This window comes from Pseudomonas sp. EL_65y_Pfl2_R96 (assembly GCF_963970905.1).
Taxonomy (GTDB): Bacteria; Pseudomonadota; Gammaproteobacteria; order Pseudomonadales; family Pseudomonadaceae; genus Aquipseudomonas.
This window is the reverse complement of the sequence record NZ_CAXAQH010000021.1, coordinates 57,238-114,584: the sequence shown is the minus strand read 5'-3', so window position 1 is coordinate 114,584 and position 57,347 is coordinate 57,238. Positions and strand designations below refer to the sequence as shown.

Genomic DNA, 57,347 nt, shown 5'->3' with positions numbered 1-57,347 from the left:
TTGGAAGAGATCAGCCCGGAGCCCACCACCTTGGCATCGCAGGTGCTGCGGTCGCCGCTGCGCAAGGCGGGTTGGCCGTTGATGGTGACCTTGTCCGAGCCCTCGGCCATGAACTGCGGCGGCATCGGCGGATGCTTCATGCAGACGAGCAGGTCCAGCGGCTTGGGCACCGCGCCGGGCGCCGGGGTGGCAACGGTGGGGCGCCACATCTGGGAGAAGAAGCTTTCGGCCATGTCGAGGTAACTGGCTTCAGCTTCCGGCTCGGGTGCCTCCAGCTCGGTACCGGCCGGCGCGACATGGGACGGGATCGCCCCGGCGGCGCGGGCGGCGGGAATGTTGTTGGTGAGGGTGTTGGTGGAGCCGGTGAGAATGTTCGTCTGCACCGTGGGCGGAAACAGCGCGTTGCTGAAGCTCTCGCACAGGTTACTCAAGCCCTTGTCGGCCCCGCTCTTGCTCATGGCGAGGCCCACGATCGTGCCCACCACCAAGCCGAGCACGAAGCAACCCAACCCCCCCGGTGACGACCGTGATGCGGGTGGCCGCGACCACGGCAGCCGTCGCCACCGCGGTGATCGCGATGTTGGCCGCCACCTCCAGCACGCCGCCAAGAATGTCGGCCATCATCGAGGTGTGGTTGAGCGCATCGCCCAGCCGGGCGGCCCAAAGTGCGTCAGACATGCGGGATGGTCATCCGACGTAAGCGTCTGACGGCTGCGTAATCGTTGCGCTTGTGGCGCAATTCGATGCCTTCCATTGCACTTCTATCCTTGTCGTTACGGCATGCGCATTAGCGCAGTCCTCAAGCGTTTGATCAGCTTGGGATTTTTGAGGCAATCGGCTGGCCGTATGTTATCCAGGGCGGGCACTTGCTGTTCGATCCACCACAACCCTTCCTCAAGACCTCTTTTACCGTTAAGGACGACCGCCATATCGAGGTTGCCATCCAAGGCTTTCGCCAGCGTGCGGGCGTCGTCGTCGAAATAGACTTGGTTATACAGATCCACGACCTGCCAATCGGCATCGCCGGGGTATTCGTCTTCCAGTTGTTCCATCTTCAAAAAATCCAGCTATTTGGGCTCGGCAAGGTTCTTATCGCTCGCATTCATTCGCTGCTAATGAGCTTCACTGCACGGTTTAGGGGGCCGTTTATGAGGGCTTCTATAGGCTGTACAAGATATTGTAGAACGAGGCTGGATTGTCTTTTATCGAGGATAAATCCTGGCCTATGGATATTTTTTCGAATAATGATTTATTGATTGCCATTCGACGAGTGATTATTGCTTCCAGCAGTTTGCTGAACAGTGTCTCATTATTGACGTATTTTTTCAGTTTTAGAATTTCGCGAGGCTTGTTTTTCAAAATATGAAAGGAGTAATTCATTAAAATAATATTGGAAACAAACAGATTTTCCGTTGATTGAAGGGGGTTGACCGTATCGATCAAAGCATTAAATATCTGCTTCTTGTTTTCAGCGTATGCGTGCAAAAATACATCGGGATACATGAGTTCGCTGTGACGGTCATTAAGCCTGAAACGGTAATTTGTGTCGTCGGGTTCGGTCAATAATGTGACGATGCTTGTTTGATAGTTTTTCAACGCGCTTAACAATTCATGTTCTTTTCTACTATCAAACTTGATCGCTTTGTAAACTAAGTCGATAACATCCAAAAAAGCTACAGGCCCCAGAGAGTCGGTAGCCATTATCAGCTGATTATCCTTGATGCTGAACCGTCGATACGCTTCGTCGTCGATACTCAATTCGAAAAGCAGGAACCTGAGCATGTAGTTCCTGAGCTGTGCATCCGCGTCGAGAGGACTGTTCTTCAAGCTGATCAACTGAATCAGATAGAAGAAAATAAAATAGTCTTTGTTGGTTCGTTGACGGTTGTCGATTTCAAGCAGATAGCCAAAGCGGGACAGGACCAAGAGAAGGGCATAGCAGTCCGACTCCGCGAAACCGTTTCTCAACATGGACTTTTCTAAAGCGCTTACGGAAAACAAATCGTGCCAGCGGCTCACATAGAAGGTCGAACCGTTGCGTTTTCTGGCGACGACAGACAGCAGTGAGGGCTCGTCTTCTTCGTAAAAAACAGCGCCCAGCTTCGTTGGACACGGCCGGATGTTCAGGAAATTTTCAAGCTTGTATGAAAGTAGATTGAATATGTCCATTTTTTAAGGTTTTCCACATGCTGTCATGATTTACCCGGACCGCTTTCTCACCTTTTGTATTCGGAACCAGACCCCCTTTACCGCCTTGAAGATTGCCCAGTGCGCGGCTTCGGTATCGCCCATCTTCTGGGCTCCGTCAGGCTGAAAACCCTTGTGCAATGTGGCTTTTGCAGGAAAGTCCATGCTCCGGTAATACCTGAAAACTTTTATTCTGGCACTTAGCATTATCCTGCCGCATACAAATAAATTGCATCTTCTGAAATGTATATTGTTTTGCTGTTTGGATGTGCCTGGATTGGAGAGATTAATAACTCGCGCAGATCACCTGATGTCACGGCGTCATCAAGAAAACTCAAGAGATCGTTTCTTTCTGCCTTATACAGCTCTCCCTTGAAAATCATTTTTTTACCTTTGTAAGCGATCAGTTTGTGTGCCACATAATAGTAATCTGAAGTCATGTGAGGCCCCAGATCTCTAAGTGAGTCGAGTGCTTGAATGAAATCACCTGAAAGTGTTGGCCGTAACATCATTGAATAGATAGCCTCTCTGCTTTCATTTGGACCTAATTCAAACTTTTTCAGTTTTTCCAGCCGATAATTATTTTTCATTCTAGTTTGGAACGTCATAGAAAATATGACCATCCCCTCCATTGTTGTACCACTTGATATGAGGTGTGTCCCCAAAGCCGTCCTCTGGAGCCATGTGTTGCTCGTAACCTTTAGGGTATTTTGCTACACCATCGGCACGAGCGCTTTGAGTATGAGCCTTATAGCGGTTCATATTGCCTTGTGATTCTTTCAAGAAGGCCTTGGCATCTGAGCTTGATTTTACCTTTACTTGGAATTTTTCCCCGTTTGCCATGGCCATCTTGTTATCTATGACTGCTTGCTTCCACTCTTTTGAGCCTTTAGTCAATACGCGCATCTGTGATGCTTTTTGATTCAGTTTTCCCTTGTAGGCGCTGCACGCCAAGCCTTTGGGGTCGACCCACTCGAAAGGATTCGGAGCGTATTGATAAAGATTTAATCCACCCGCTAACCCTATCGGGTCAGGTGTAGTGAACCTTCCTACATCCGGGTCATAGAACCGAAACGTGTTGTAGTGCAGCCCGGTCTCCCGATCCAGGTACTGCCCCTGAAACCTCAGGTTCTGCTGCTCAATGTAGTACGGCTCGCACACCTCTTCCAACGTGTTGCCCCACACCCGATAAGTCGCCTGCCAGACGTTGTGGCCGTCCGCTTCGGTGAGCTGCTCCGGCAGGCCGTTGAGGTCGTTGTGGTAGTAGCGGATCTTTTGCAGCGGGCCGGTGCCGTCGACGCGGGCCAAGGGTTCGTAGCCGTCGTCTTCATAGAGGTACAGGCTGGTTTGCTGGTGGCGGTGTTCCTGCAACAGGCGCAGGCCGTCCCAGGTGAAGTGAGTTTCTCCCAGTGGATAACCCTTGCCGTCGTGCTCGGTTTTTTCGATGCGCCGACCCAGTGGGTCGTAGGTCATCCTGACCACACTGCCGTTTGCGTTGTGCACTTCAATCAACCGGCTTTCGGTGTCGTAGGCAAAGCGCTGCAAGCCCCGTTTGGCGCTGCGTTTTTCGATCATCCGGCCAAACGCGTCGTAGCGATAACGCTTGTCCTGATAGGTCAGCAGTTTGTTGTGCACCACCAGCCCGGCGCCGGGTTGCGGACCGTCCAGCAGGTTGGCGGCGGCATCGTAGGCGAAGGTTTCGCGCTGGCCGTGCAGGCTGTCCTGGCTGGCGATGATGCGGCCGGTGGCGTCGTAGTGCAGCAGTTGGCGGTGTTGCGTGGCGGGTTGCTGGTCGAGTTTGCCGATCAGGTTGTCGGCGGGGTCGTACTCGAAATGTTTCTGCACGGCGGCCGGCAGCAGCGATGGCTGGCTGGTGTGTCGGCGTTGGCGTGAGCGCAGGCGCCCGCTGCGGTCGTAGTCGCTACGGGTGCTGATCTGGCCTTGGGTGCGCAGCACTTCGCGGTGCAGGCGGTCGCGTTCGAAGTCGCTGATGACCTGGCCGTCGAGGTTGATCTGGTGCAGGTGGCCGCTGCCGTAGTACAGACGATTGAGCCAGCGGCCGTCGGGCAGTTGGGTCTGGATCAGGTTGCCGAGTTCGTCGTAGTGGTGTTGCAGGCTGCCGGCCGCGCTTTGTTCTTCGAGCAACTGGCCGAGGGCGTCGTAGGCGAAGCTCAGGGCTTGTGCGTTGCCCTGGTGGTCGGTGAAGGTGACGGCGGTGAGCTGGTCCAGTGAGTCGTAGGAGTAGTCGGTGCGGCCATCGTCGGTGACTTTGGCGATCAGCCGGCCGACGGCGTCGCGTTCCAGTCGGTGAACGATGGGAGCGGGGGGCGACTCGGGGACGACGGCCAGGCCGCTGCCGTAAGGCGCCGGAACAGCCGTGACCGCCGCGACGTTATCCAACAGGTCATAGGTGTAGCGCTTGGCGCTGCCGTCGAGGTCTTGTTGTTCAATCAGTCGGTCAGCGGCATCCCAGGCAAACCGATAACTCTCGCCGTTCTCGTTGGTCAGCGCTTGCAGCCGCCCATAGCGGTCATACCCGAACTGCACCTGCCGGCCATGGGCGTCGGTACGCTGACGCACCTGGCCGCGACGGTTGTGTTGATAGAGCGTGGTGTGCCCGGCCGGGTCGGTATAACCGGTCAGCTGGCCGCTGACGTCGCGCTGATATTGCTCGGTGCGCCCGTCCGGCAATTGGCTGCTGAGCAATCGCCCCTGGGCGTCGTAGCTGAACTGGGTACGCTCACCGAGGGCATCGGTGATGGTTTGCAGATAGCCGCGGTTGTCGTAGCTGAACCGCGTCGGATAACCCGAGCAATCGATGTGTTCGATTAATTGGCCGAACGGGTTCCAGCGCAGCTTTTTGCTTTTGCCGGTGGCGTCGATGATCTCGACGACCTGGCCGTGGGCGTCGTAGCGGTAGCGGGTAACGTGGCCCAGCGGATCGGTCTCGGCGATGCAGTTGCCGCGCTGATCGTAGCGGTATTGCCAACTGTTGCCCGCGGCATCGGTTTCCACCAGCGGCAGGGCCCAGTGTTCCAGCCATAGGGTCGAGTCGCTGCGGCCCAGGGGGTCGGTTTCGCCGATCAGGTTGCCGGCGTCGTCGTAGCTGTATTCGTAGTGCCCGCCCTGCGGGTCGGTGGCGTTGAGCAATTGGCGTTCGTCGTTCCACTCGAACTGCCAGGTGTGGCCGAGGTTGTCGGTGTACTGGGTGATCTGGTGCTGGGTGTTCCAGCGCCGTGTGCTGACGCGCTGCAAGCCATCGGTGATGCGCGTGACACCGGCGATGAGGTCATAGTCGAACTGGTAAGCATCGCCTTCGTCGGTCCAGTGTCGGACCACGCGCCATTCACGGTCTTCGATCAACGCCCATTCATAGAAGCAACGCAGCCCCGTGGGCAACTGATGCTCGACCATCCGCCGCCCGGCATCGTAGGTGAAGCGCCGTTGCACCTGGCCGGTGGCGTCGCGCACTTCGGTTAGATTGCCCACCGTGTCATAGCCATAGCTGACGAGCACTTCGCGATGCTGGTCCGGGTAGACCCGTTCCACCTGACTGACCCGTGTCTGAAGGTAGGTCAATTCCACCTGAACCAAGTCAAAGGTGTCGCGCAGTTTTACAAGGCGTCCGGCGTCGTCATAGTCGAGGTGGATGCGGTTGTCGTTGCGATCACCCAATTGATCAAGACGCAGCAACGCTGCATTGCCCGGCGTTGGATTGAACAAACGGTAGATGCCGTCATCGCTTTCAATCAGTAACTGCCCATTAACGTGCCGTCGAACGCTCAGCCCTTCACCCGCGCTGAACACCGCGCCGCCCAGGGGGATCGAACCCATGTCGATGCGCCGGCCCTGTTCATCGGTGTAGACCAACGTTTCGCCGCCCTCCGGGTGAGGCAGGATTTCAACCTGCACCTCGTAGGACACACTCCAACCCGCCCCGAACAACCCATCACGACGCTCGTCGCGGCTGTTGTAGACGCGTTGCCAATCGATCGGCAAGACCCCGGGCAACACGAAATCCAGCTCTTCATCGCCCCCCAGCACCTTGGCCCCGGTGGCGGCATGCACCGGGTTCGACGAACCCATGGCGGCGTTGGCCATGGCGCCCATCGCGCTGCTGACGGCCATCGACGTCGCGCCACCGACCAGCATGCACGGCAATTTGCTGAAGAACTTCCCCTTGCCACCCTTGAGCATCAGCAACGCGGTGACCGCCAGCCCAACGCCCGGGGTCTTGCCGCTGCGGATCTCGCGCACCACCACCGAACCGCCGCCAATGGTCACGTTGGAGGAAATCAGCCCGGACGATACGACCTTGGCATCGCAGGTGCTGCGATCGCCGCTGCGCACGGCGGGCTGGCCATTGATGGTGACTTTGTCCGAGCCCTCGGCCATGAACTGCGGTGGCATCGGCGGATGCTTCATGCAGACGAGCAGGTCCAGCGGCTTGGGCACCGCGCCGGGTGCCGGGGTGGCGACGGTGGGGCGCCACATCTGGGAGAAGAAGCTCTCGGCCATGTCCAGATAGCTGGGCTCGGCTTCGGGCTCGGGTGCCTCCAGCTCAGTGCCGGCCGGCGCGACATGGGACGGAATCGCCCCGGCGGCGCGGGCGGCGGGAATGCTGTTGATCAGGGTGTTGGTGGAACCGGTGAGAATGTTCGCCTGCACCGTGGGTGGAAACAGCGCGTTGCTGAAACTCTCGCACAGGTTGCTTAAACCCTTGTCGGCGCCGGTCTTGCTCATGGCAAGGCCGACGATCGTGCCCACCACCGCGCCAAGCAGGAAACACCCGAGCCCGCCGGTGGCGACGGTGATGCCCGTGGCCGCCACCACGGCAGCCGTCGCCAGCGCAGTAATCGCGATGTTCGCTGCCACCTCCAGCACGCCGCCAAGAATGTCGGCCATCATCGAGGTGTGGTCGAGTGCATCGCCCAGTCGGGCAGCCCAGAGCGCGTCAGACATGCAGGGTGCTCATCAGGCCGGAACGTCGAACAACAGTGAATTCTTGATGGTCGCCCAATGCGCGGCTTCGGCATCGCCGAGTTTTTCCGCCTTCACGTAGCTCAGGGCGAGCATTTTGCGGGTGCCGGGCAATACCAGCGCCAACTGATACTGGAAGACTTTGTCGTTGCCCTTGTTGAACTGGCTGCGCAATTCGATGCCTTCGACTTCCTGGTTGGCCCCTAGGCGCACGGCGACGCCCGGTTGAAAACGCAAGTCTTGCACTTGTTTTTCCAGGCGCTTGAGCTGGTCGTCGAAGTTGCTTTGCAGAGTTTCGCCCTCGGCCAGCAAGCTGCGGCTGACAATCAGCGAAGTGCCCAGTTCAGGGAACTTGAGGATGTTGATCGACGCGTCTTGCAGTTCGCCTGCCGGCAGCTGGAACTGGAACTCATTGATGCGGTAAGTCATGGCGCTTGAATCTCGTGGTTAGCCCTTGGGCTTGGGAAACGCGGCATTGATGTTGGCGTCGATGCTGGCCTTGACGCCCTGGCCGTCAGGCGTGGCGCCAGGGCCGCCGCCGTTGTTCAGGTGCAGCACGCCGCCGGTGTTGATCTCGGCATCGCCGCTGGCATAGAAGCTGATTTGCACGCCGGTCAGGTTGATCTGGCCGCTGGCATTGAGCTCCAGGATGCTTTCACCACAGACCAGCCGCAGGTTCTCACCCACTTCAATGACGTAGCTCTGGCTGATGCTGTCGGTCTTGCGCTGGCCCACCGACAGAATGTCTTCCTGTTTGACGATACGCAGGCGGTTGTTGCCGATGGTCACCGTCTCGTTATGCCCAATGCTCTTGTTGCGGTCGTGACCCACCGAGTGGCTTTCATCCGCCTCGACCACGATGTCCTGATTGCGCTCGGCATGGATGTACAACTGCTCGGCGCCTTTCTTGTCTTCCATGCGGATTTCGTTGAAATTCGCCGGTGAGCCGCCCTTGCTCGAACGGCTTTTCATGCCGCTCTGGGTGGCGTTTTCCGGCAAGTCGTAGGGCACGGTCTGTTCGGCATTGTAGACGCGACCGGTGATGATCGGTCGGTCTGGGTCGCCTTCGAGGAAGCTGACGATCACTTCTTGGCCGATCCGTGGGATCTGCATCGAGCCCCAGTTTTTACCGGCCCAGGATTGCGACACGCGAATCCAGCACGAACTGTTTTCGTTGGACTGGTCGTGGCGGTCCCAATAGAAATGCACCTTCACCCGACCGAACTGGTCGGTCCAGATTTCCTCGCCCTTGGGGCCGACCACCAATGCCGTCTGCGGGCCTTTGACGATGGGGCGGTGGGTATTGGGAAGGGGCCGGTAGCTTTGTTGTGCGTCGATGCAGGTCAGGCTGCTTTCGAACTGCGCCGAGGCGGCGCCAATGCCGGTTTCCCCGCTTTCCTGGGAAATGGAGTAGCGGGTGCCGACGATCAGGTATTCGCGGTTCTGGTCCTGGCGGCTGAAGCCGGTGAGGCTGAACAAATGACCCGAGCCCAAGCCCCGGGCGTTGCCTGAGAGCTCGACCTGTTCGTGCAGGGTCTGCAAGGCTTCGATGCGGGTACGGGCGTAATGTTCACCGTCTGCGCTTTGCACATAGGTGCCGGGGTAGTCGTACAGCGGATAATCGCCGGCGGTGTGCGGACGGGGCATGGCCGAGCGCACGTCAATTCGCGCGCTGGGGCGCTGGAAGTCATAGTCGTTGAGTTCCAGCGAGCCCGGCTGGACTTCCTGGGCCAGGTGCCAATCGTGGATGTGATCGCGTTCGCGCTGCTGTTCATTCTTGGGGTAATACGGCACCGAAGCGTAGCCGGGCGCGCTGGTGTGGGCGCTGTAGGCATCGGCCAGCACCAGCACATGACGACCCTGTTCATGGCGGAAGAAGTAGTAGATCCCTTCCTGCTCCATCAGGCGGCTGACGAAATCGAAACTGGTTTCGCGATACTGCACGCAGTATTCCCACTCGCGATAGGGCCGGCTCAGGGCATCTTCGAAATCGGAAAAGCCCAGGTCGCGGAACACCTGCTTGATGATCTGCGGGATGGTCAGGTTCTGGAAAATCCGGCAATCGGAGGTGCGGGTCAGCAGCCAAAGCCAGGGCCGCAGCGTGGCCTGGTAGCTGGCGAACTGGCCCTGATCGACGTTCTGGCTGCAACGGGCAACGATGCCATGGAAATGGCGCTCGCCACCGTCGTCCAGTTGCAGGCTCAGGCACATGGGTTTGCCGAGCAACTGGTTGAGGTCGATGGCATTGTCCAGCGAGTGCAGCTGCAGCTCATAGTTGAACAGCCGCCCCAACTCTTCGCCGCCGCCCATGTCCTTGAGCAACAGCACTTCAGGTCCCAGAGGGCTGGTGATCTTTGCCAGGCGTGAGGCTTGGTTGAATAACATGGTTGTCCTTATCGCTGCCGCAATCCTTTTGACGCTGCGCAAGATTGCAGCCTTTTGACTTTAAATATCAAGAGATCGCAGCCTTCGGCAGCTCGTACAGAGGAGCGTGATCGCCTGGGGCGGTTACGCTGAAGGCATAATGTAGTTCGTTACTTGGGGGAGAGGAACCAGGTTCTTGATTGTTGCCAGGCATTACCTGAATATCTGCTCCTCCGCGCGTCACCTCACGTCCATGGAAGGCGATTACTGTGACCTCTTACCGCATTCAAGAAGCCGATCTTGACATCCCCGATACCTGGCAGGACCAGAGCATCAATATTTTTGAGCCTGGTGAAGCGCTAAGGGCGTACGTGGAAAAAGCAGACGCTGACTCAATTCGCGTTCGAATTATTGATCGCACGCTGGACTCCGCTTTGCGTGCAATCGGGTTTTCGAAGACGGCAGAGAATGATGTTTATTTTTTGGATGTCCCGGACGGCACGCAGAAGGCCAAGGTATTGGATGCTCTACGTTTACTGGGAGTGGCCTTTTCGGCGGGTAAGGAATGGTGTCCGTCTGAAGTCTTTGAATACTTTCGGGACATGGGTTTGCTGAGCGGTAAGTATTTGAGAGTCTCGTGGACGCAGCCCGGCCAATACCTTCTTGCGGACGCTTGAGCCATGGCAACAAGGGGAGAGTTTTCAATGAGTACCAATCTAGACAATGTATTGCTGCTTGCCCTGGCCTATGACGAATTGGATAAATTCCTCGTAGGCGAGCCGTTCTACTTTCAAGAAGCCAAAAACGACTACGATGAACCGCAGAATATCGTCGTGGCCTTCGATTTGCTGGTGTTGCGTTACTGGCTGCAGACCCGCGACGCCAACTTCCCCGCACGCTTCGTGGCGGCTTTTCTCAAGCTTCTCGCGACCTACCCCGATCGTAATCGGGCGATCTATGCCGCAGCGGGCTGGCTTAGGTATTACCGATATTGCCTGAACCAAAAGCGCGAGGAGCCCGAGGGGCTCTATGCCGAGCTGTTCGAAATCGACATGGGGTCCGTGGCCTTAGCCCTTCGAAGGCAGCTTGAGATCAATAAGGCAGCGCTTATCCTGGATACACGTTGGGCTGGTGGCAGTTGGAACAGCGAGAACGGTTTATGGGAGCCGTTGATGCGTACCGCCCTGAACGTCAGGGACAAACTTGGAGGGCCGGACTACGTGCCTGCCAATATCTGATGAGTTATAGATCGCTGGATGTAATCGATGCCGGAAGCATTTCACTAAACGACCTCAGTTGAACGGTATTAGCGTTTTAGAGATGACCGTGAAATTTCAAGATATTTTGGTAAGTCGTGAACACATGTTCTCCGTGGGCTTCGAACAAGACTCGGGCCGATTTTACGTATCTATACCGGTCAGCAACGGCATGGTCGACTACGAGGAATACTATGAAGTTGATCGCGCGACCTTTGATCTTTTTAAGCGCGACCCGGATGCTGCACTGCGGTTTGTTATGCGTTGCAGGAAGCGTGAACTGGACGAACTGTTGATTGTCCAGCCGGGTACCAACCGTGGCACCGCCATCTGATGATGGGCACGCGCCATTTTTCACCTGCCGGAACCGGATCAAGTGTGGGAGCAGGCTTGCTCGCGAATGCAATCTGTCAGCGACATTGATGTTGGCTGACACAACGCCTTCGCGAGCAAGCCCGCTCCCACACTAACCGTGTTCTGGTCAGGTCAGGCTGCGTCGCTGAAGTCGTAGTGCAATTCGTTATCCCGGGCGCTGATCCGCACGCCTGCCAGCGCTTTGCCTTCGAGCATGCGGGTGAGGAACTCGCGGCTCATGTCCGGTAGCAGGCTGTTGGTCAGGATGGTGTCGATCATCCGCCCACCGCTTTCGGTTTCGGTGCAGCGGGAGACGATCAGGTCGATCACCGCGTCGTCGTAATCGAACGCCACTTTATGGGTGTTCTGCACGCGCTTCTTGATGCGGTTGAGTTGCAGACGGGTAATGGCCTTGAGCATCTCGTCGCTGAGCGGGTAGTACGGAATGGTCACCAGGCGGCCCAGCAATGCCGGCGGGAAAATCTCCAGCAGCGGCTGGCGCAGGGCCTTGGCGATCTCTTCGGGCTCAGGCACGTTTTGCGGGTCTTTGCAGACACGGGCAATCAACTCGGTGCCAGCGTTGGTGGTCAGCAGGATCAAGGTGTTCTTGAAGTCGATCACCCGTCCTTCGCCGTCCTCCATCACGCCTTTGTCGAAGACCTGGAAGAAGATCTCATGCACGTCCGGGTGGGCTTTTTCCACTTCGTCCAGCAGCACCACGCTGTAGGGTTTGCGCCGCACGGCTTCGGTCAGCACGCCGCCTTCGCCATAGCCGATGTAGCCCGGTGGCGCGCCCTTGAGGGTGGACACGGTGTGAGCTTCCTGGAATTCGCTCATGTTGATGGTGATGACGTTCTGCTCACCGCCGTACATGGCTTCGGCCAGGGCCAGGGCCGTTTCGGTCTTGCCCACGCCGGAGGTGCCCGCGAGCATGAACACGCCAATCGGCTTGCTCGGGTTGTCGAGGCCCGCGCGGGAGGTCTGGATGCGTTTGGCGATCATCTGCAAGGCGTGGTCCTGGCCGATGATGCGTTTCTTCAGGTGCTGGTCGAGGTTGAGCACGGTTTCCAGTTCGTTACGGGCCATGCGGCCTACCGGAATGCCGGTCCAGTCGGCGACCACCGAGGCCACGGCCTGGTAATCGACCGTCGGCAGAATCAGCGGGGTTTCCCCTTGTAGCGCACTGAGACGCTGTTGCAGGTCCACCAGTTTCTCGCGCAGGGCGTGGCTGTCTTCACTGCCAACGTCGCTGTCTACCACACCGACGCTTTCGCGCAGGGTGGCGCGGGTGGCGAGCAGTTCGTCCACCAGGGTTTTCTCTTCAGCCCAGCGGCTTTCGAGTTCGGCCAGGCGTTCGCGCTCGGCGGCCAGCAGGTTTTCACTGTTGCTCTGGCGGGCGCCGATGACGATGCCGATGGCATGCTCGCGGGCGATGATTTGCAGTTCGGTTTCCAGCGCCTCGATGCGACGACGGCTGTCGTCCACTTCCGCCGGCACGGCGTGCAGGCTGATGGCGACGCGGGCGCAGGCGGTATCCAGCAGGCTCACGGATTTGTCCGGCAACTGGCGCGCCGGGATGTAGCGATGGGACAGCTTGACCGAGGCTTCCAGGGCTTCGTCGAGGATCTGCACCTGATGGTGTTTCTCCATGGTCGAGGCCACGCCGCGCATCATCAGCAGCGCCTTGTCTTCGGACGGCTCGGCGACTTGCACCACCTGGAAGCGGCGGGTCAGGGCCGGGTCTTTCTCGATATGCTTCTTGTACTCGGCCCAGGTCGTGGCGGCCACGGTGCGCAGGGTGCCCCGGGCCAGGGCCGGTTTGAGCAGGTTGGCCGCGTCCCCGGTGCCGGCGGCGCCACCGGCACCTACCAGCGTGTGGGCTTCGTCGATAAACAGGATGATCGGTTTTGGCGAGGCCTGGACGTCTTCGATGACCTGGCGCAGGCGCTGTTCGAATTCACCTTTCATGCTCGCGCCGGCCTGCAACAGGCCGACGTCGAGGCTGCGCAGTTCCACGTCCTTGAGCGCCGGCGGCACGTCACCGGCGACGATGCGCAGGGCAAAACCTTCGACCACGGCGGTTTTACCGACGCCGGCTTCACCGGTCAGAATCGGGTTGTTCTGCCGACGGCGCATGAGGATGTCCACCAGTTGGCGGATTTCTTCGTCACGCCCGACAATCGGATCTAGCTTGCCGCTGCGGGCCTGCTCGGTGAGGTCGACGGTAAAACGCTTGAGCGCTTCCTGCTTGCCCATGGCGCTTGGGGCCATGGCACCGCTGGCTTCACCGGGCACGCTGCCTGCGTTGAAACCATCGCTGGCGCTGAGCGCATTTTCCGGCGAGTCACCGACGTATTCGTCAAAACGCTCGCTCAGGGCCTCGACCTTGATCTTGTCAAACTCTGCCGATAGCCCCAGTAGCCCATGGCGTAGGCTCGGTGTCTTGAGGATGCCCAACACCAGGTAACCGGTACGCACCTGGCTTTCGCCGAACATCAGGCTGCCATAGACCCAGCCGCGTTCCACGGCTTCTTCCACATGGGAAGACAAGTCAGTGATTGAAGTCGAGCCCCGTGGCAAACGGTCCAGGGCTTCGGTCAGGTCCCGGGCCAGGCGCGCCGGCTCGATATTGAACTGACGGATGATGCGGTGCAGGTCCGAGTCCTGCAATTGCAGCAACTGATGAAACCAGTGGACCAGTTCCACGTAAGGGTTACCGCGCAACTTGCAGAACACGGTGGCGGCTTCGATGGCTTTGTAGGCGACGCTGTTGAGTTTGCCGAACAACGCGGCGCGACTGATTTCACCCATGCTCATGGCTCCTTGAGATCTGTGAGGTGTTGGCCTGCTCGGCGTAGTGCCGGGCCAGTATTAAATCCTTGGCATCTTTTTCGGGCCGGCCCAGCCAGGTATTGAACCCCAGACGGAAGCGGCGATTGAGTTGCAGTGCCGGTACTTCGGGCTGTTTCAGAACCAGGTTCAGATCCCAGTCCAGTTCATGGCCCAGGTATTCGGCCACCCAGGCCACCAGTTCATTGAAGGGTTGGCTACCGGGCAGCATGCCCATGTAGTCATCCAGCTTGAGTGGCCCCAGGCGAATGCGGAATTTGTGCTGGCGATCCCAGACGTAACGGCCCAGGCAAAAATCCACGCCCAATTGATGGGCGCTGGCGCCCACGCGGCTGCGCTCCGGCAGCTCCAGCCATTGGCCGACGTACTCTTCGATCTCCACCGGCAGGCCGAAGTACTCGCTGAGAATGGCCTTCAAGCCGTCCGGGTAGCGGGTTTGTGCCGACAGATGACCGCTGTAATGCAGCTTCGCCGTGTCGGGGATCAGCCCTTGTTTGAGCAGGCTCGGCATGCCCCGACCGCTCAGTGCAGCCAGGCGTGCCGACCAGTAGTCATCGTCCGGGCGATCATGGCTGACCGTCGGCCGCGCTTCGGCCCAGGCCCGGTAAAACAGGCTCAGCAGGCGGTGATGGAACACATCCAGGAAGCGTTTACTGGTGCTGTCGGCGTTGTTGCGCTGGCGTTCGCGCACATATTCGGTGATGTGCAGCGGCAATGGACCGTTGGGGCCGCCGAGGCCGAAAAAGAACTGCTCCAGGCGCGCCGGCGAACCGTCGACGCCCGGCTGTACCGAAGCCAGGGTCGACGGGGCGAAGGTGCAATCGGCCTGTTGCCCAAGGCGCAACGGATCATCGGCCAGGCGCAACGAATGGCCCAGGCGTGGCAGTTCAGGCGATTCGCACTCGATGCGGCGCAACGCCTGGAAGAAGTCATATTCCCAGGGCTCCTGGTGCATCGCGTCCAGGGTACTCACAGGGTCGGACGGCGTCCGGGCTTGGCTTTCCATCGCATGATCTCGCCGCGTTCGGTGGTACGGATCACCGTCTCGGTAAAACTGTTGATCGACACGTAGCGTGCCAGGAAGCGCTCGAACACTGCACCGAGCAAGAAGACTCCAGTGCCGCGAAACGCGTTTTCATCGAATTCCAGGGTGATCTCCAGGCCACGACCAAACACGATCGGGCCCGGCATCGGCAAGCGTCGGGTGCAGGCCTTGCTGCTGACTTCGCGCAGGCCTTCGATCTGCAATTGCAACGCCGCATCGTTGCTGTCGCCGTACAGGCGCAGCAATTCGCGCAGGGCGGCGGCGCCCTGGCCTTGCTCGCTGAGGGACAAGTAATTCAGCGAAAGCTGGCTGATCAACCGCCAGGCCTTGGCGTCGTGGGCATGGCTGGCGCGTGGGCGGCTCGGGCCTGCCACGCAGCGCACCGCCGCTACCGGTGCGCTGTCGGCCAGGGTGAAGTCGGTCTTGCTATTGCCCACGCTCATGAACAGCGGCAGGTCGCGGTTGGTGCACAACGCCGTTACGCCCAGTTGGCGCAGGTCGTGGCGATAAGGCGCCTGCTGGCTGTCCACCAGGCTGACGAAGGTTTCGCTGCCGATGTAAGTCGAGCGCGGGCCGTTACGCCGCTGGCCGCTGGACAGCATGCGAGGTTCGCGCCGCACCGTGTACCAGGCCTGATCGCGGCCGTAACGAGACGGATCGCGTACCGCATAGAACGGCAAAAAAGGCTGCTCCGACCCGGTGCCGTGGCCGGTGAGGGCGGTCAGGGAATGAATCTCGAAATCCATTGGCCGGGTGCGGTCGGCGATCACATGGTGTTCATTGACCCGTTCCGACAAGTGGATGCGGTCCAGGCGCTTGGGAAACAAGTTGATGGCCGGGGTGCAGAACGGCAGGAACTGCGCGGCTCCGATGCCTTCCAGGCTCGGATCGTGACGGTCGAACAGCACGATCAATTCCAGTTCCTGGCCGTCGCAGCGTTTGACCGCCCGGCTCAACTGTGTGAAGTCGACAAACAGAAAACGGTGGGGCAGGGCGAAGTATTCCTGCAACAGGCGATAGCCCTGGAAGGCCCGCGGGACCACGGGCAGCGCGGCGTCGGTATCGTCGAATCCCTGGGAACGCAGTGCGTCCTGCGGCAGGCGTTCCACCCAAGCGCCGCCGGGCTGACGGGCGAACACGGCGCAGACATTGCCCAGCAGCTGTTCATAGAGGCGGAAGGGCTGCTCGTCTGCGCCACTGAGGTACAACGGCAGGTTGTCCAGAGCCAGACTGCTGAATGGCAGTTCGGCGCCCGTGCGCAGGGTCAGGCGCAGGCCGGCCTTGGCCTTGGGTTCACTGGCGGCCAAGCGCCCGAGCATGGCGGACGGGTTGCCGAAGTACTCGGCCTGGCTGACCTGCAATGGCCATAACATCACCGCGTGGGCGGTGCGGTACTCACAGCAGGTTTGGGTTTCGCGGCCCAGGGCGGCGCGCAGGACCGTGTCCCGGGGCAGGGGGAAGCCGCTGCTCAGCGAGCCTTCATCGGGGTCGGCCTGCAATTGCACCACAGTCATCGACGGTGTCGGCGCCAGGTAATGGGGATAAGCGATTTCCAGCAGGTTATGAGTGAAAGTCGGATATTCGGCATCGAGCTTGAGCTGTACCCGCGCCGTCAGGTAAGCGAACCCCTCCAGCAAGCGCTCGACATACGGGTCGGCGCAGTCCATGCCGGACAACGTCAGCCGACTGGCGATTTTCGGGTATTCCTGAGCGAACTCCGCCGCGCTTTCGCGCACGTGGTGCAATTCCTGGTTGTACAGTTCCAGCAGGCGCGGATTCATGAGCGTCTCCGCTGGTCGGCGTTGATCACTCGCACATGGCCGGATTCCAGGTCCAGGTCGGTTTGCAGCATCAGGCGCAGCGGCACTGGCTGAGCCCAGAGATCGCCTTCGATCTCGAAACTCAGGGCGTTGTGGTTCATCTCGGCGGATGCCCGGGCCCGCACGCGCAAGGTGTTACGCAGAATCCGCGGTTCGAACGTGGCGATAGCCTGGTGGATCAGCGCTTCAAGCGCTGCGATATCGACGTTCGACGCACTGTTGCCGGCCAGGGCTGGCAGCCCGAAGTTGACCACCGACGTGCCGGCCGGGGTGTGCAACGTCGCATCGGCGCTGAGCAATGAAGTGGTGTTGAGCAACCACGCCAGGTCACGCAGTACGGAGGCTTTGAGTTGGCTCAGGGATAGCACGCGCTTGTCGGCGCTTTCCTTGACGTTGCTCGGGTCGTCGTCGGTCAACCGGTCCAGCAGGGACGGTTGCAGGCGATCGCGGGTGGCAATTTCGGTTACCACGAGAAATGCGCCACGAAATTTTTCTGGTCCATGACGCCGGTCATGCAGCCAGCACTATGGGCGACCTTCGACACTTCCATGGGCTGGCCCTTGATTTGGCGGATGGCCTGATACCGAGCGTCACAATCACGGCTCGGAGGGGGCTCGGGCGTGGAGTGCTCCACGATAATGATTTGGGCGTTGTTGAAGGTCTCGACCCGTGGTTGACCTTTTCGGTCGACACTCAGAAAACAAGGCCACGGCATGTCCAGTTTCAAGAGGCTTTGGTCCTGTTTGCGCAAGGCGCATTGCTGATCGTGGCTTTCCAGGGTCAGTGTTTGTCCGGCGACAACTACCTGATTGCCGGGTGCAGCGGATGGTTGCTGTTCGGCCCAGGCATTGAGGCTCGGCAGGCCGCCCGACAGCAGTATCAACAGGATTCGTTTAATCATTTCAACCTTCAAAGCCCAATCTGTCTTGAGCGATGCGCAGAGTCGTGGACGATCGCATATGAGGTCGGTTACCAAAGGAAAAGAGCTGTGTAATCTTTCTGATCGCCTGCGCCTCGCAGGCAACTGGCACTGCGCGCGACCACCGAAGGTTCGAGCTGGCCTTTGACCTGGCGTACGGCGCGGTACTCGGACCGGCATTCGCGACTGTTCGCAGGATCAACGCTCATATGCAGCACGATCACGATCGGTACGTTGTTGAAGTATTCGACGTGAGGTTTGCCCTGCCGGTCGACCGCAAACTGGCACGGCCATGGCATCTCGAGTGGCAGCACGCTCTGATCCGGTTTACGCAACACGCATTGCTGCTGATCGTTCCCCAGCGTCAGTCGTTGCTCGCCCAGGGTGACAACCTGATCCTCGGAAGCAGGGGCAGCCTGTTGGCCGGCGCACGCCCACAGGCTCGACAGCACGCAGCACAGGGCCGCCAGGTTTCGGCTGGATCTGATCATGTCAGCTCCCAGAACCAGATGGCTTTTGATCGGTAGGCAGGGTCGTTGTAGCGGCCAATGGTCAAGCCACGATTCCATAGGTCGATATGATCGCCGGTGCGATTGTCAGCAGACTCCCCTGACTGCTGGAAACAATCCTTGAAAAAGATGAGCCCGGTCTTGTCTTGCAACTTGCGGCGTTCTTCGGCACTTCCACCGAGAATCAGTGGCCGCCCCAGATGATGCTTCCACAACCAGTTCGCCAGCGACTCGGCACCCCTGGCATGCTCATGTGCACATTTGGGTTCGGTATAGGTGGATTTGTTGACCTTGATGGTCAGCTCTGCATTGAGCGTCATGCTCATGCGGATAGCACACTGATTTTCCCAAGGCCCTTCACAGGGCTTTGCGTCAGGGTACTTAACCAGGAGATCGGAATAGGCTTTCCACAAATTGATAAACGAAGGCTTGGCCATGACTCAGACACCGGATGGGAAAGGATTGGATTCGAGCAAGCACCAAAACACCCCCGGCGTATAACGCCGGGGGCATCTTCGATTACACCTTGACGTTCTGACGGATGTTCCAGCCGAACTTGACCGGCCCGCCTTCCTTGGTGCCATCGGCTTTTTGCGGCTGGTAGTCCACCAGCACCTTGGCGAAGTTCAGGGTCAGGTTTTCGGTCAGGCGATCATCGCTACCCGAGCCGCCGGTGCTCAGGGAAGTGACCAGCACTTCTTCCAGGTTGATGATCATGTACTCGACCTGGCTTTCGCCGCCGGCCTTGCGCACGGTCAGCTTGACCTTGTCGATGTGCTTGCCGCTGGCGCAGTGCATCATCAGGTTCGGTGTGGCCTTGTCGACGTACTTGGTCAGCGACAGGTCCTGGATGTTCACCTTGCCTGCACCACCACCGCTGCCCACGTGCATGTTGCCGGACTGAGACATGCCCCAGCTCCAGTTCAAGACGTCGATTTCGTCCTTGTGGGCCTTGTCCATGGACTCGCCCTTGATGTCGCCGATCTTGATGAAAATATCAACAGCCATGTTTTCTCCCTGTGTGGTCTCTACCACATTGTTTGGTTAACGCCGACCTTGCGAAATCTGTTCGAAGCTCCTGCAGCATCACGCTCTTTTCGGGTCTGTCCCAATGCCAGTCAACGCACAAAACCTGTGGGAGCCGAGGCTTGCCCGCGATGCAGGCGCCGCGGTTTTCAGCCGGATCGCGTTGATGCCATCGCGGGCAAGCCCGGCTCCCACACAAGCGTGCCGCTGCAGTTTTTACGCGCCTTTGGCCGAAGGCAGCTTGGATACCAGTCGCAGCGACACGGTCAGACCTTCGAGCTGATAGTGCGGGCGCAGGTAGAACCTGGAGTTGTAGTACCCCGGGTTGCCTTCCACGTCCTCGACGATCACTTCGGCCGCCGCCAATGGGTGCTGGGCCTTGGTGGTTTCGGTGGAGTGCGCCGGGTCACCGTCGACGTAGTTGAGGATCCAGTCCTGCAACCAACGCTGCATTTCGTCCTTCTCTTTGAAGGAGCCGATCTTGTCGCGCACGATGCACTTCAAGTAATGGGCGAAACGGCAGGTGGCGAACAGGTACGGCAGGCGCGCGGCCAGGTTGGCGTTGGCGGTGGCGTCCGGGTCGTCGTATTCGGCCGGTTTCTGCAACGACTGGGCGCCGATGAACGCGGCGAAGTCGGTGTTTTTCTTGTGCAGCAACGGCATGAAACCGTTCTTCGCCAGTTCCGCTTCACGGCGATCCGAAATGGCGATTTCGGTCGGGCACTTCATGTCCACGCCGCCATCGTCAGTCGGGAAGGTGTGCGCCGGCAGGTTTTCCACTTCACCGCCAGACTCCACGCCACGAATGCGCGAGCACCAGCCGAAGTGCTTGAACGAGCGGTTGATGTTCACCGCCATCGCGTAAGCGGCGTTGGCCCAGGTGTACTTGGAGCTGTCGGCGCCGTCGGTGTTTTCTTCGAAGGCGAAGGCTTCCACCGGATCGGTCTTGGCGCCATACGGCAGACGCGCGAGGAAGCGCGGCATGGTCAAGCCGATGTAGCGCGAGTCTTCCGATTCGCGCAGCGAGCGCCAGCCGGCGTATTCCGGGGTGGTGAAGATCTTGGTCAGATCGCGTGGGTTCGACAGTTCCTGCCACGAGCCCATGCCCATCACGGTCGGCGATGCGGCTGCGATGAACGGCGAGTGCATGGCGGCGCAGACTTTCGACAACTCGCCCAGCAACTCGACATCCGGCGGCGACTGGTCGAAGTAGTAATCGCCCACCAGGCAACCGTAAGGTTCGCCGCCGAACTGGCCGTATTCTTCTTCGTACATCTTCTTGAAGATCGGGCTTTGGTCCCACGCGGTGCCCTTGAATTTCTTCAGGGTCTTGTGCAGGTCGGTCTTGGAGATGTTGAGCACGCGAATCTTCAGCTGCTCATCACTCTCGGTGTTGTTGACCAGGTAATGCAGGCCACGCCAGGCGCTTTCCAGTTGCTGGAAATCGGGGTGGTGGATGACCTGATTGACCTGGGCAGTGAGCTTGGCGTCGATGGCGGCGATGATTGACTCAATCGACTTGATGGCGTCGTTGGACACCAGGTCGGTCTGCGCCAGGGCCTGTTCGGCCAGGGTGCGCACGGCGGTCTCGACGGCTTCGCGGGCGCGGTCGGTCTTGGGTTTGAATTCTTGCAGCAGCAGGGAGGCGAACTCGCTGGCTTCTTCGGTGGTGCCCAGTGTCTGGGCGTCTGCACGTACTGAATCGGTCATGATCATTCGTCCTGATTAAGCCTGAGGCTCGGCTGGCTTCGGCGCACTGGCGAGCGCCTGGAGCAGCGCCGGATCCTTGATGGCCTTCATGATGATTTCTTCGGCACCGGTCTTGCCGTCCATGTAGGTCAGCAGGTTGGCCAGTTGGGTCCGCGCTTCGAGCAGCTTGTTCAGCGAATCGACCTTGCGCGCCACGGCGGCCGGGCTGAAGTCGTCCATGCTTTCAAAGGTGATGTCCAGGCTCAGGTTGCCTTCGCCGGTCAACTCGTTGGGCACATGGAACGCCACGCGTGGCTGCATGGCCTTGAGGCGCGAGTCGAAGTTGTCGACATCCACTTCGAGGAACTTGCGATCGGCCACAGGCGCCAGAGGCTCGGCGGGCTTGCCGGCGAGGTCCGCCATGACGCCCATGACGAAGGGCAACTGGACCTTTTTCTCGGCGCCGTAGAGCTCGACGTCGTACTCGATCTGCACTCGAGGCGCGCGGTTGCGCGCGATGAATTTCTGAGAACTTTGCTTCGCCACGTTGCTGCTCCTGGTCGCTCAAGCGACGGTGTTGGCGTCATCGGCGGTGCCGATGACGTGACTGCGTGATCCGTTCGCTTTTATTCGCTGTCTGGTCCGCGCAGGTTTTCAAATTGGCTCATGCCGTCGGGAATCAGGTTGCGCACGATGGCCGCAAAGTCGGCATGCACCAGATTCTTCGCCCGGTTCAACAGCACCGGCAGTGGGCTGGAGGGCTCATGTCGGGTGTAATACGCAAGAATCCGGTCCAGGCTGCGCAGTACGTCGTCACGGTTGTTGATTTCGCCAGTGCTGCGCGGTGCGCTCGGTGCGCTCGGTGCGGTGGGCAGGTATTCAACTGGCGCGGCACTGTCGTCGCTGACGGAGTCGGGAAGGGGGTTGTCGCCGCTCTGCGGGGCGAACTGGCCGAGAATCTGCAAGGCCATTTTTAGCGGTTGCTTCAACGGGCCAAGGTCAACGCCCTGGGCGGAACCGACTTGCTCGCTGATCTGTTGCTCGATGGCCTCGGCGACGCTGCGGGCCTCGTGCAAAGCTGCGCGGGTGATTTCCAACTGTTCGGGATCGCTGTCGAGGAACGCCCCGGCGAGCTGCTCGGCGCCGAGGCTTTCGTCAGGGAAGCTTTGCAGGCCGCTGGCATTGGCGGCGGCGCGCAGGCTGACAGCGCCAAAGGTTCGCGAACGGGCCAGGATGCTTTCACGCAGCAGGCGAATGGTGGCATCGGACGTCAGGCCGGCGAGGGCATTGATGCGCACGGTGGGGTCGTTGTCGTCTTCGGCATCCAGGCGCGGATGCAGGTCGGCCCAGTATTGCTTGAGCAGTTCGCTGATCAGCGTCAGGACACGGGCCAGGCCGGTGACGCCTTCGAGGGCAAGGGAACTTTGCAAAAGGAAATGGGTGATGCGCAGGTCTTTGCTGCGTTGCAACAAATCCAGGCTTTGCTGCTGGATGCTGCGCCATTCAGGGGGGGAGGCAGGCAATATCGAATCGCCCATGCTGCGCTCGGGCTGGCCCAGGGAATCGCGTTCCAGGCGCAAAAAATCCGCGTCATATTCCAGATCTTCACCGCAAGGCGAAGTCGCGGAAACGGCGGCGAGCAGCAAAGGCACTTCCACTGAATTTGATCTCCCTATCGCCCGCTGACAGAGTCGGGCATTTCACACGTTAGTTCCAGGTGGAACTTCACATGTTTCCTTGCGTGTATTGGCATCTTTGGATGCGCGATGATCTTAAAGTGCCATCATTTATATTCAAGAAGTTATGCATTTTTGGTGTAGTACTTATGGCTTGTCAAGGTAAGCTATTTCCCTTGTGTGACAGATGTGAGGTGCTTGTCAACCCGCGCGACCGCTTGGTCGAGGCGGGCACTGATGCAGGTTTTTTGTCACGCTAGCCGGTTAAGATCAGCAATCATGCTGGCAAAAAGCGGTTTTCGAGGTTGTTTGCAAGGTTGTCGGACCGAGTCTGGCGGGAGTGAATCCCGATTCGCCCGCGCGCAAAGTGTTCAGCAAGGAGGCAAGATGTCGCTGTGTTTGACTATCACTAGTTATCACAAAATTACCCCTGGCCAATGCCCTGAAAAATCCATGGATCAGGGCGTGCTGGCAATAGGCCGCAACTCTGATAATGACTGGGTATTGCCCGACCCTGAGCGTCTGGTTTCCGGCAAACATTGCGTTATTCAATATAAAGATGGCCGGTATTACTTAACCGATAACAGCACTAACGGTGTGGAATTGGTCAAGGCCGGCATTCGTCTGCGCAAAGGAAACAGCGAGCCGTTGCAAGATGGAGAAGTAATCCGTATTGGTGATTATGAAATCCAGGCACGAATCAGTTTCAGTCTGCCGGCGACCGACAACAACCCTTTCGCCGATTCGTCCAGCAGCTTCGAGGCCCTGATGGGGCGTCAGGGCGCCGTCGTGAATACGCCGACATCGTTGCCCGTGACACCACCTGCACATTTTCAGGGCGTATCGGCCATGGACACGATGCCGGACCTGTTCGATTTTCTGACACCGACCAGCGTCCCGCCGGCTACCCAGCCCGACCATGTCCCGGCCGAGCAGCACGACTTCCGCCCGCCGACCCCGATCCCCCACCCAACACCCGTGGCCGGACCTGCACCGCTGGTGTCGGCCCAGGTGATTCCGGAAGATTGGGACCTGTTCAGCGACAAGCCTGCGCCGGTGGCTATCGTCCCCTTGCCTGTTGCAGAGGTTACGCCGCCACCCGTACCGCAAATCAGCGTACCGATCGAGCCTGTGCCACTGCGTGAACCACCCGTGGCCATCGTCGAACGCCCGGTCGGCCCGGCCGACAATGCTCAACCCGACCTGTTGCAAGCCTTCCTGCGCGGCGCCGGTCTGGATCAAGTGCGCCTGGACAAGGCTCAGGCCGAGGCGCAAATGGAAAGCATCGGGCGCAGTTATCGGCTGATGGTCGAAGGCCTGATCGATGTCTTGCGCGCCCGCAGCAGCCTCAAGGGCGAGTTCCGCATACAACAGACAATGATTCAACCGGTGGAAAACAACCCGCTGAAATTCGCTCCCAACGTCGATGAAGCATTGCTGTTGTTGTTGCGCCACAGCAATCAGGCGTTCATGGCGCCGGACCAGGCTGTGCGCGACAGCTTCGACGACTTGCGTGCCCACCAATTGGCGGTGATGGCCGGTGTAGAAGCTGCGATCAAACACCTGCTGACGCGCTTCGAGCCGGCGCAACTGGAAGAGCGCATGGGCAAGCCCGGTGGTCTGTCGGGCATTTTCACTGGCTCGCGACAGGCCCAGTACTGGCACCAGTTCACCGAGCTCTACAGCAATATTTCCCGCGAGGCCCAAGAGGATTTCCAGGACCTGTTCGGTCGGGAATTCAGCCGCGCCTACGAAGAGCACAGCACAAGGCAGCGCCGCCACTGAGCGTCGCCGTCGCATAACGTCATGCATAGCAAAGAACGGAACAACGGATAGCTGAAACGTCATTGAGGACGCAGGATGATTCCCAGGTTTTTACTCGCAGTAGCCACCGCGCTTCTGCTGAGCGCATGTGCCAAGGACACGGCCAAACCCGAGGCCGTTGAGGCCGAGGCCGAGGCCGACACTGCCGCGGTCGAGTTGCACTTTCACGCCATTGCCGGGCTCAACCCCGGCGCCACTGGCCAGCCAGCTCCGGTTCGAGTGCGCATTTTCGAATTGAAAAATGCTGCCACCTTCGGCCGTTCCGATTATTTCGCATTGGCCGAACGGGCCCAGGCGACGCTCGGCGCAGATCTGATCGACCAGGACGAAGTGCTGATCCAGCCCGGCCAGCAGCTGAGCCTGCAGCGCGACCTCGACCCGGCCACCCGCCATATCGGCGTACTGGTGGGGTATCGCGAGCTGGATCAGTCGTTGTGGCGCACGGTAATGAATGTCCCGCCGCGCCAATACACCGAATACCAGATCAGCCTCGACGTGCGCGCCGTGCGCAGCGCCGTCGTGGTTTCCCCATCCAGCCCTGCCCAATAAGCAATCGGAGCTCCCCATGTCCTGGAACAATCGTGTGGTCTGGTCGGAAGGCATGTTCATTGGAACGCAGCACTTCCAGCAGCATGACCGTTACCTGGAGAACCTCATCGACGCCCGGAGCCGCCCGTTGTCGGCCGGCGCCTGGGGTTTCTCCGAATTGCTGATCGACCAGGGCCTGCTGGCCCAGGGCAAACTGGCGATCATCTCGGCGCGGGGCCTGTTGCCGGACGGCACGCCATTCAACATTCCCCAGGATGACCTGGCACCGAGCCCGCTGAATGTCGATGACAACCTGCGCGATGGCTTGGTGTACCTGGCCTTGCCGCTCAAGCGCGCCGGTGCGCGTGATACGGTCGACGAAGGCGAAGCCCTGGGCGCTGCGCGCTACGTGAGCCAGGTGCGCGAAGTACGGGACGACAACGCACCGTTCGAAAACCAGGCCCCGGTGGCCGTGGGGTCGAGGGCGCTGCGATTGTTGGTAGCCCAGGATGGCATCAGCGACTACGCCGCCATCGGCCTGGTACGAATCAAGGAGAAACGCGCCGACCGCGCCTTGGTACTCGACGACACCTACATCCCGCCGTTGCTGGATGTGGTCGCCTCCAACCCCCTGGCCGCGTTTCGCAGCGAATTGCTGGGCCTGCTTCATCAACGCGGCGAAGCCCTCGCCGGGCGGGTGGTGGCGTCCGGTGCCGGCGGTGCCTCGGAAATTGCCGATTTCATGCTGTTGCAACTGGTCAACCGTGCCCAGCCGCTGATCCAGCACTTGAGCCAGTTGAGCCCGTTGCACCCCGAGCGGTTCTACAGCGAGCTGGTGAGCCTGGCCGGGGAGTTCTCGACCTTTACCGCGTCCGGTCGGCGCCCCCAGGAATACCCGCAGTACCAGCACGATGACTTGGCGCTGAGTTTCGCGCCGGTGATGCAAGCCCTGCGAGAGGCGCTGTCGATGCTGATCGACAGCAAGGCCACGCCGATTCCGATCGTCGAAAAAGCTTACGGCGTCCATGTGGCGATGCTGGCCGACAAGGCCCTGCTCGACAGCGCCAGCTTCATCCTGGTGGTGCGCGCCGACGTGCCCGCCGAAACCCTGCGCAGCCACTTTGGCCAACAGAGCAAGGTCGGCTCGGTGGAGCACATCCGCAACCTGGTCAACCTGCAATTACCGGGCATCGGCCTGCTGCCGCTGCCGGTGGCGCCACGGCAAATCCCGTATCACGCCGGCTCCACCTATTACGAACTGGACCGGGGCAGCGAGCATTGGCAGCAACTGGCCAATTCCGGCGGTTTTGCGTTCTACATCGCGGGGCAATTCCCGGGGCTGAACCTGGCTTTCTGGGCGATCCGAGGATAAACCGCAATGAGCAACGACGATCGTACCCAATTCATGCCGACACCCGGTGGCCGTGGCGCCGATCCGGCCCGCCCGGATGCCGGTCGCGCCCAGGCCGCGCCGCTTTCGATGCCGGCCGCGCCGCTTTTGATCGGCAAAGCCGAAGGTCTCAACCCTCTGGAGAGCGCCGCTGGCCCGTTGCTGGCTTTGCTGACCCGCTTGCGTAACACCATTGCCCACCCGGCGCCGGCGAGCCTACGGGCGCAATTACTGGCCTACCTGCGCCAGTTCGAGGAGCGCGCCGAGGCTGCCGGTGTGGTGCGCAACGATGTGTTGCTGGCCCGTTACGCCTTGTGCACCGCCCTGGATGAAGCGGTGTTGAGTACGCCGTGGGGTGGCGCCAGCGACTGGGGCAAACAGAGCCTGCTGATCACCGTGCACAACGAAGCCTGGGGCGGCGAGAAGGTGTTCCTGCTCTTGGAACATTGCCTGCAAAGCCCCCGCGAACGTTTGTATCTGCTGGAGCTGTTGTACCTGTGCATGTGCCTGGGTTTCGAAGGGCGCTATCGGGTCATCAACGACGGTCGCAGCCAACTGGAAGCCTTGCGTGAACGCACCAGTACGGTCATCCGCAGCGCCCGTGGTGAATATGAGCGTGAACTGTCGCCCCATTGGCGCGGCGTCACCGTGGCCCGCGACCGGCTGGCGCAATTCATGCCGCCATGGATCGCCGTGGCCATCGGCGTGGCGTTGCTGTTGGCACTGCTGTTCGGCCTGCGCTTGAAACTGGCCGCCGATGCCGAGCCGGTGTTTAAAAATATCCATGCACTGGGTGAGATCCCGGTGCAGGCCATCGACCGTCCGGTGGTGCAACCGAAACTGATCGAACGTCCCCGCCTGGCGGGCTTCCTCGCCGATGAAATCAAGGCCGGCCGGGTGGCCGTGGAAGATGCCGTTGACCGTTCAGTGGTGACCATCCGTGGCGATGAGCTATTCGCTTCGGGCAGCGCCAGCATCGTCGACAATTTCCAGCCGCTGATGCTGCGCATCGCCGATGCCATTCGCAAGGTCAAGGGTCAGGTCCGGGTGACCGGCCACAGCGACAATCGCCCGATTGCCACCCTGCGGTTTCCATCGAACTGGGCCTTGTCCGAGGCGCGTGCCACTTCGGTGCTGCAAATCCTCTCGGCCAAAACCGGCCAGCCCGAGCGCTTCAGCGCCGAAGGCCGCAGCGACACCGAACCGTTGGCCTCGAACGCTACAACAGAGGGCCGCGCGCGTAATCGTCGGGTCGAAATCACAGTGTTGGCGGAGGGGGTCGAGTGAAGGCGTTTTTCAGTTTTATCATCCGCTGGGTCATTCCGTTGCTGGGGCTGATCGCCCTGAGCCTGATCATCTGGTTTGTCGGGCCGCTGCTCGAATTCCTGGTGCCCGAAGGCCGGCGCTGGACGCTGATCATTCTGGTGTTCGCGGTGTGGATCGCCTATCGGCTGTTTCGCATCATCCAGGCGCGCCGTCAGGCCGCCGAAGTGATGCGCAGCCTGGCGGCGCAAACCCCGCCGGACCCGACCAGCGTCGCTACCTTTGAGGAACTCGAAACCCTGCGCCAGCGCATGGACGAAGCCTTGGCACTGTTGAAGAAAGCCAAGCTGGGCGGTGACGAGCGGCGCAATCTCTACGAGTTGCCGTGGTACGTGATCATCGGCCCGCCAGGTTCGGGCAAGACCACGGCGCTGGTCAATTCCGGGCTGCACTTTCCATTGGCGGCGCAATTGGGCGCCGGAGCGGTACGCGGCGTCGGTGGCACGCGCAATTGCGATTGGTGGTTTACCGATCAGGCCGTGCTGCTCGACACCGCCGGGCGCTACACCACCCAGGACAGCCATGCGACAGTCGATAAAGCCGCGTGGCTGGGTTTTCTCGGCCTGTTGAAAAAACAGCGGGCCCGGCGTCCGATCGACGGTGCGTTCATCGCCATCAGCCTCTCCGACCTGCTTCTGAGCAGTGACGCCGAGCGCGCTGCCCATGCCGCCGCGATCCGCCTGCGTATCCAGGAGCTGTACACGCAACTGGGCGTGCGCTTTCCGATCTACCTGATGTTGACCAAACTCGATCTGGTGCCAGGGTTCATGGAGTATTTCGATACCCTGAGCAAGGAAGAGCGGGCTCAGGTCTGGGGTATGACCTTTGCCCTGGACGACGGTAAAAACAATGACAGCCCGCTGGCCCTTCTGCAAAGCGAATTCGCCGGCCTGGAACAGCGCCTCAACGATCGTTTGGTGGAGCGTTTGCAACAGGAACGCGACCCGGCGCGGCGCGATCTGATCTACGGCTTCCCGCAACAGTTCGGCGCGTTGAAGGATTGCCTGCAAAGCTTCCTTGAGGGCGTATTCAAACCCAACGCCTTTGAAGAGCGGGTGCTGTTGCGCGGGGTGTATTTCACCAGCGGCACCCAGGAAGGCAGTCCGATTGACCGGCTGATTGGCTCCATGGCCCAGAGCATGAACCTGGACCGCCAGCACCTTGCGCGCCAGAACGGCACCGGGCGCAGTTACTTCATCGAAAAACTCTTCAGTGCCGTGGCCTTTGCCGAGCGTGGGCTGGTGGGGGTCAACCCGAAAGTCGAACGTCGGCGCAAGTGGATCGCCCGGGGTGTTCTGGCCTCGACCGTGGCCCTGGTGCTGGTGGTCGGGACCTTGTGGTGGGTCAGCTACCGCGCCAACCAGGCGTATATCGCGCAAGTCGATCAGAAAGTCGCGCCCCTGGGCCAGGCCGTGCAGAACCTCAGCCCGGCACAACGGGACGTGCTCGCGGTGTTGCCTTTGCTCAACGCGGTCAAGCACTTGGCCGACGATGCGCCGAGCTGGGCCGAAGGCCTGGGCCTGTATCAGGGCAACATGCTTGAAGCCGAGTCTGGCAGCGTCTATCGCAAGCTGTTGATCGCGGTCTTCGCGCCACGCTTGCTCACGCGCATCGAAGAGCAACTGCACGGCGGCGGCAATTCGGACTTCCTTTACGAAGGCTTGAAGGCCTACCTGATGCTCGCCGACAGCGAGCATTACGATGCCGACTTCATCAAGGCGTGGATCGCCCTGGACTGGGATCGCAGCCTGCCGCGTGACCTGCCGGCCGAGCAGCGTCTGGCCCTGGAGGAGCACTTGCTGGCACTGTTCGAACGCCATCCGCCCACCGCACGTCTGGACCCGCGCCTGATCGACGACCTGCGTCGGCAGTTGCAGCAACTGCCGGTGGCCCAGCGTGTCTATGACCGGGTCAAGCGGCAGAAACTGCCGGACGGCATCCCGGACTTTCGTATCAACGAAGCGGCCGGGCGTGATGCCGCGCTGGTGTTCAGCCGCAAGAGCGGCAAGCCCCTGGGCGAACCCTTGAGCGGCTTCTTCACGGCCAAGGGTTACCGCCAAGGGTTTTTGCTGACCAGCCTGAACCAGACCGGCACCCTGGCCGAGGAGCAGTGGGTGCTCGGTCGCGACCAGGCAGAACAACAGAACGTCGTCAGCCTGGCCGCCGACGTGCGCCGCCTGTATTTCCAGGATTACCAGCGCCAGTGGGACGCCTTGCTGGCTGATATCGACTTCGTGCCGATCACCAGCGTGGCCCAGGCCGCCGATGTGCTGCGGGTGATTTCCGGCCCGACCTCGCCGTTGAAAAAACTGCTGGTGGCCGTGGCGAAGGAAACCGATCTGCAACAGGAAGAACGCCTGCTGGCCGCCAAGGGCGCTCCGGTCGAGGGTGGGGTCGACAAGCTCAAGGAGCGCTTGGGCACCTTGCTCGGCCAGGAGCAGGCGACGCAAAACACACCGGATGCCAGTGACGATCCAGTCACCGCGCATTTTGCCGAACTCAACAGCATCGTCAGCAAAAACGAAGGCGAGCCGGCGGTCATCGACGGCCTGCTGGCCGACATGAACGCCCTGTATGTGCAGGTCAGCGCCATGGTCGGCGCCAGCGGCGAGGCCTTGCTCGGCGAAGCCAAGAACCAGGCCGCAGCGGCCGCGACACGGGTCAGCCTCAACGCCGAACGTCAGCCGCCGCTGGTGCAGGGGCTGGTCAAGTCGGTGGTCAACTCCACCACTAACAGCATGATGGGCGGGGTACGCAATCAACTGAACGCGGCCTGGACCAGCGAAGTGGTGAACATCTATCGCCAGTCCCTGGCCGGGCGTTATCCGATGTCGCCGGGCAGTGCGCGAGACGCAACCCTGGACGACTTCGGCCAGTTCTTCGGCGTGGGCGGGGTGATGGACAACTACTTCCGCAAATACCTGCAGCCGTACGTGGATACCTCGACCCAGGCCTGGCGCTGGCAACCGGGCGCCGCACAGAAGCTCGGCATTGCCCCTGGCGTACTGCAAACCTTCCAGCGGGCAGCGACCATCCGGGATGCGTTTTTCCGTTCCGGCGGCACCCAGCCGATGGTGCGCTTCGAACTCAAGCCAGTGGCGATGGACGCCACCATTACCCAGTTTTTGCTCGACCTCGATGGCCAGCAGTTGAGCTACGACCACGGCCCGAGCCGCCCCACCTCCATGCAATGGCCCAACCCCGGCAGCATCGGCGTGGTGCGGATCTCGATCATGCCGCCTTCAGCCAGCGGTCGTTCGGGCATCACCCTGGACGGGCCCTGGGCCTGGTTCCGCCTGCTGGAGCAATCGGACCTGACCGCCGGCAACTCGCCGGATCGCTTCAACCTGCGGCTGCGGGTCGACGGCGCCAGCGTCTCTTATGAGTTGCGGGCCAACAGCGCCTTCAACCCGTTCAAGAGCCGTGTGCTCAGCGGTTTCAGCCTGCCGGAGCGTTTATGAGCACGCCGGGCTTCTATGGAAAACTGGCCAGTCGCGGGGACTTTGTCAGCCGTGGCTTGCCGCAGAGTTTTATCGGCCCCTGGGATTCGTGGCTGGCGGCGGGCCTGCTCGCCAGCCAGAGCCTCGGGGACCGTTGGCTGGATGCCTATCTGGTCAGTCCGCTGTGGCGCTTTATGGTCGGGCCCGGTGTATGTGGGCCGCAGGCCGCCGTTGGGGTGGTGATGCCGAGCATCGATCGGGTTGGCCGGTATTTTCCGCTGACCGTCGCGGTGCTGCTGGATCACGACGCTGATCCGGCATCGGTGGTGGGCGGCTCGGATGCCTGGTTTGAGCAGGTTGAGCAATTGATGTTGAGCACGTTGAGCGTGGAGGCGAGCTTCGAAGCTTTCGGTGCAGGACTGGAAGCGCTGGGCAGCCCGGCGTATCTGCGTCGCGCGCCAAGCAGCCGTTTTGCCGGCCTGCATTGCTTTGATGCCACTAATCCGAAGGCGCGAATGACCGCGCTAGCCGAACTGGCCTGCGAAGGCGCAAGCCTGTGGTGGGGCCAGGGTTCGGAGCGTATCGCTCCCGCTTTATTGCGGTGCCAGGGCCTGCCGGCCGCCGCTGATTTTGCGCAATTTTTGCTCGGCCAAGAAGGTGTTGTGTAGATGTGTTCAAGCGTTGGAAAGACGTTCAAATCTGCAAGCAAGAGCCATGTCGGTATGGTCCGCCAGGTTAACGAAGATGCTTGCCTGGACCGGCCGGAAAACGGCCTGTGGGTGGTCGCCGATGGCATGGGCGGGCACGCGGCGGGCGACTACGTCAGCAGTCTGATCGTCGACAGTCTGCGTAGCATTGCCGTGGGCCGCTCGCTGGATGAATACGCCGCCGCGCTGAAAGCCGACCTGCTGCGGGTCAACGCCGCCGTGCGTGAAGAGACCGCCAACCGCGGCGTGACCATGATGGGCAGCACAGTGGTGGTGATGGCGGCGCGTGACTTGCGCGGGGTATGCCTGTGGGCGGGTGACAGTCGCTTGTATCGCCTGCGTGACGGCCGACTCAAACGCATCTCGCGGGACCACAGTTACGTTCAGGATCTGCAGGACAGCGGCCTGCTCAGCGAAGCTGAAGCCCGGGTGCATCCACGGGCCAATATTGTCACCCGCGCCATCGGGGTCGAGGCGCAACTGGAGCTGGCGATGGTCGAGCTGCTATTGAGGCCCGGCGACAGTTACCTGTTGTGCAGCGACGGGCTGAACAAAACGGTTGAAGATCATGAGATCCGCGAGGTGCTGAGCCACGACGAGCCCGGGGAAATCGCCAGCAGCCTGGTGTCTCTGGGCCTGATGCGCGGCGCTCCGGACAACATCACCGTCATCGTCGTGAAGGTGCCGTCATGAATTCCACCCTGAACATTCTGATCCCCGGCTACGACATCGACGGCGAGATCGGCGAAGGCGCCATGGCCAGCGTTTACCTGGCGACCCAGCGCTCGCTGGAGCGCAAGGTGGCGCTGAAGGTCATGGCCGCCGCGCTGGCGGCCGACCCGAGTTTCTGCGAGCGCTTCCTGCGCGAAGGCAAAACCCTGGCGCGCCTGTCGCACCCGCATACGGTCACCATCCATGACATCGGCCATGTCGGTGAGCTGTATTACATGGCCATGGAATACCTGCCCAACGGCACGCTCAAGGAGCGCATCGCCGCCGGCCTGACGCCAGAACAGGGCCTGATCTACATCCGCCAGATCGCTTCGGCCCTGGGCTATGCCCATGGGCTGGGGCTGGTTCATCGCGACGTCAAACCGGCGAACATTCTGTTCCGTGCCGATGGCACGGCGGTGCTCTCGGACTTCGGTATCGCCAAGTCCATGGACGACCGCACCCAGTTCACCCAGGCCGGTTTCGCCGTCGGTACCCCCAGCTACATGAGCCCGGAACAGGCGCGTGGCCAGGATATTGACGGCCGGGCCGATCTTTATGCCTTGGGCGTGGTGCTCTACGAAATCCTCGTCGGCAAACTGCCGTATACCGGCAACGACGCGCTCTCCACGGCCCTGGCGCATTTGACCGAACCGTTGCCGGAGCTGCCGGTGCACCACGGCCGCTATCAAGAGGTGCTGCGCAAGCTGCTGGCCAAGGATCCGGCCGACCGTTTCCCGAATGCAGCGGCGCTGTTGCAGGCGCTGGATAATCTGCCTCGGGAATCGGTTGAAGCGACCACGATCCGGCCATTGCCAATACCGGTATTGCCGATTGCGGTGAGCAATGACCTGGCGGGGCTGACGCCGGTGTCCATCGATATACCGACCGGCCCCGCGCAGCCACAACCTCGACCCAAGCCTGTTCCGCCGACTGTGCAGCCGCCGCCGTCCATGGTCTCGGAGCAGCGCAAGGGGCCGGTGTTCGCACTCGCCGCCGTCGCGGTGGTCGTGGCGCTGGCCTTGGGCGGCGCGGGTTATTGGTGGCTGTCCGGTGACGTCGAAACCGACGCCAAGGTGCCGGTGGTTTCAGCGCCGCCGGTCAGTCCGCCGCCGGCCGTGGCGCCACCCGTCAATCCCCCGGTGGCGACGGAGGTCGATGGCGGTCAGCGTCCGCTGTTGATGGCCGGCAAAAAAACCTTGTTCCAGCGGGTACTCAGCAAGCCGGGGGCGAAATACGCCAGCGACCCGGGAGCCACACCTGGCAAGGCCTTGCCGGCGTTTTCCGTGCTTTACGTCTATGAGCGCAAAGAGGTTGATGGCAGCCCGTGGCTGCGTGTTGGCGTCGCCACCGACGGGCGCAGTGACGGCTGGTTGCCGGCCGCACAAGTCAGCGACTGGAAGCAAAGCCTGGTGCTCAAGTTCACCGAACGCTCCGGCCGTGCGCCGGTGATGTTCCTGCGTCAGCCCGGTGACGTGGAGAAGCTGCTGGCCGATCCGTCGGCCGCCAAAAACCTGTTGCTCAAGGCCCAGCAGAATCGCGAAGACAACCAGCGGGTGCTGGCCCTGGAACCGGCCGCCAGTGCGGTGCCGCAGAATCAGTTTTACCTGTTGCCGATCTTCGATTCGCGCGAGAGTTTCGACGAAAACGGCCAGCCGGTGCAGTTGCTGAATGTGGCGTCCATCGACCCCGGTAATGCTCCGAAGGCCGCTGCCAACAACACACCAATCACTACTGCTAACGCCGACGCGTTCCGCACCGCCGTGGTGTTGGTCGTTGACACCACCGTGTCCATGCAGCCCTACATCGATCAGGTCCGCGACGTCGTACACCAACTGCAAACCCGCATCGCCGAGCGGGGCGAGCTGGACAGTGTCAGCTTTGGCCTGGTGGGGTTTCGCAGCAGCATCCAGAAAACCCCGGGCCTGGAATACGTCGCCAAAACCTTGATCACCCTGGAACAGGGCCGCGACCCGCAGCGCTTCATGGACCTGGCGCGGCAGGTCAAGGCGTCCACGGTCTCGAGCCATTCGTTCAACGAAGATGCGTTTGCCGGCGTGATGGAAGCGGTCGAGGGCATGGACTGGTCCGGCTATGGCGGGCGCCTGATTCTGTTGGTCACCGATGCCGGTGCCTTGCGCAAGAACGACCCCTATGCCGCCACGCAAATGAACGAGGCCGAAGTGCGCCAGGCCGCGCTGGGCAAGCAGATCAAGATCTACGCCTTGCACTTGCTTAGCGATGCCGGCAAGAAAACCCATGACGGTGCGCAAAGCCAGTACCGCACCCTGACCGCCGACGCCAACCCGCAGATCGGCGACCTGTACATTCCGGTGCCGGGCGCCGATGTGCGCAAGTTCGGTGAGCGGGTGGATGAGATCGGTTCGGTGTTTGCCGACCTGGTGCATCAGGTGCGCAGCGGCAAGCCGCAAACCGTGCCGCTGCTGAGCGCCGCACCGAGCCTGACCGACAAGTCGGCGGCTGTCGGCTACGCGATGCACATGGACTTCCTGGGGCGTAAAGCCGCCAGCCAGGCGCCGCAACTGGTCAGCGCCTGGACCGCCGACCGCGACCTGACCAACCCGACACTGCCGGCGTTCCAGGTGTGCGTGATGTTGACCAAGTTGCAGCTCAACGACTTGCAGCAATCGCTGAAGCTGATCGTCGATGCCGCCCGCAAGACCCAGACCTCGCCGAAGAATTTCTTCCAGGAAATCGCCAGCGCCAGTGCCTACATGAGCCGCGACCCTTCGGCCTTGCGCAAGGGCGGCAACCTGGCTGATGGCGGGGTTCTGGGTGAGTACCTGGAAGGGCTGCCCTATCGCAGCAAGTCGCTGAACATGACTCAGGACTTGTGGCTTTCCCTGAGCGTGGCCGAGCAGGAAGACTTTATCGACGAGCTGGACTCGAAGATCCGCCTCTACGAAACCTTCCACAACGACCTGGCTAACTGGGTGCGTTTCGGCGACGCCGAACCGGGTGATGCCTTGTACCGCGTTCCATTGTCGACGCTGCCGTGATGCTGAACATGAGCGCAGTGCACAAAAGCCGAGGCGCCGGCAGCCAGCGCTACAGCCTGGTGATTCCACGGCTGCAACTGCGTGCCGGTGAACAATTGGCGGTGGTCGGTCCCAGTGGCTGTGGCAAAAGCACGTTGCTGGATTTGCTGGCGCTGGTGCTGGCTCCGGATCAGGCCGGACAGTTTGATTTTGCGCCCGGCCAAACCAGGACAGACATTACCGGGCTGTGGCGCGCAGATGCGCAAAGTGCCTTGGCGGACTTGCGCAGCCGGCACTTGGGCTACGTGCTGCAAACCGGTGGCCTGCTGGATTTTCTGGACGTGCGCGGCAACATTGACCTGTCGCGAAAACTGCTTGGCTTGAAAGACGACGGTAGCGTGGATCGCCTGGCCGGGGCACTGGATATCGCTGATCAACTGGGCAAAAGGCCGGGCGACTTGTCTGTCGGCCAACGACAACGGGTGAGTTGCGCCCGGGCCCTGGCCCATGGGCCGCGTCTGCTGTTGGCCGATGAACCGACCGCCGCCCTCGATCCGCTGAACGCGGAGCGCGTGATGCAGTTACTGGTGACCCAGGCCCGCGAACACGGCGTGTGCTGCGTCGTCGCCACTCACGACGAGTCACTGGCCCGCGCCAGCGGTTTGCAGGTGCGGCGCATCAGTTGTCATCGCGACGTCGATGGCGGTGTCACCGCCACCCTCGGGGAGGCTGCTGATGCGTAATGCGCTGGTGGTTTCCCTGGCCTGGCAGGATTACCGCAACGATGCATGGCTGTCGGCCTGTTCGGTACTGGCGCTGGTGGCGGTGGTCGCACCGCTGCTGGTGCTGTTCGGCTTGAAATTCGGCCTGGTCAGCAGTTTGACCGAGCGCCTGGAAAACGACCCGGCCACCCGGGAAATCATTCCCTTGGGCGGCGGCCGATTCAGTGCCGCGTTTATCGAACAATTGAGCCGGCGCAGCGACGTGGCTTTCGCTTTGCCGCGCACCCGGCAGATTGCCGCGACGACGGATCTGACCGCTGGCGCTTCGACGGTGACCGTCGAAATGATCCCCACCGCCGCCAACGACCCCTTGCTCGGCAATCTGCCGGTGCCCCCAGGGCTGGATCAGGTGCTGCTCAGCCAGACCGCCGCCGAAAAACTCGGGGCCAAGGCCGGTGATTGGCTGCAGGCCAGTTTCGGCCGGCAGGTGGCCGGTCGCGGCGAGGCGCAGCGCACTCGCGTCCAGGTGCTGCACGTTCTGCCGCTGGAGGCCTTCGCCCGGGACGGATTGTTCGCCTCATTGACGTTACTGGAAGCGGCTGAAGATTACCGGGACGGCCGCGCCGTGCCGGCGTTCGGTTGGCCAGGTGATGCGGTGGGCGTGACGGAGCAACGGGTGTATCCGGCGTTTCGTCTTTACGCCCGCAGCCTCAAGGATGTCGAGCCACTGCGTCAGTACTTCGCTGCGCAGAATCTGCTGGTCTCGACCCAGGCCCAGACCATCGCCCAGGTGCAATCACTGAGCCGCAACCTGTCCATTGTGTTCTGGATCATTGCCGGATTGGCCGTGGCGGGAGCGTTCGCGGCGATTTTTGCCGGCGCGCTGGCGGCGGTCGAGCGCAAGCGTCGAGCGTTGTCGGTGTTGCGTCTGCTGGGGTTTTCCACGGCGGCGTTGCTTTTGTTTGTGGTGGTGCAGGCGCTGTACAGCGCCTGCCTTGCCGCCCTGTTGAGTGCCGGGCTGTATGGCCTGGCGCAATCAGGTCTGAACCATTTATTTGCGCAGATGCCGGGCGAGTACGCCAGTCATCTGCTGGCGCGTCACTACGCGTTGGCCCTGGTGGCCGTGCTCGGCGTCAGCGCCGTGGCGGCGGTCTGTGGTGGCTGGCGAGTGGCGCGTATCCAGGCGTTTGAAGGAATCCGAGATGTATAAGTTACTGGGCGCCGCCGTGGCGCTGAGCCTGGCCGGCATGGTCTGGGCTGATGAAAGCACCGACAAACTGGACAACCCCAAGCCGTTGCCCGACGACGTCAGCCTGCCGCTGCCGTGCGAAGGGCAGATGGTGTTCCGTTACGTCTACATCCTGGCCCAGGGCGCTCTGGACGACCGCGAGATCAGCCTCGGTTACCCGTTCAGCGAAGGCGAGGCCGGTTATCAACAGTCGTTCATTTCAGGTTATCGCCGGGACTTCATCAATGGCCAGTTCACCCTCAAGGATCTGCCCAAGGATTGGGGCAAGACCATCACGCCGTTGATGCCCAAGACAGACACCAAGACACCACTCAAACCGATGCTCTATTTCATCGGCAAATACGAAGTTACCGCCCGCCAATACGCCCAGGTCATGGCCCAGGCTCAATCGTTGGCCAGCGGCGAGCCGGCGCCGGCCTGCGAGGCCTTGCAAGCCGAGGCGCCGCAAGGCATGGCCGGGCGTTTGCCCAAGGTGAAGTTGTCGCGATTCGAGGCCGAACGCTTCTCGGCGGTGTACAGCGCCTGGCTGATGAAATACCACAAGGACCTGCTACCGGTGAGCGGTCGCGGCACCTCGGCGGAAGAGGGCGGGCTGGGTTTTGTGCGTTTGCCGACCGAGGTCGAATGGGAATTTGCTGCCCGTGGCGGGCAGGCCGTCAGCCGTCAGGACCTGGAAGGGCGCCTGTTTCCCCGGCGTCTGGAGGGCAGCGAAAGCGATGGGCCACTGGCGGACTGGGCAGTCTTCAATCAGGTCGCCGGCGGCACCGGCCAGGCCGCGCGGCTGATGCCGATCGGTACCAAGCTGGCAAACCCCATCGGCCTGTTCGACGTGATCGGCAATGCCGCCGAGATGGTCCAGGAGTCCTTCCAGCTCGTGCACGCCGGACGCCGCCAGGGCACCTACGGGGGCTTTGTGGTCAAGGGCGGCAATTACCTGGAAGGCGAGGGCACCTTGTTCACCGGGATGCGCCGCGAGTACCCGCTGTTCGCCGCCGACGGCACCGAGCAAAACAACGAAACCACCGGGTTCCGGGTCGCGATTGGCGCGTTGTCGGCGCCACGTTCGCGCTACAAGGAACTGTTTGCCCAATGGCAGAAAGAAGGTCGGCTGGCTTCGCTGACCGATGCGATCGACGGCGCCCAGGACCCGACCAAACGCCTGGACAGCATCATTGCTGCCAGCGTCGATCCGCGCTTGCAAGCCGAGCTGGGGCTGGTCAACGAAGAGCTCAAGCGCAACGTCTCGCTCATCGCCCAGCAGCGCGAGGAAGCGGCCGGCAACCTGATCCAGTCGGCGGCCCTGGTGGCCGAGACCGTCAACAACTACAACATTCGCCTGACCAATTTGCAGAAGAGTCGCCAGCAGGCCGTGGACGCCAAGGACGAGGTCAGCGCCAAGCTGTTCGCTACCGCCATCGACAATGGCCGCAGCGCGCTGGACGGCGCGGTGGCGATCTACATCGACAACCTGGCGACCGGCACGCGCTACACCGATGCCGTGATCCAGGCGCAGTTTCAACGCATCAAGGAAGAGTTGGAGCGCAAGCCGGTACTGGGCAAGAGCCTGGTCACGCGCGCAACGTTGTTCGTTCGCCATGTCGATGACTATCGTCAGCAACGACGAGCCGATCCGGCGGCGATATTGAAGGAATTGCTCGCATCGAACGCCCAGCGGTCATGATCGTTCGTTGTATAGCGAGCTTGGAAGGGACTCAGGCGGCGGTGGGTCGTGCTGAGCTGGTCAAACTTAAAAGAGAACACAACTATGCTTTCCTCCCGTAAATCTTTTGCTTCGCTTTCCAAGCGTCACTTGTTGCTGATGGCCGTCGGCTTCAGCACCGTACTGACCGGTTGCGCCACGTCGCCGACCTCCAAGGTCGCCTCGAGCACCAAGGTCGAGTACTACCCCAACTGCTACGAGCCGGTACAGCACCTGCGTGCCACCGATTCGAACATGACCAAGTCAGTTGTCACCGGCGCGGCCGTCGGCGCTGTCGGCGGTGCACTGCTGGGTGCCTTGGTCGATTCCGAGAACCGTGGCCGCAACGCCGCCATCGGTGCAGCGGGCGGTGCCCTGGCAGGCGGCGCGGTCGGTTATTACAACGAGCGTCAGAAGCAGATCGCCGATGACAACCAGCGCATCGCGTCCTACGCCTCCGACGTCAACAAAAGTTCCGCCGACATCGACCGCAGCACCGCGTACGCCAAGGCTTCGCAGCAGTGCTACCAGAATGCGTTTACCAAACTGGTCACCGACCGCAAGGCCAAGACCGTCAACGACACCGAGGGCCGCAAGCGTCTGGCAGAAATCGTCGCGGGCCTCAAAGAGTCCAACGACCTGATCGTCGCGGTTAACGGTAAAGCCAGCGAAGACCTGAACAACTACACCCAGGCCTACGAAAAAGACCTGCAGCAAGTAGGCGTGCAGCGCACCGACGTGGTCACCGTGGCGTCCGCAGAAACCACCCCGGTCGTGACGCCGACCAAGAGCAAAAAAGCGGTGAAACCGGCGAAGAAACCGGTGCTGCCAACCGTGCCGAAAGAAGCGGTCACCACCGAGAAAACCTTGCAGACCGCACAAGCCAAACAGGCGGAAAGCAAGCAAGTCGCCAGCGCAGGCACCACTCAGGTCAACAGCATGTGCAAGAACCCGGACCTGGGCGACTGGGCGCCGGTGCCTTGCCCGAATGCTTGATTGAGTTTCTGTAGGTCTTGATCATTCTCACGCTCTGCGTAGTCGGAACGCAGAGCATGGGAACGATCTGTACTGGCTGACTTTGATCGGAGCAAGCGAATGCGTGGAAACTGGATGGCCTGCGTGTTTTGGATTTAATTCGTACTACTTAATCTAGAACCGGCATTTTGTGACTCAACGGATGGCAGATGATTCTTAATAGCCCACGGTAATGGGCTGGTCTATGTAACTCCATGTATGTAGAGTTTGCTGAAATATAAAAGTGCCATCATTATGATGGCACTTTTTATGCTTATTTTCAGTCATCGCCTTGTCCATGGATGACTGTAACTTTTCGGAAAGCTCCTACATTTTTCATGTTTTATTTTTGTCATGCTGGGTTCCGTTTCAGGGCGTGAATGTCCTGTGATGATTGGTGGGGTTGATGAACCGCTCTGGCTCAATGGTTGCGGGGGCGATGCGTCGAAGCTGGGGAGGTCAAAGCCGGCGTCAGGGGATCCCCTGTGGCATATAGGGTGATCTCCTACAGCAATAACGAAGACGTAGTTCTATTGTTTTATTGGTTGCTTGCTAATGGCCATCATTGTGATTAGGATGCGCGCCTTGAAAGAGCATGAACTCAATTGGATGAGATTCATCGCAGCTCTTTGATACTGTCCGGCTCCATTTCAACTCCAATGAGCCGTATGACCGTAATCCTAATTAAAGGCCATGGATGTCCTACTCAAGCAAACTTTCCGCCCATTACCTTGAACTCGCAAAAGCCTCTGTTTCCAAAGAGAATTTCGCGGGCGAGGACGTTCGCTTTTCGAGCGAATATGAGGCGTTGGAAAGCGAGCTGGGCAAAGCCTCGTCCATGCACGAAAGCGGTCAGATCGACTGGCTGAAAATCCGCGAAAACAGTGAAAACCTGCTGCGCACTCAATCCAAGGATTTGCGTGTCGGAGCGTGGCTGACCTGGGCGCTGTACCAGCGCGAATCCTTCCAGGGGCTGCTGGCCGGCCTCGGTTTGTTGCACCACCTCTGTGAAAACCACTGGGCCGAGGTTCACCCGAACAAGGCCCGCACTCGCTCCGCTGCCATCAGCTGGTTGGTGCCGCGTCTTGAGCAGGTGCTGAACGAAAACGTCGCGATCAAAGAGCAACTGCCGATGTTCCGCCGTCTGGTCGAGCATCTGGAAGGCCTCGACGCCGCGTGCACCGAGCATTTGGGCGACGACGCGCCGTTGCTGCTGCCGATTTCCCGTCGCTTGAAAAACATGGTTCAACGCGCCGCCGACAACCAGCCGGAGCCCGGTGTGGTGGGCGCCGCGGTGGCCCAGGTCAAGCAGGCCGCGACCCAGCTGCTCACCCCCGGCGCGCCGATCGACAACGAGAAAGAAGCCCACAAGGCCCTGCGCGCCCAGCAGGAAAACGCCCGTCCGTTGTGTGCCTGGTGGCTCAAACAGAAAGCCACCGACCTGCGCGCCCTGCGCCTCAATCGCACGTTGCTGTGGTTGCCCATCGACGCGGTGCCCGAGCGCAACGCCGAACAGATCACCGCTCTGCGTGGCGTGCCGGCGGACAAACTCAAGGCCTATCAGGACCGCTACGACCAGGGGAAATACGCTGATCTGCTGGTAGAGCTGGAGGCGAGCCTGGCGAAGGCGCCGTTCTGGTTCGATGGCCAGCGAATGGTCTGGGAATGCCTCCAGGGGCTGAACGCCGAGATGGCAATGCGCGAAGTGGAAATCCACTTCGCGCTTTTGGTTCAGCGCCTGCCCGGCATCATCGAATTGCGTTTCCACGACGGCGCGCCGTTCGCCGATCCGGCCACACGCGCCTGGATCGGCGCCCACGTCATGCCGCACCTGCAAAGCGCCAGTGCGCCGCGCAAGGTCGAAGTCGCCGATACCCAGCCGGCCTGGGAAGTGGCCCTGGAAGAAGTCATGCCGATTCTGCGCAAGGACGGCCTCAAGGCCGCCGTGCAAATCCTCAAGCAGGGCCTGCAAAGCGCCCACGGCGGGCGGGTTCGATTCTTCTGGCAGTTCGCCCTCGCGCGGTTGTGCTTCATGGCCAAGAAATACGAACTGGCCAAGACCCAACTCGAGACCCTCGACCAAACATTACAGGACTCAGGCCTGCACGCCTGGGAGCCCGATCTTGCGCTGGAAGTACTGCATTTGCTGCATAGCTGCTGCGAGTTGTTACCGCAGAACCATGCAGTGCGTGAACGCAAGGAAGAGATTTATCGCAGGCTGTGCCACCTCGATCTCGAAGTGGTACTCGAATAGGCCCCAGGGCCACAACCGCAAGGAGAAAAGCCATGGCCAAAGAAGGCTCGGTAGCCCCCAAGGAACGCATCAACGTCACCTTCAAACCCGCCACCGGCGGTGCTCAGGAAGAGATTGAACTGCCGCTGAAGCTACTGGCAATCGGTGACTACACCCACCGCAAGGACGAACGCAAAGTCGAAGATCGCAAGCCGATCAGCATTGACAAAATGACCTTCGACGAAGTGCTGGCCAAGCAAGAGCTGAGCCTGACGCTGAGCGTGCCGAACCGTCTTCAGGAAGAAGGCGACACTGAAGAGCTGGCCGTGCAACTGCGCGTCAACTCGATGAAGGACTTCAACCCGGCCTCGCTGGTCGAGCAAGTGCCTGAGCTGAAAAAACTGATGGAACTGCGCGACGCGCTGGTGGCCCTCAAAGGCCCGCTGGGTAACGCGCCTGCGTTCCGCAAAGCCATCGAAGGCGTGCTCGCCGACGACGAATCCCGCGGTCGCGTACTGGGTGAGCTGGGCTTGAACGCCGCAGCCCAGGACGCCTGAGCCCCTATCAGCCAAGGAAGCCACAATGAGCACTAGCGCAGCACAGCAAAAGAGCAACGAGAACGGCGAATACAGCATTCTCGACAGCATCATCGCCGAAACCCGCCTGACCCCGGACGACGAAGCCTACGACATCGCCAAACGCGGTGTGTCGGCGTTCATCGAAGAGCTGCTCAAGCCGCAGAACAACGGCGAGCCGGTCAAAAAGGCCATGGTCGACCGCATGATCGCCGAGATCGATGCCAAGCTCAGCCGTCAGATGGACGAAATCCTGCACCACCCGGACTTCCAGTCCCTGGAATCGTCATGGCGTGGCCTGCAGTTGCTGGTCGACCGCACCAACTTCCGCGAAAACATCAAGATCGAAATCCTCAACGTCTCCAAGGACGACCTGCTGGACGACTTCGAAGATTCGCCGGAAGTGATGCAGTCGGGCCTGTACAAGCACATCTACACCGCTGAATACGGTCAGTTCGGTGGTCAGCCGGTTGGCGCGATCATCGCCAACTACTACATGTCCCCAAGCTCGCCGGACGTGAAACTGATGCAGTACGTGTCCAGCGTAGCCTGCATGTCTCACGCGCCGTTCATTGCTGCGGCTGGCCCGAAATTCTTCGGCCTGGAAAGCTTCACCGGTCTGCCGGACCTGAAAGATCTGAAAGATCACTTCGAAGGCCCGCAATTCGCCAAATGGCAGAGCTTCCGTCAGTCGGAAGACTCCCGTTACGTTGGCCTGACCGTGCCGCGTTTCCTGCTGCGTAACCCGTACGACCCGGAAGAAAACCCGGTCAAGTCGTTCGTGTACAAAGAAACCGTCGCCAACAGCCACGAACACTACCTGTGGGGCAACACTGCCTACGCGTTCGGCACCAAGCTGACCGACAGCTTCGCCAAATTCCGCTGGTGCCCGAACATCATCGGCCCGCAAAGCGGTGGCGCGGTTGAAGACCTGCCGTTGCACCACTTCGAAAGCATGGGCGAAATCGAAACCAAGATCCCGACCGAAGTACTGGTCAGCGACCGTCGTGAATACGAACTGGCCGAGGAAGGTTTCATCTCCCTGACCATGCGTAAAGGCTCCGACAACGCGGCGTTCTTCTCCGCAAGCTCGGTGCAGAAGCCGAAGTTCTTCGGCATCAGCGCTGAAGGCAAGGCCGCAGAGCTGAACTACAAGCTCGGCACCCAACTGCCGTACATGATGATCGTCAACCGCCTGGCTCACTACTTGAAAGTGCTGCAGCGCGAGCAACTCGGTTCGTGGAAAGAACGTACCGACCTCGAGCTGGAACTCAACAAGTGGATCCGCCAGTACGTGGCCGACCAGGAAAACCCGAGCGCCGAAGTCCGTGGCCGTCGTCCACTGCGCGCAGCCCAAATCATCGTCAGCGATGTTGAAGGCGAGCCGGGCTGGTACCGCGTCAGCCTGAACGTGCGCCCGCACTTCAAGTACATGGGTGCCGATTTCACCCTGTCGCTGGTTGGCAAGCTGGATAAAGAGTAAGCGGAGCGACTCATGACTGGATACGGCAGCCTTTTCGAACGCCTGGGTGGCGACGCGGACAAACGCGTCGGCTGGAGCCGCGAGGTTTCCGCCATGGCGTCGGTGGCTGCCCATCTGGCCAAGATGCTCAGCACCCGTGCGGGCAGCGTGCAAACGCTGTCCGATTACGGGCTACCCGATCTCAATGACATGCGCCTGAGCCTGCACGACTCCCTGAGTCAGGCCCGCCTGGCCATCGAAAGCTTCATCGAAGCCTACGAACCGCGCCTGAGCAACGTGCGTGTCATCTCCCTGCCGCGTGACAACGATCAGCTTCGCCTGTCCTTCAGCATCGAAGGCTTGCTGGAAGTTGATGGTTTCAAGCGTCAGGTCAGTTTTGCCGCGCGCCTGGATGGCAGCGGTCAAGTGAAGGTGAACTAGGGATATGCGATTGAGGGTTCTAAGTACGTTGGCAATGATCGTGCGCCGCGCTTTGCTGCTGATCGCCCTGACTGCCGCTGCCCTGATGTTGGCTGCCTGCTACATGAAAGTGACGGCTTCAAGGCTCGCTCACGTGTACTCCACAGTCTGGAACGAGCCTGGGACTTGTTACATCAATTCCTACATTCCGCAGTATTCGGCTCTGGGCATCCCCGGAAAGATCTTCCGTCTTTTCACCAGTGAAGCCTTTTTCAGGGTGTATGCAAAAGACGGCACGTTGTTGAAGTCGTCTGAATGGTTGATCTGGCAGAACGAATTCACGACGGATGAACGGGCGCAATGGGTAAACGCTCATGCGATCTATCCGACAGCGACGGGTTACGAGGGCTGGAAAATTCCAGTGTGTGGTTGAGCAATGAACAGTCGTCAAGCCAAGGTCGATTAAGGAGAGCCCCATGTCAGGAAAACCCGCAGCACGCGTCACCGACCCCACCGCTTGCCCGCTCCCCGGCCACGGCACCAACCCGATCGTCGCCGGGTCAGGCGACGTGTTCTTCGATGGCCTCGCAGCTGCCAGCCAAGGCGATGCCTCGGCGTGCGGTGGCGCGTTGGTTGGCGACCTTGCGACCACTGTTTTGATCAATGGTAAGTCGGCGGCAACGGTGGGTTCTGTTGGTACTCATGGCAATAAGGTTACGGCTGGGTCTTCGACGGTGATTATCGGGAACTCGCATTCGCCGGTGCCGTTTGTGGCGCCGTTGCCGGTGGAGATTCAGTGGCCGTTTAACGAGCACTTTGTGATCAATTGCCAGGACACCGGGAAGCCGTTGGCTGGGGTTGAGTACACGTTGAAGACCGCCTCAGGAAAGATCATTACTGGTGTTACAGGAAGTGACGGCAAAACGCAGAAAATTTTCTCATCAGTGGCCGAAGAGTTCGAGCTAGTAATAGAGCCACAGTCCAAAGTGGTACTTGCTTAAAAAATTATAAGGAAGGTCCGTCCGCCGACGGTATTTTTAATGTTTCTGGGACGGATTTTGAAATGGCAGCGACAATCATCAAGTCAACCATGACGCCGGCAAGCAATCAGGCCGGACAAACTGTCGCTGTGCGTCAATTTAAAATTACCGATATTCCAGACGCAATGAAGAAAATCCATTGGCCGGTTGCGGCTCAGCTGATGCTTCATTGGTTCTCTGGAAAGCCGTGGTCCACAACAAAAGATGGCGGCATGGAAGATGAAGTCAAGGGGCATATAAAATTTGCCCCTGATGAATATATTAACGAGAGCATCGTGAAAATGAGTTGGGCTCTTGAATTTGCCAGAGCGAAAGAGTCCGTCGATCGTCTACGCACAAAGTGGAACAATCCGGCGGCGATCAAGCTGATTAAAAGTAAAATGATTCCAGTCTATGGCGATAGAATTCCGGGTGTTTATCCATTTGCTTTCGATGGCGTGGCCAGTGCAGTGGAAAGATTCGGTTACGCGAACAGCGAAACGATCGAGTTTGAGCAGGATGGTGAAGACGAAGTCAATGAGTTACGCGCGGCCCTCGCCAATTTTAATATCCATGTGTTCGCAGAAGGCGAAATAGTCGTTACTGAAAAAAGCGTCGTTTTTCTTCCGGATCGGATAGGTTTTTATATTGAAGATTCCTATGATTTCAATGATGGACTTTCTCTGTATAGCCAGGGATTAGGTTATTGGAATTTTGACGGGATCGAGGCGGACCTTGTCGAAGGTGCTAAAAAGAACGCGAGTGGCACACTTGAGAAAAATAAGCTCAAGTTCAACTCTCGTGGTGGCATGAGCGCTGAAAAGCAAGCAGTTTATAATGAGTTGGAAAGGAAGCACTATATGTTAGTGCAGAATAGCGATTTCCAAAAATACCGTAAAGAAAATCAGAAGGGCGGGGATTTTCGTGTTTATTCCGACGTTCTATATGAAAGTGTCTCAGCTGCGCCTATCGAGATTCTGATTAAATGAGTAATTATAAAGTATCGGTTAGAGTTATCGCCACGCTGGTAGTTTTGCTGTGCGCGGGTCTCTTTGTAGTCAATAACGAGTTGACGCGTGCTCCCTATGTGTCGTTTGCCAGTGCCTCAGGCGATTTTCAAGTCGAGGCGGTCCGGACAAGTTGGCTTCTGGGGGCGTCGGGCATGGTGTATCTGCGGTTTGTTGATAAGAAAAATCCCAATCAAGTCTATCGGACTCCGCTGACTTCGGAGACGTCTCTGGATATGCAGTCATTTGAAGATAAAGACATAGTCGGTATTGCGTGGATTGACCTTAACAAAGATCGGCGGACTTTTACGTTGTCAGTGCCAAACTGGAAGGCTCATTGGGCTAATTTCATAATCAGCAATACCCCTTACGAGATAATGGACAATTAATGTCGATTTCAAGTCTGATACCGCCAATGTGGGTTAAGAGATCTTTCGTCGGTTGTATCGAAAAAAAAGGGGACTGTCCCCAATATTGCTGGGATTTTATGGGGTTTAATAAGGGATGACTATGGAAGGTTACTTTGCCGGTATGGTAGATAATGACTATTTCGGCGTGCTGGCGTTTTTTTGTTTTTTTGTTGGTGTTGCCGGGCTTATACCAAGTGTTAGGGAAAAAAGGCTTCACAAGGTATTGAATTTTATTTGTGTTATGGCTGTTCCAGTCATGTTTGCGATAGGTGTCTATTATTTGACGCATTCCAGTGTCTGATTTTTATATGGTCATACCCTAGCGGGAATGGCAGTGGCTGAATGCATTTATCAGTAATACACCTTACATGCACATGGAAAAATGACAGACATGCTAGTGAGCGGTGAAATAGAAGGCTACCTGGCCGTTGTAGCCGACAGCAATTTGTTTGGCGCTCTGGCATTGCTGTGTCTTGTGCTGATTCTGACCGGGCTTCGTCGTGGATTCCGAGAGTCGCTGCTCCATCGTGCACTGACGTTCGTAGTGTTAATGACCGTCGTCGTGATGGAGCTCACCGGTTCCTACTATGCGAATTTGAGTCCAGCATGAACATCTACGTCCGCTTTGCCATGTGCCTCGCTTTCCACGCTGCTGGATGCGTTGCTTACGCGTTCCTGAACGATGCAGTCGTCGTTGCCTATAAAGCGTTCAACGGCGGGTTCACCACGCGTGGCGTGGGAATCGGCATTGCTCATTACATGTTCATTTATATTTTTTTCGGGGTGAACGCACTGGTCGCAGTTTTCCCGAACCTATGGGCCAAACTCGGTTTGCTCGCGCTGATGGTTGCCTGGATTTTGTTCATGATGGTGCCCGACAACCCGTTGCGTGCGCTTTTCTACACCGTGGCCCAAGGCGGCGTCACGTTGTTGGCGATTCTGGTCACGCAGGTCATTGAGCTGCGTTGGGAAAAACACGTGCTGATGCGGCAGACGTTGCCTGCGAGTCCTTCGCAGGAGGTGGTCGCATGACCAGCTCGGGTCGCCTCGAAATGATTTGGCTACAGCGCTTCCTCATGGCGATGGGTGCGCTCGCCTGCATGTCGCTCGTGGTGATTGTTTGCTACATGGATTTCTCTAAAGCTCAGACTCGCGTGCTGAGTGAGTACCCGAATGCGAAGTGGCGTGGTGGTGCCGATGGTGGCCAGTTCGTAGAAATCAGCAAATCAGAACCACCCTATTATTTCGTTCAGATCCGCAATGATGACGGGTCATTATGGGATCAGGGTTGGCTGAAGTCAGGAGATGAAAACAGCCAGCCGTTGACTGCCGACAGTGTGATGTTCTTCGCCGGCGAGGGCGTTATCTATCTTCAGCAACGCCAGATTTTGAGTGCCGATAAAGCCATGGCCGGGGTTGTGTATGAATAGCCGTCGTGTCATCGGTCTGGCCGTGCACGCGCTGGCCTGCGTGGTTTATATCGTCATGAATGGCTATGCCGTTCCTGCCTATAAACAACTGGTCGGTGGGCTGACCTCGCGCGGTGTCGCCATTGGCATGGCGATGTACCTGATTTTCTACTTTTTCGTGTCCCTCAATTTGATTCTGGTCTTCATCCAGCGCCAGGCGATCCAGTTTGGACTGGTGATTTTCATGATGCTGGCGATCCTGTTTTACATGCTGCCGCAGTATCCCATCCGTGGTTTGGGGTATTGCGCACTTACGGGTGGTTTGACGGTTTGCGCCATCTTGCTGACTAGCGCCATCGACACTGGCTACACCCGCTGGCGCAAGGGCGCGGGATTGGAATCGTTGGTCATTCACAACCGTCGAGCAACACCGTGGTTGTTACTGATCACGGCTCTGACTGGCGTGTCCGTATGCATCGTTTTGCTTGGGTTGAAGATTTTCGGTGGTGTAACGGCGCAGCCCTTGACCCAACAATCGAGTGAGTCGGGCGAGTGCTATGTCGTCCAATACGCGCCCGGCTATCACAAGCTGGGCCTGATCGGGCGAGTGTTCGGGTTTTTCAGTAGCGAGTACTTTTTTCGTGTGTACACAAAAGACGGCGCGCTGCTCGAATCGTCCGAATGGAATTTTCGGGTGACCGAAATTGCTGGTATTGCCCCCAAGTTCCTTGGCCCGACGCTGCTGTATCCCGGCACTCAAGGCTACGAAGACTGGTGGGTGCCTGAATGCGCCTGATCGCCAGAAATTTTCGCCTACGGAGAACCCAGTGAAGTTTCGCTCTTTCCTGACAACGGTGTTACCGGTCGGTCGGGCCAAGTCTTTGACGGTGGAGGCTCGCCAATGAACGATGTAGCGGACGAGATGCGCATGCTTAGCCGCGCGCAACTGAGTTTCTTCATGGTCGCCTTGTGGTGGCCATTGCTTGCTGTACTGACGATCTCTTCCTATCAGCTGTGGATTGGCGAGTACACGACGCACGATTCATCCCACACCCATTGGGAGTACCTGTTGTGGTGGGGCATTCCTGGGCTTTTGGGATTTTCGTTGTGGATGTCCCGATCCGCGAAGAGCCGAAACGAGCAACAAGCGCTGCGAATGGTCTGGTGGGCGCCGGTGAAGTTCATCCCTTTTTACATCGTGCCATGGGTGATTTATGGCGTGTGTTGTTTGATCGCCGGGCAGTCTCGGGACGCTTACATGGCGTTCGGCTTGATCATGCTTGTGCCTTATCTCCTGATCGGCGGTTACGTGTGTGCCGGCGTGACGGTCGGGCTCTACAGGACAATTTTTTCATGAGTTTCACTACCAGGCAGGTAACCCGTGTCCTTTAACCACTACTACCAAAGCGAACTCACCGCACTTCGCCAGTTAGGTCGTCGTTTCGCCGAGCGTAGCCCGGCGTTGGCGCCTTTCCTCGGTCAGGCCGGGCGGGATCCGGATGTGGAGCGGTTGCTGGAAGGCTTTGCCTTTCTGACCGGTCGCCTGCGCCAGAAGCTCGACGACGAGTTGCCGGAACTCAGCCACTCGCTGATGCAGCTGCTGTGGCCGAACTACATGCGGCCGCTGCCGGCGTTCAGCATTTTGCAGTTCGACCCGTTGAAGCGTTCCGGACCTGCGTTGAGGGTCGAGCGTGATACGCCGGTGGAGAGTGTGCCGGTCGATGACGTGCGCTGCCGTTTCCGCACGTGCTACCCGACCGAGGTGTTGCCGCTGGATCTGGCCGCGCTGAATTACTCGGTGAAGGGTGACGGTTCGCTGTTGAGCCTGCGTCTGGAGATGAGCGCTGATGGTCACTTGGGCGAGTTGGAGCTGAGTCGCCTGCGTCTGCACTTCGCCGGTGAGCGCTACATCAGCCAGATGCTGTACCTGAGCCTGTTGCGCAACCTCGAAGGCATCGAGTTGATCCCGCTGGACGGCGCCGGCAAGCCCATCAACGGGGTGAGCGGCCAGCCGATGGCGTTCAAGATGCCTGGCGACCGCGTGCAGCCGGTGGGGTTTGCCGAAGAAGAAGCGTTGATTCCGTATCCGCTGAACACCTTCCGCGGCTATCGCTATTTGCAGGAATATTTCGCCTTCCAGGACAAATTCCTGTTCGTCGATGTCAACGGTCTGGACCTGCTCAAGGCCTTGCCGGAGGACACGCTCAAGCAGATGCGCGGCCTGGAATTGCGCTTCGACATTCGCAAGAGCGGCATCATGCGCATGCGTCCGACCCTGGACAACGTGAAGCTCTACTGCACGCCGATCGTTAACCTGTTCGAGCACGATGCGCTGCCGATTCGCCTCGACGGCAAGCAGGACGAATACCTGCTGCTGCCGGCCGAATACGACCTGGAAAACTGCGGCGTGTTCTCGGTGGAAACCGTGACCGGCTGGAAGCCTGGCGGCCTCGGTTATCAGGAGTACGTGCCGTTCGAATCCTTCGAGCACGACCCGAGTTTCGACGTGCCCACCAGCCGTCCGCATTACAGCATCCGCCAGCGCTCGTCCTTGTTGCACGACGGCCTCGACACCTACCTGAGCTTCGGTATCCGCCACACCGAAGCCCATGAAACCCTGTCGATCGAGCTGATGTGCACCAACCAGAACCTGCCGCGCAAGCTCAAGCTCGGCGACATCTGCGTGGCCTGTGAAGAGACGCCGGAGTTTTTGAGCTTCCGCAACATCACTCCGGCCACGTCGAGTTTCGCGCCGCCGCTGAACCGCGACTTCCTCTGGAAGCTGATCAGCAACATGTCGCTCAACTATCTGTCGCTGGCCGACGTCAACGCGTTGAAGGTGATTCTCGAAACCTACGACCTGCCGCGCTACTACGACCAACACGCGGAAAAAGTCAGCAAGCGCCTGCTGGGCGGGCTCAAGTCGATCAAGCACCAGCATGTCGACAGATTGCACCGAGGGTTGCCGGTGCGCGGGTTGCGCACCGAGTTGACCATCGACCCGGAAGGGTACATCGGCGAGGGCGACTTGTTCGTTTTCGCTTCGGTTCTTAACGAGTTTTTCGCGCTTTACGCCAGTCTCAATTCGTACCACGAGCTGCGGGTAAAAAGCACACAGGGAGAGGTGTACCAATGGACACCACGTATGGGCCTGCAGCCCCTGCTTTAAGCGGGCTGACCCGGGTAATACGCGAGTACTCGCTGTTTCAGGCCGTGCTGCTGGTGATTGACCGGCTGCGCGATGCGCACCCGTACCTGAGCGAAGACGACCTGTACGACCAGCTGGAATTCCAGGCCAACCCGAGCCTGGGTTTCCCTGGCAGCGACGTCGATCGCGTGGAGTTTTTCAAAGAGCACGGGCAGATGCGTGCGCGCCTGCGTTTCAACCTGATCGGCCTGGTCGGTTCCGGTTCGCCGCTGCCGGCGTTCTATGGCGAACAGGCCCTGGGCGACAGCGAGGACGGCAATCCGACCCGCAACTTCCTCGACCTGTTCCACCATCGCCTGCAACGGCTGATGCTGCCGATCTGGCGCAAATACCGCTATCGCGTCAGCTTCCAGAGCGGGGCGCTCGACCCGTTCTCGGCGCAGCTGTTTGCCCTGATCGGCCTCGGTGGCGAAGAGATCCGCAAGGCCCAGGAACTGAACTGGAAACGCCTGCTGCCGTACCTCGGCTTGCTCAGCTTGCGCGCGCACTCGGCGGCGTTGATCGAAGCGGTGCTGCGCTACTACTTCAAGCATGCCGAGCTGACCATCGAGCAATGCATCGAGCGTCGCGTCGAAATCCTCGACGAGCAGCGCAATCGCCTGGGCCGCGACAACAGCCTGCTCGGCGAAGACCTGGTGCTGGGCGAACACGTGCGCGACCGCAGCGGCAAATTCCGCATTCACATCCGCGAGCTCGATTGGCAACGCTTCCACGAATTCCTGCCGATTGGCTTCGGCTACCAGCCGCTGTGCGCGCTGGTGCGGTTCACCCTGCGTGACCCGCTCGATTACGACATTCGCCTGGTGCTGCGCCAGGAAGAAATCCGCGAGCTGCGCATCGGTGAGCAGAACGCCTGTCGTCTGGGGTGGACCAGTTGGCTCGGCCGCGAAAAAGCGGACGGCGTGGTGACCTTGGGCAGCAAAATTCATTAAGGATGGATGACACATGATCAACGTAGACCTGCAACAACTTATCCAGGCGCTGGACGCCGAAACCCGTCGTGATCTGGAAAGTTCTGCCGAACGCTGCGTCGCCCGTGGCGGCAGCAAGATCCTCGTCGAAGACTTGCTGCTGGGCCTGCTGGAGCGCCCGCAAGGCCTGCTCGCCCGCGCGTTGCAAGATGCCGAAGTGGATGCCGGAGAACTGAGCGCCGCGCTGCAATCGCGGGTCGAGCACAGCGCCTCGCGCAACCCGGTGTTCGCCCCGGAACTGGTGCAGTGGCTGCAAGACGCGTTGCTGGTGGCCAACCTCGAATTGGGCCAGAGCCAGGTCGAGCAAGCCGCGTTGATCCTCGCGCTGCTGCGCAACCCGATGCGCTATGCCGGCAGCCGTTATCAGTCGTTGCTGGCCAAGCTGAACATCGAGCGCCTGAAAGAATTCGCCCTGTCGCAGAAAGAACAACCGGCCACCGGCAAACCGGCGGTGCCCGGTGAGTCGCTGCTGGAGCGCTTCACCCACAACCTGACCCAACAGGCCCGCGACGGCAAACTCGACCCGGTGCTGTGCCGCGATGGCGCGATCCGCCAGATGGTCGACATCCTCGCCCGTCGCCGCAAGAACAACCCGATTGTGGTCGGTGAAGCCGGCGTCGGTAAAACCGCGATCGTCGAAGGCCTGGCCTCGCGCATCGCGGCCGGTGAAGTGCCGCAAGTCTTGAAAGGCGTGGAGCTGCTGTCGCTGGACATGGGCCTCTTGCAGGCCGGCGCCAGCGTCAAAGGCGAGTTCGAACGTCGCCTCAAAGGTGTGATCGACGAAGTCAAAGCCTCGCCGAAACCGATCATCCTGTTCATCGACGAAGCCCACACGTTGATCGGCGCGGGTGGCAATGCCGGTGGTTCCGACGCGGCCAACCTGCTCAAGCCAGCCTTGGCCCGTGGCGAGTTGCGCACCATCGCCGCCACCACGTGGGCGGAGTACAAGAAATATTTCGAGAAAGACCCGGCCCTGGCCCGTCGTTTCCAACCCGTGCAATTGCACGAACCGACCGTCAGCGAAGCGGTGACCATCCTGCGTGGCCTGGCCCAGGTCTACGAGAAGAGCCATGGTATCTACCTGCGCGATGACGCGGTGGTTGCCGCAGCCGAGTTGTCCGCCCGTTACCTGGCCGGTCGTCAGCTGCCGGACAAGGCCGTCGACGTGCTCGACACCGCCTGCGCCCGCGTGCGCATCAGCCTCGCCGCCGCCCCGGAAAGCCTGGAGCGCTTGCGTGGCGAACTGGCTGAAGGTGGCCGTCAGCGTCAGGCCCTGCGTCGCGACGCCGAAGCCGGTTTGCTGATCGATCACGAAGCGCTGGACGCTCTGGAGGATCGTCTGGCCGACGCCGAAGACGAAAGGGTCGCTCTGGAAACGCTGTGGGCCGAGCAGAAAGAGCTGGCCGAGCGCCTGCTGGAGCTGCGTCAGCAACTGGCCAAGGCCCGCGAGGCCGCTGCCGTCGAACCGACCATCACGGTCGAGGAAGACGCCGAAGGCACCGTGATCGAAACCGTTGAAGCAACCGTGGACGAAGGGCAAAGCGTCGAGTCGCTGGAAGCTGCGCTGAACGAAACCCACCGCGCCCTGACCGAGGCCCAGGTCAAAGAACGTCTGGTGAGCTTCGAAGTCTGCCCGCGTCTGGTGGCCGAAGTGATCAGCGCCTGGACCGGTGTGCCATTGGCGCAACTGGCCCGCGAACACAACGCCAAGGTCGCCAGTTTCGCCACCGACCTGCGCACGCGCATTCGTGGTCAGGAGCAAGCCGTTCACGCACTGGATCGCTCGATGCGTGCCACCGCTGCCGGCCTGAACAAGCCTGATGCTCCGGTCGGCGTGTTCCTGCTGGTCGGCCCGAGCGGCGTCGGCAAGACCGAAACCGCCCTGGCCCTCGCTGATTTGCTGTACGGCGGCGACCGTTTCATCACCACCATCAACATGTCCGAGTTCCAGGAGAAGCACACCGTCTCCCGTCTGATCGGTGCGCCGCCGGGCTACGTCGGTTACGGCGAGGGCGGCATGCTCACCGAAGCCGTGCGCCAGAAACCGTACTCGGTGGTGCTGCTCGATGAAGTCGAAAAAGCCGACCCGGACGTGCTCAACCTGTTCTACCAAATCTTCGACAAAGGCGTGGCCAACGATGGGGAAGGGCGCGAGATCGACTTCCGCAACACGCTGATCCTGATGACCTCGAACCTGGGCAGCGACCGCATCAGCGATCTTTGCGAAAACGGCGCGCGGCCGACCGCCGAAGTGCTTGAAGAAACCATTCGCCCAGTGCTCAGCAAACACTTCAAACCGGCGTTGCTGGCGCGCATGCGCGTGGTGCCTTACTACCCGGTGGGCGGCCCGGTGCTGCGCGAGCTGATCGAAATCAAACTGGGTCGCTTGGGCGAGCGCCTGAACCGTCGTCAGCTGGATTTCACTTACTCCCAGGACCTCGTCGATCACCTGGCCGAGCGCTGCACCCAAAGCGACAGCGGCGCGCGCCTGATCGACCACTTGCTCGACCTGCACGTGCTGCCACTGGTGGCCGACCGTTTGCTCGATGCGATGGCCACCGGTGAAAGCCTCAAGCGCGTGCATGCGACGCTCGACGGCGACGCCAGCGTGACGTGCGAGTTCGCCTGAGGTGGGTGTGATGTTCACTCAAGTGCCGCAACCGCTGGTCTATGCCGAAACCTTGCTGGCGCAGTTCGCCAGCCTGTCGCGGGCGGCGGACGGCACTGCGCTGCTGGGTGACTTCGTGCGCGGCTTGGCCGAGCTCAGCGGTTGCGAGCTGACGCAGCTGTACCTGCTGGACGCGACCCACACCTGCCTGGGAATGAACGCCGAGTGCCTGAACGGCATTCTGCAACCCCGGGAAGGGGCGAGCCTGCCGGCGGATTACAACGGTGAACAACTGCTGCAGTTCGCCCTGTGCCAGAACCGCGTGGTGTGCCTCAGCGAGCTGAGCGGCAGCCTGCACGAAACCAGTTTCCTGCCGCCCCAGGCCACGCCCTGGCAGTCGCTGCTGTGCGTGCCGCTGGTCAATCAGCAAAAGGCTGTCGAAGGTTTGCTGCTGTGCGCCAGTCACCGGCAGGTCGACCTGCAAGGCTTTGCCGATTCCCTCGGTCAACTGGGTTCGTTCGTGCTCGGCCAACTGCACTTGTTGCAACGTTTGCGTCAGCCGACCGGTGATACACGCCCGGCGCCGCTCAACGTCCCGAGCGCCAGCGGCTATGGCCTGATCGGCAAGAGCGTGGCCATGCGCCAGACCTACTCGCTGATCAGCAAAGTCCTGCACAGCCCTTACACCGTACTGTTGCGCGGCGAGACCGGCACTGGCAAGGAAGTGGTCGCGCGGGCGATTCACGACTGCGGCCCGCGCCGTTCCCAGGCGTTCATCGTGCAGAACTGCGCGGCGTTCCCCGAGAACCTGCTGGAAAGCGAGCTGTTCGGCTACCGCAAAGGCGCCTTCACCGGTGCCGATCGCGACCGTGCCGGGCTGTTCGACGCGGCCAATGGCGGCACCTTGTTGCTCGACGAAATCGGCGACATGCCGTTGTCCCTGCAAGCCAAATTGCTGCGCGTATTGCAGGAAGGCGAGATTCGTCCGCTGGGCTCCAACGACACCCACAAGATCGACGTGCGCATCATCGCCGCGACGCACCGCGATTTGTCGGTGCTGGTCAACGAAGGCAAATTCCGCGAGGACTTGTACTACCGCCTCGCGCAATTCCCGATCGAGCTGCCGGCGTTGCGTCAGCGCGAAGGCGACATCCTCGACCTGGCGCGGCACTTCGCCGACAAGGCCTGCACGTTTTTGCAACGGGATGCGGTGCGTTGGTCCGACGCGGCGCTGGATCACCTGTCCGGATATACCTTCCCCGGCAACGTTCGCGAACTCAAGGGTTTGGTCGAACGCGCGGTATTGCTGTGCGAGGGCGGCGAGTTGCTGACCGAGCATTTCTCCCTGCGCATGGAAGCCATGCCGGAAGACAGCAGCCTGAACCTGCGCGAACGCCTGGAGCAGGTCGAACGCAGTTTGCTGCTCGACTGCCTGCGCAAGAACGACGGCAACCAGACCCTCGCCGCCCGCGAACTAGGCCTGCCGCGCCGCACACTGCTGTACCGCCTCGGGCGCCTGAATATCAACCTGGGTGATTTCGATGGTTAACCCCATTTTTGAGCGGCGAAATCCTGTGGCGAGGGAGCTTGCTCCCGCTCGACTGCGCAGCAGGCGCAATCCAGCCAACACGGTCTACCTGAATAAACGGGGCAACCGGTTTTGGGGCTGCTCCGCAGCCCAGCGGGAGCAAGCTCCCTCGCCACAAAGGCAGCGCTCAGGCCCCATGGCTAGAGCGCTCGAACC

General features: G+C 60.1%; 49 protein-coding genes and 2 pseudogenes (1 of these 51 running past the window's edge). 33 read left to right on the top strand and 18 right to left on the bottom strand.

Annotated features, from left to right (window positions below; genetic code table 11):
• The 7 genes and pseudogenes from AACY49_RS20495 to AACY49_RS20465 all read right to left on the bottom strand — a co-directional run.
• Window positions 1-678, bottom strand: a pseudogene (locus tag AACY49_RS20495) (PAAR domain-containing protein); its annotated part reaches 232 nt to the left of the window's first position; the annotation flags it as partial.
• A gap of 95 nt (window positions 679-773) precedes the next feature.
• Window positions 774-1,052 carry a hypothetical protein gene (locus tag AACY49_RS20490; protein ID WP_339526041.1) on the bottom strand — a complete coding sequence of 93 codons (279 nt, stop codon included), beginning with the start codon at window positions 1,050-1,052 and terminating at the stop codon, window positions 774-776.
• 106 nt (window positions 1,053-1,158) lie between these two features.
• Window positions 1,159-2,169, bottom strand: a complete 1,011-nt coding sequence (locus tag AACY49_RS20485) for a hypothetical protein (protein WP_339526039.1) — start codon at window positions 2,167-2,169, stop codon at window positions 1,159-1,161.
• Between the two features lie 224 nt (window positions 2,170-2,393).
• Window positions 2,394-2,795, bottom strand: a complete 402-nt coding sequence (locus AACY49_RS20480; RefSeq protein ID WP_339526037.1) for a hypothetical protein — start codon at window positions 2,793-2,795, stop codon at window positions 2,394-2,396.
• Window positions 2,779-7,149 (bottom strand): RHS repeat-associated core domain-containing protein, encoded by a 4,371-nt coding sequence (locus tag AACY49_RS20475; RefSeq protein ID WP_339526035.1) that lies wholly within the window; start codon window positions 7,147-7,149, stop codon window positions 2,779-2,781. Before AACY49_RS20475 ends, AACY49_RS20480 begins: the two co-directional genes overlap by 17 nt.
• Before the next feature lie 12 nt (window positions 7,150-7,161).
• Window positions 7,162-7,596 carry a DcrB-related protein gene (locus AACY49_RS20470; protein WP_339526033.1) on the bottom strand — a complete coding sequence of 145 codons (435 nt, stop codon included), beginning with the start codon at window positions 7,594-7,596 and terminating at the stop codon, window positions 7,162-7,164.
• 18 nt (window positions 7,597-7,614) lie between these two features.
• On the bottom strand, window positions 7,615-9,552 hold the full coding sequence (locus tag AACY49_RS20465) for a type VI secretion system Vgr family protein (RefSeq protein ID WP_339526032.1): 1,938 nt from the start codon (window positions 9,550-9,552) through the stop codon (window positions 7,615-7,617).
• A gap of 248 nt (window positions 9,553-9,800) precedes the next feature.
• Here AACY49_RS20465 and AACY49_RS31925 point away from each other — a divergent pair.
• The 3 genes and pseudogenes from AACY49_RS31925 to AACY49_RS20450 form a co-directional block, all read left to right on the top strand.
• Window positions 9,801-9,878, top strand: a pseudogene (locus AACY49_RS31925) (hypothetical protein); the annotation flags it as partial.
• Window positions 9,879-10,235: 357 nt separating this feature from the next.
• Window positions 10,236-10,769 (top strand): hypothetical protein, encoded by a 534-nt coding sequence (locus AACY49_RS20455; protein WP_258698178.1) that lies wholly within the window; start codon window positions 10,236-10,238, stop codon window positions 10,767-10,769.
• 88 nt (window positions 10,770-10,857) lie between these two features.
• Window positions 10,858-11,121, top strand: coding sequence for a hypothetical protein (locus AACY49_RS20450; RefSeq protein WP_258698177.1), 264 nt, complete (start codon window positions 10,858-10,860; stop codon window positions 11,119-11,121).
• 152 nt (window positions 11,122-11,273) lie between these two features.
• Here AACY49_RS20450 and tssH (AACY49_RS20445) read toward each other — a convergent pair whose 3' ends face one another.
• The 11 genes from tssH (AACY49_RS20445) to tssA (AACY49_RS20395) form a co-directional block, all read right to left on the bottom strand.
• The gene (gene tssH, locus AACY49_RS20445; protein ID WP_258698176.1) at window positions 11,274-13,952 is read right to left on the bottom strand and encodes a type VI secretion system ATPase TssH; all 2,679 of its coding nucleotides are present in this window, start codon (window positions 13,950-13,952) and stop codon (window positions 11,274-11,276) included.
• The gene (gene tssG, locus AACY49_RS20440) at window positions 13,945-14,997 is read right to left on the bottom strand and encodes a type VI secretion system baseplate subunit TssG (RefSeq protein ID WP_258698175.1); all 1,053 of its coding nucleotides are present in this window, start codon (window positions 14,995-14,997) and stop codon (window positions 13,945-13,947) included. Before tssG (AACY49_RS20440) ends, tssH (AACY49_RS20445) begins: the two co-directional genes overlap by 8 nt.
• A complete protein-coding gene (gene tssF / locus AACY49_RS20435) occupies window positions 14,961-16,817 on the bottom strand; it encodes a type VI secretion system baseplate subunit TssF (protein WP_258698174.1) in 1,857 nt (618 codons plus the stop codon). Before tssF (AACY49_RS20435) ends, tssG (AACY49_RS20440) begins: the two co-directional genes overlap by 37 nt.
• Window positions 16,814-17,326 carry a type VI secretion system baseplate subunit TssE gene (gene tssE, locus AACY49_RS20430; protein ID WP_258698173.1) on the bottom strand — a complete coding sequence of 171 codons (513 nt, stop codon included), beginning with the start codon at window positions 17,324-17,326 and terminating at the stop codon, window positions 16,814-16,816. Before tssE (AACY49_RS20430) ends, tssF (AACY49_RS20435) begins: the two co-directional genes overlap by 4 nt.
• Window positions 17,320-17,757, bottom strand: coding sequence for a hypothetical protein (locus tag AACY49_RS20425; RefSeq protein ID WP_258698172.1), 438 nt, complete (start codon window positions 17,755-17,757; stop codon window positions 17,320-17,322). The genes tssE (AACY49_RS20430) and AACY49_RS20425 overlap by 7 nt, the downstream gene beginning before the upstream one ends.
• A gap of 68 nt (window positions 17,758-17,825) precedes the next feature.
• Window positions 17,826-18,266 carry a hypothetical protein gene (locus tag AACY49_RS20420; RefSeq protein ID WP_258698171.1) on the bottom strand — a complete coding sequence of 147 codons (441 nt, stop codon included), beginning with the start codon at window positions 18,264-18,266 and terminating at the stop codon, window positions 17,826-17,828.
• Window positions 18,263-18,721: a type VI secretion system amidase effector protein Tae4 gene (locus tag AACY49_RS20415; protein ID WP_258698170.1), complete on the bottom strand. Its 459-nt coding sequence runs from the start codon at window positions 18,719-18,721 to the stop codon at window positions 18,263-18,265. Before AACY49_RS20415 ends, AACY49_RS20420 begins: the two co-directional genes overlap by 4 nt.
• A gap of 82 nt (window positions 18,722-18,803) precedes the next feature.
• A complete protein-coding gene (locus tag AACY49_RS20410; RefSeq protein WP_258698169.1) occupies window positions 18,804-19,292 on the bottom strand; it encodes an Hcp family type VI secretion system effector in 489 nt (162 codons plus the stop codon).
• Between the two features lie 234 nt (window positions 19,293-19,526).
• Window positions 19,527-21,020, bottom strand: a complete 1,494-nt coding sequence (tssC, locus tag AACY49_RS20405) for a type VI secretion system contractile sheath large subunit (protein WP_008007702.1) — start codon at window positions 21,018-21,020, stop codon at window positions 19,527-19,529.
• A 15-nt stretch (window positions 21,021-21,035) separates the two neighbouring features.
• Window positions 21,036-21,545 (bottom strand): type VI secretion system contractile sheath small subunit, encoded by a 510-nt coding sequence (gene tssB, locus AACY49_RS20400; protein ID WP_007894500.1) that lies wholly within the window; start codon window positions 21,543-21,545, stop codon window positions 21,036-21,038.
• An 80-nt stretch (window positions 21,546-21,625) separates the two neighbouring features.
• Window positions 21,626-22,657 (bottom strand): type VI secretion system protein TssA, encoded by a 1,032-nt coding sequence (gene tssA / locus AACY49_RS20395; RefSeq protein WP_339526023.1) that lies wholly within the window; start codon window positions 22,655-22,657, stop codon window positions 21,626-21,628.
• A 405-nt stretch (window positions 22,658-23,062) separates the two neighbouring features.
• On the opposite strand from tssA (AACY49_RS20395), the gene tagH reads away from it, so the two are divergent.
• The 30 genes from tagH (at window position 23,063) to AACY49_RS20245 (ending at window position 57,152) form a co-directional block, all read left to right on the top strand.
• Window positions 23,063-24,460, top strand: coding sequence for a type VI secretion system-associated FHA domain protein TagH (tagH, locus tag AACY49_RS20390; RefSeq protein WP_258698167.1), 1,398 nt, complete (start codon window positions 23,063-23,065; stop codon window positions 24,458-24,460).
• A gap of 75 nt (window positions 24,461-24,535) precedes the next feature.
• Window positions 24,536-25,048 carry a type VI secretion system lipoprotein TssJ gene (gene tssJ / locus AACY49_RS20385; protein ID WP_258698166.1) on the top strand — a complete coding sequence of 171 codons (513 nt, stop codon included), beginning with the start codon at window positions 24,536-24,538 and terminating at the stop codon, window positions 25,046-25,048.
• A 16-nt stretch (window positions 25,049-25,064) separates the two neighbouring features.
• Complete coding sequence (tssK, locus tag AACY49_RS20380) at window positions 25,065-26,399, top strand: type VI secretion system baseplate subunit TssK (protein ID WP_258698165.1); 1,335 nt, start codon at window positions 25,065-25,067, stop codon at window positions 26,397-26,399.
• A 6-nt stretch (window positions 26,400-26,405) separates the two neighbouring features.
• A complete protein-coding gene (locus tag AACY49_RS20375; protein ID WP_339526020.1) occupies window positions 26,406-27,704 on the top strand; it encodes a DotU family type VI secretion system protein in 1,299 nt (432 codons plus the stop codon).
• Window positions 27,701-31,201, top strand: a complete 3,501-nt coding sequence (gene tssM / locus AACY49_RS20370) for a type VI secretion system membrane subunit TssM (protein WP_339526018.1) — start codon at window positions 27,701-27,703, stop codon at window positions 31,199-31,201. Before AACY49_RS20375 ends, tssM begins: the two co-directional genes overlap by 4 nt.
• A complete protein-coding gene (gene tagF / locus AACY49_RS20365; protein ID WP_258698162.1) occupies window positions 31,198-31,848 on the top strand; it encodes a type VI secretion system-associated protein TagF in 651 nt (216 codons plus the stop codon). The genes tssM and tagF overlap by 4 nt, the downstream gene beginning before the upstream one ends.
• Window positions 31,849-32,580, top strand: a complete 732-nt coding sequence (locus AACY49_RS20360; RefSeq protein WP_339526016.1) for a PP2C family protein-serine/threonine phosphatase — start codon at window positions 31,849-31,851, stop codon at window positions 32,578-32,580.
• A complete protein-coding gene (locus tag AACY49_RS20355; RefSeq protein ID WP_339526014.1) occupies window positions 32,577-35,618 on the top strand; it encodes a serine/threonine-protein kinase in 3,042 nt (1,013 codons plus the stop codon). The genes AACY49_RS20360 and AACY49_RS20355 overlap by 4 nt, the downstream gene beginning before the upstream one ends.
• Window positions 35,618-36,340 (top strand): ABC transporter ATP-binding protein, encoded by a 723-nt coding sequence (locus tag AACY49_RS20350; RefSeq protein WP_258700813.1) that lies wholly within the window; start codon window positions 35,618-35,620, stop codon window positions 36,338-36,340. The genes AACY49_RS20355 and AACY49_RS20350 overlap by 1 nt, the downstream gene beginning before the upstream one ends.
• The gene (locus AACY49_RS20345) at window positions 36,333-37,529 is read left to right on the top strand and encodes an ABC transporter permease (RefSeq protein ID WP_320392674.1); all 1,197 of its coding nucleotides are present in this window, start codon (window positions 36,333-36,335) and stop codon (window positions 37,527-37,529) included. Before AACY49_RS20350 ends, AACY49_RS20345 begins: the two co-directional genes overlap by 8 nt.
• Window positions 37,522-39,249: a formylglycine-generating enzyme family protein gene (locus tag AACY49_RS20340; RefSeq protein WP_445262653.1), complete on the top strand. Its 1,728-nt coding sequence runs from the start codon at window positions 37,522-37,524 to the stop codon at window positions 39,247-39,249. The genes AACY49_RS20345 and AACY49_RS20340 overlap by 8 nt, the downstream gene beginning before the upstream one ends.
• Before the next feature lie 84 nt (window positions 39,250-39,333).
• Complete coding sequence (gene tagQ, locus AACY49_RS20335) at window positions 39,334-40,263, top strand: type VI secretion system-associated lipoprotein TagQ (RefSeq protein ID WP_339526012.1); 930 nt, start codon at window positions 39,334-39,336, stop codon at window positions 40,261-40,263.
• 715 nt (window positions 40,264-40,978) lie between these two features.
• Complete coding sequence (gene tssA, locus AACY49_RS20330; RefSeq protein WP_258698158.1) at window positions 40,979-42,535, top strand: type VI secretion system protein TssA; 1,557 nt, start codon at window positions 40,979-40,981, stop codon at window positions 42,533-42,535.
• Between the two features lie 32 nt (window positions 42,536-42,567).
• Window positions 42,568-43,071: a type VI secretion system contractile sheath small subunit gene (gene tssB / locus AACY49_RS20325; RefSeq protein ID WP_253546010.1), complete on the top strand. Its 504-nt coding sequence runs from the start codon at window positions 42,568-42,570 to the stop codon at window positions 43,069-43,071.
• A 25-nt stretch (window positions 43,072-43,096) separates the two neighbouring features.
• Window positions 43,097-44,572 (top strand): type VI secretion system contractile sheath large subunit, encoded by a 1,476-nt coding sequence (gene tssC, locus AACY49_RS20320; RefSeq protein ID WP_019580436.1) that lies wholly within the window; start codon window positions 43,097-43,099, stop codon window positions 44,570-44,572.
• A 12-nt stretch (window positions 44,573-44,584) separates the two neighbouring features.
• Entirely contained in the window at window positions 44,585-44,992 is a 408-nt protein-coding gene (tssE, locus tag AACY49_RS20315; protein WP_007934529.1) for a type VI secretion system baseplate subunit TssE, read from the top strand.
• A 34-nt stretch (window positions 44,993-45,026) separates the two neighbouring features.
• Entirely contained in the window at window positions 45,027-45,404 is a 378-nt protein-coding gene (locus tag AACY49_RS20310; RefSeq protein WP_231669694.1) for a hypothetical protein, read from the top strand.
• A gap of 43 nt (window positions 45,405-45,447) precedes the next feature.
• Window positions 45,448-45,972, top strand: coding sequence for a PAAR domain-containing protein (locus tag AACY49_RS20305; protein ID WP_339526003.1), 525 nt, complete (start codon window positions 45,448-45,450; stop codon window positions 45,970-45,972).
• 62 nt (window positions 45,973-46,034) lie between these two features.
• Window positions 46,035-46,979: a DUF6402 family protein gene (locus AACY49_RS20300; RefSeq protein ID WP_339526001.1), complete on the top strand. Its 945-nt coding sequence runs from the start codon at window positions 46,035-46,037 to the stop codon at window positions 46,977-46,979.
• On the top strand, window positions 46,976-47,386 hold the full coding sequence (locus AACY49_RS20295; protein ID WP_339525999.1) for a hypothetical protein: 411 nt from the start codon (window positions 46,976-46,978) through the stop codon (window positions 47,384-47,386). Before AACY49_RS20300 ends, AACY49_RS20295 begins: the two co-directional genes overlap by 4 nt.
• A gap of 121 nt (window positions 47,387-47,507) precedes the next feature.
• Window positions 47,508-47,708: a hypothetical protein gene (locus tag AACY49_RS20290; RefSeq protein WP_320392667.1), complete on the top strand. Its 201-nt coding sequence runs from the start codon at window positions 47,508-47,510 to the stop codon at window positions 47,706-47,708.
• Between the two features lie 90 nt (window positions 47,709-47,798).
• Complete coding sequence (locus AACY49_RS20285) at window positions 47,799-48,017, top strand: hypothetical protein (RefSeq protein WP_339525997.1); 219 nt, start codon at window positions 47,799-47,801, stop codon at window positions 48,015-48,017.
• On the top strand, window positions 48,014-48,439 hold the full coding sequence (locus AACY49_RS20280; protein WP_320392666.1) for a hypothetical protein: 426 nt from the start codon (window positions 48,014-48,016) through the stop codon (window positions 48,437-48,439). Before AACY49_RS20285 ends, AACY49_RS20280 begins: the two co-directional genes overlap by 4 nt.
• On the top strand, window positions 48,436-48,837 hold the full coding sequence (locus tag AACY49_RS20275; protein WP_320392665.1) for a hypothetical protein: 402 nt from the start codon (window positions 48,436-48,438) through the stop codon (window positions 48,835-48,837). Before AACY49_RS20280 ends, AACY49_RS20275 begins: the two co-directional genes overlap by 4 nt.
• Window positions 48,830-49,612, top strand: coding sequence for a hypothetical protein (locus AACY49_RS20270; protein WP_320392664.1), 783 nt, complete (start codon window positions 48,830-48,832; stop codon window positions 49,610-49,612). The genes AACY49_RS20275 and AACY49_RS20270 overlap by 8 nt, the downstream gene beginning before the upstream one ends.
• 105 nt (window positions 49,613-49,717) lie before the next feature.
• Window positions 49,718-50,173 (top strand): hypothetical protein, encoded by a 456-nt coding sequence (locus tag AACY49_RS20265; RefSeq protein ID WP_339525994.1) that lies wholly within the window; start codon window positions 49,718-49,720, stop codon window positions 50,171-50,173.
• A gap of 24 nt (window positions 50,174-50,197) precedes the next feature.
• Window positions 50,198-51,985, top strand: coding sequence for a type VI secretion system baseplate subunit TssF (tssF, locus tag AACY49_RS20260; RefSeq protein ID WP_339525992.1), 1,788 nt, complete (start codon window positions 50,198-50,200; stop codon window positions 51,983-51,985).
• Window positions 51,949-52,956, top strand: a complete 1,008-nt coding sequence (gene tssG, locus AACY49_RS20255) for a type VI secretion system baseplate subunit TssG (protein WP_258698147.1) — start codon at window positions 51,949-51,951, stop codon at window positions 52,954-52,956. The genes tssF (AACY49_RS20260) and tssG (AACY49_RS20255) overlap by 37 nt, the downstream gene beginning before the upstream one ends.
• 13 nt (window positions 52,957-52,969) lie before the next feature.
• Window positions 52,970-55,624: a type VI secretion system ATPase TssH gene (gene tssH, locus AACY49_RS20250; protein ID WP_258698146.1), complete on the top strand. Its 2,655-nt coding sequence runs from the start codon at window positions 52,970-52,972 to the stop codon at window positions 55,622-55,624.
• Window positions 55,625-55,634: 10 nt separating this feature from the next.
• On the top strand, window positions 55,635-57,152 hold the full coding sequence (locus AACY49_RS20245) for a sigma-54 interaction domain-containing protein (RefSeq protein WP_258698145.1): 1,518 nt from the start codon (window positions 55,635-55,637) through the stop codon (window positions 57,150-57,152).
• Window positions 57,153-57,347 lie beyond the last annotated feature (195 nt).

What these genes read in the sequence shown, in the direction of transcription:
- AACY49_RS20290 (WP_320392667.1), top strand. Translation starts at nt 47,508, where the DNA reads ATGGAAGGTTACTTTGCCGGTATGGTAGATAATGACTATTTCGGCGTG.
- AACY49_RS20280 (WP_320392666.1), top strand. Translation starts at nt 48,014, where the DNA reads ATGAACATCTACGTCCGCTTTGCCATGTGCCTCGCTTTCCACGCTGCT.
- tssA (WP_258698158.1), top strand. Translation starts at nt 40,979, where the DNA reads ATGTCCTACTCAAGCAAACTTTCCGCCCATTACCTTGAACTCGCAAAA.
- AACY49_RS20455 (WP_258698178.1), top strand. Translation starts at nt 10,236, where the DNA reads ATGAGTACCAATCTAGACAATGTATTGCTGCTTGCCCTGGCCTATGAC.
- tssB (WP_253546010.1), top strand. Translation starts at nt 42,568, where the DNA reads ATGGCCAAAGAAGGCTCGGTAGCCCCCAAGGAACGCATCAACGTCACC.
- AACY49_RS20490 (WP_339526041.1), bottom strand. Translation starts at nt 1,052, where the DNA reads ATGGAACAACTGGAAGACGAATACCCCGGCGATGCCGATTGGCAGGTC.
- AACY49_RS20310 (WP_231669694.1), top strand. Translation starts at nt 45,027, where the DNA reads ATGATCGTGCGCCGCGCTTTGCTGCTGATCGCCCTGACTGCCGCTGCC.
- AACY49_RS20270 (WP_320392664.1), top strand. Translation starts at nt 48,830, where the DNA reads ATGAATAGCCGTCGTGTCATCGGTCTGGCCGTGCACGCGCTGGCCTGC.
- tssJ (WP_258698166.1), top strand. Translation starts at nt 24,536, where the DNA reads ATGATTCCCAGGTTTTTACTCGCAGTAGCCACCGCGCTTCTGCTGAGC.
- tssF (WP_258698174.1), bottom strand. Translation starts at nt 16,817, where the DNA reads ATGAATCCGCGCCTGCTGGAACTGTACAACCAGGAATTGCACCACGTG.
- AACY49_RS20470 (WP_339526033.1), bottom strand. Translation starts at nt 7,596, where the DNA reads ATGACTTACCGCATCAATGAGTTCCAGTTCCAGCTGCCGGCAGGCGAA.
- AACY49_RS20480 (WP_339526037.1), bottom strand. Translation starts at nt 2,795, where the DNA reads ATGACGTTCCAAACTAGAATGAAAAATAATTATCGGCTGGAAAAACTG.
- AACY49_RS20375 (WP_339526020.1), top strand. Translation starts at nt 26,406, where the DNA reads ATGAGCAACGACGATCGTACCCAATTCATGCCGACACCCGGTGGCCGT.
- AACY49_RS20485 (WP_339526039.1), bottom strand. Translation starts at nt 2,169, where the DNA reads ATGGACATATTCAATCTACTTTCATACAAGCTTGAAAATTTCCTGAAC.
- AACY49_RS20295 (WP_339525999.1), top strand. Translation starts at nt 46,976, where the DNA reads ATGAGTAATTATAAAGTATCGGTTAGAGTTATCGCCACGCTGGTAGTT.
- AACY49_RS20355 (WP_339526014.1), top strand. Translation starts at nt 32,577, where the DNA reads ATGAATTCCACCCTGAACATTCTGATCCCCGGCTACGACATCGACGGC.
- tagQ (WP_339526012.1), top strand. Translation starts at nt 39,334, where the DNA reads ATGCTTTCCTCCCGTAAATCTTTTGCTTCGCTTTCCAAGCGTCACTTG.
- tssC (WP_019580436.1), top strand. Translation starts at nt 43,097, where the DNA reads ATGAGCACTAGCGCAGCACAGCAAAAGAGCAACGAGAACGGCGAATAC.
- AACY49_RS20415 (WP_258698170.1), bottom strand. Translation starts at nt 18,721, where the DNA reads ATGGCCAAGCCTTCGTTTATCAATTTGTGGAAAGCCTATTCCGATCTC.
- AACY49_RS20420 (WP_258698171.1), bottom strand. Translation starts at nt 18,266, where the DNA reads ATGATCAGATCCAGCCGAAACCTGGCGGCCCTGTGCTGCGTGCTGTCG.
- AACY49_RS20410 (WP_258698169.1), bottom strand. Translation starts at nt 19,292, where the DNA reads ATGGCTGTTGATATTTTCATCAAGATCGGCGACATCAAGGGCGAGTCC.
- AACY49_RS20275 (WP_320392665.1), top strand. Translation starts at nt 48,436, where the DNA reads ATGACCAGCTCGGGTCGCCTCGAAATGATTTGGCTACAGCGCTTCCTC.
- AACY49_RS20285 (WP_339525997.1), top strand. Translation starts at nt 47,799, where the DNA reads ATGCTAGTGAGCGGTGAAATAGAAGGCTACCTGGCCGTTGTAGCCGAC.
- AACY49_RS20300 (WP_339526001.1), top strand. Translation starts at nt 46,035, where the DNA reads ATGGCAGCGACAATCATCAAGTCAACCATGACGCCGGCAAGCAATCAG.
- tssE (WP_007934529.1), top strand. Translation starts at nt 44,585, where the DNA reads ATGACTGGATACGGCAGCCTTTTCGAACGCCTGGGTGGCGACGCGGAC.
- AACY49_RS20425 (WP_258698172.1), bottom strand. Translation starts at nt 17,757, where the DNA reads ATGATTAAACGAATCCTGTTGATACTGCTGTCGGGCGGCCTGCCGAGC.
- tssH (WP_258698176.1), bottom strand. Translation starts at nt 13,952, where the DNA reads ATGGGTGAAATCAGTCGCGCCGCGTTGTTCGGCAAACTCAACAGCGTC.
- AACY49_RS20465 (WP_339526032.1), bottom strand. Translation starts at nt 9,552, where the DNA reads ATGTTATTCAACCAAGCCTCACGCCTGGCAAAGATCACCAGCCCTCTG.
- AACY49_RS20475 (WP_339526035.1), bottom strand. Translation starts at nt 7,149, where the DNA reads ATGTCTGACGCGCTCTGGGCTGCCCGACTGGGCGATGCACTCGACCAC.
- tagF (WP_258698162.1), top strand. Translation starts at nt 31,198, where the DNA reads ATGAGCACGCCGGGCTTCTATGGAAAACTGGCCAGTCGCGGGGACTTT.
- AACY49_RS20245 (WP_258698145.1), top strand. Translation starts at nt 55,635, where the DNA reads ATGTTCACTCAAGTGCCGCAACCGCTGGTCTATGCCGAAACCTTGCTG.
- tssG (WP_258698147.1), top strand. Translation starts at nt 51,949, where the DNA reads ATGGACACCACGTATGGGCCTGCAGCCCCTGCTTTAAGCGGGCTGACC.
- AACY49_RS20305 (WP_339526003.1), top strand. Translation starts at nt 45,448, where the DNA reads ATGTCAGGAAAACCCGCAGCACGCGTCACCGACCCCACCGCTTGCCCG.
- tssG (WP_258698175.1), bottom strand. Translation starts at nt 14,997, where the DNA reads ATGGAAAGCCAAGCCCGGACGCCGTCCGACCCTGTGAGTACCCTGGAC.
- AACY49_RS20345 (WP_320392674.1), top strand. Translation starts at nt 36,333, where the DNA reads ATGCGTAATGCGCTGGTGGTTTCCCTGGCCTGGCAGGATTACCGCAAC.
- tssK (WP_258698165.1), top strand. Translation starts at nt 25,065, where the DNA reads ATGTCCTGGAACAATCGTGTGGTCTGGTCGGAAGGCATGTTCATTGGA.
- AACY49_RS20265 (WP_339525994.1), top strand. Translation starts at nt 49,718, where the DNA reads ATGAACGATGTAGCGGACGAGATGCGCATGCTTAGCCGCGCGCAACTG.
- tagH (WP_258698167.1), top strand. Translation starts at nt 23,063, where the DNA reads ATGTCGCTGTGTTTGACTATCACTAGTTATCACAAAATTACCCCTGGC.
- tssH (WP_258698146.1), top strand. Translation starts at nt 52,970, where the DNA reads ATGATCAACGTAGACCTGCAACAACTTATCCAGGCGCTGGACGCCGAA.
- tssC (WP_008007702.1), bottom strand. Translation starts at nt 21,020, where the DNA reads ATGACCGATTCAGTACGTGCAGACGCCCAGACACTGGGCACCACCGAA.
- AACY49_RS20350 (WP_258700813.1), top strand. Translation starts at nt 35,618, where the DNA reads ATGCTGAACATGAGCGCAGTGCACAAAAGCCGAGGCGCCGGCAGCCAG.
- AACY49_RS20340 (WP_445262653.1), top strand. Translation starts at nt 37,522, where the DNA reads ATGTATAAGTTACTGGGCGCCGCCGTGGCGCTGAGCCTGGCCGGCATG.
- AACY49_RS20360 (WP_339526016.1), top strand. Translation starts at nt 31,849, where the DNA reads ATGTGTTCAAGCGTTGGAAAGACGTTCAAATCTGCAAGCAAGAGCCAT.